The organism is Burkholderia sp. MSh2, assembly GCF_000731655.1.
Taxonomy (GTDB): Bacteria; Pseudomonadota; Gammaproteobacteria; order Burkholderiales; family Burkholderiaceae; genus Burkholderia; species Burkholderia paludis.
Genome location: NZ_JPGM01000049.1, coordinates 1 through 57,131, shown reverse-complemented (window position 1 = coordinate 57,131; position 57,131 = coordinate 1). Strand labels below are relative to the sequence as shown.

49 protein-coding genes (1 of these 49 running past the window's edge) are annotated in these 57,131 nt (G+C 67.1%); 34 read left to right on the top strand and 15 right to left on the bottom strand.

Annotation, left to right across the window (positions count from 1 at the left end; genetic code table 11):
* On the top strand, positions 1-1,275 hold the 3' portion of the coding sequence (radA, locus tag GQ57_RS27670; protein WP_034199562.1) for a DNA repair protein RadA. The gene continues 102 nt to the left of window position 1, outside the view; only the last 1,275 of its 1,377 coding nucleotides appear in the window; its start codon lies off the left edge, out of view; its stop codon occupies positions 1,273-1,275.
* A gap of 146 nt (positions 1,276-1,421) precedes the next feature.
* Positions 1,422-1,688 (top strand): DUF2866 domain-containing protein, encoded by a 267-nt coding sequence (locus tag GQ57_RS27665; protein ID WP_031399385.1) that lies wholly within the window; start codon positions 1,422-1,424, stop codon positions 1,686-1,688.
* Between the two features lie 187 nt (positions 1,689-1,875).
* Here the strand turns inward: GQ57_RS27665 and GQ57_RS27660 are convergent, their stop codons facing one another.
* Complete coding sequence (locus tag GQ57_RS27660; RefSeq protein WP_034199561.1) at positions 1,876-3,807, bottom strand: ATP-binding cassette domain-containing protein; 1,932 nt, start codon at positions 3,805-3,807, stop codon at positions 1,876-1,878.
* 136 nt (positions 3,808-3,943) lie between these two features.
* Here GQ57_RS27660 and GQ57_RS27655 point away from each other — a divergent pair, with 136 nt between their 5' ends.
* On the top strand, positions 3,944-4,423 hold the full coding sequence (locus tag GQ57_RS27655) for a glutathione peroxidase (protein WP_034199560.1): 480 nt from the start codon (positions 3,944-3,946) through the stop codon (positions 4,421-4,423).
* A 65-nt stretch (positions 4,424-4,488) separates the two neighbouring features.
* Here the strand turns inward: GQ57_RS27655 and cls are convergent, their stop codons facing one another.
* The 6 genes from cls to dapC form a co-directional block, all read right to left on the bottom strand.
* Positions 4,489-5,928, bottom strand: coding sequence for a cardiolipin synthase (gene cls, locus GQ57_RS27650; protein WP_031399382.1), 1,440 nt, complete (start codon positions 5,926-5,928; stop codon positions 4,489-4,491).
* Positions 5,929-6,032: 104 nt separating this feature from the next.
* Entirely contained in the window at positions 6,033-6,941 is a 909-nt protein-coding gene (gene prmB, locus GQ57_RS27645) for a 50S ribosomal protein L3 N(5)-glutamine methyltransferase (protein ID WP_031399381.1), read from the bottom strand.
* A gap of 11 nt (positions 6,942-6,952) precedes the next feature.
* Positions 6,953-8,092: a succinyl-diaminopimelate desuccinylase gene (dapE, locus tag GQ57_RS27640; protein WP_034199559.1), complete on the bottom strand. Its 1,140-nt coding sequence runs from the start codon at positions 8,090-8,092 to the stop codon at positions 6,953-6,955.
* Positions 8,093-8,178: 86 nt separating this feature from the next.
* Positions 8,179-8,547 carry an ArsC family reductase gene (locus GQ57_RS27635; RefSeq protein WP_031399379.1) on the bottom strand — a complete coding sequence of 123 codons (369 nt, stop codon included), beginning with the start codon at positions 8,545-8,547 and terminating at the stop codon, positions 8,179-8,181.
* Complete coding sequence (dapD, locus tag GQ57_RS27630) at positions 8,547-9,374, bottom strand: 2,3,4,5-tetrahydropyridine-2,6-dicarboxylate N-succinyltransferase (protein WP_006478479.1); 828 nt, start codon at positions 9,372-9,374, stop codon at positions 8,547-8,549. Before dapD ends, GQ57_RS27635 begins: the two co-directional genes overlap by 1 nt.
* Before the next feature lie 44 nt (positions 9,375-9,418).
* Positions 9,419-10,651 (bottom strand): succinyldiaminopimelate transaminase, encoded by a 1,233-nt coding sequence (dapC, locus tag GQ57_RS27625; protein ID WP_031399377.1) that lies wholly within the window; start codon positions 10,649-10,651, stop codon positions 9,419-9,421.
* A 159-nt stretch (positions 10,652-10,810) separates the two neighbouring features.
* Here dapC and GQ57_RS27620 point away from each other — a divergent pair, with 159 nt between their 5' ends.
* From GQ57_RS27620 to def, 5 genes are all read left to right on the top strand, one after another.
* Positions 10,811-11,752 (top strand): DMT family transporter, encoded by a 942-nt coding sequence (locus tag GQ57_RS27620; RefSeq protein WP_031399376.1) that lies wholly within the window; start codon positions 10,811-10,813, stop codon positions 11,750-11,752.
* Positions 11,753-11,891: 139 nt separating this feature from the next.
* Positions 11,892-15,404 carry a chromosome segregation protein SMC gene (smc, locus tag GQ57_RS27615; RefSeq protein WP_031399375.1) on the top strand — a complete coding sequence of 1,171 codons (3,513 nt, stop codon included), beginning with the start codon at positions 11,892-11,894 and terminating at the stop codon, positions 15,402-15,404.
* 85 nt (positions 15,405-15,489) lie between these two features.
* Positions 15,490-16,773 (top strand): cell division protein ZipA C-terminal FtsZ-binding domain-containing protein, encoded by a 1,284-nt coding sequence (locus GQ57_RS27610; RefSeq protein ID WP_034199558.1) that lies wholly within the window; start codon positions 15,490-15,492, stop codon positions 16,771-16,773.
* 165 nt (positions 16,774-16,938) lie between these two features.
* Positions 16,939-19,014: an NAD-dependent DNA ligase LigA gene (gene ligA / locus GQ57_RS27605; protein ID WP_034199557.1), complete on the top strand. Its 2,076-nt coding sequence runs from the start codon at positions 16,939-16,941 to the stop codon at positions 19,012-19,014.
* Positions 19,011-19,544 carry a peptide deformylase gene (def, locus tag GQ57_RS27600; RefSeq protein ID WP_034199556.1) on the top strand — a complete coding sequence of 178 codons (534 nt, stop codon included), beginning with the start codon at positions 19,011-19,013 and terminating at the stop codon, positions 19,542-19,544. Before ligA ends, def begins: the two co-directional genes overlap by 4 nt.
* Positions 19,545-19,634: 90 nt before the next feature.
* Here def and GQ57_RS40285 read toward each other — a convergent pair whose 3' ends face one another.
* Genes GQ57_RS40285 through map form a run of 3 tightly spaced genes read right to left on the bottom strand, consistent with a single transcriptional unit; the run spans position 19,635 to position 25,491 of the window.
* Complete coding sequence (locus tag GQ57_RS40285) at positions 19,635-22,037, bottom strand: pseudouridine synthase (protein WP_235215138.1); 2,403 nt, start codon at positions 22,035-22,037, stop codon at positions 19,635-19,637.
* A 16-nt stretch (positions 22,038-22,053) separates the two neighbouring features.
* Positions 22,054-24,630 (bottom strand): [protein-PII] uridylyltransferase, encoded by a 2,577-nt coding sequence (locus GQ57_RS27590; protein ID WP_031399370.1) that lies wholly within the window; start codon positions 24,628-24,630, stop codon positions 22,054-22,056.
* 45 nt (positions 24,631-24,675) lie between these two features.
* The gene (map, locus tag GQ57_RS27585; protein ID WP_031399369.1) at positions 24,676-25,491 is read right to left on the bottom strand and encodes a type I methionyl aminopeptidase; all 816 of its coding nucleotides are present in this window, start codon (positions 25,489-25,491) and stop codon (positions 24,676-24,678) included.
* Between the two features lie 378 nt (positions 25,492-25,869).
* Between map and rpsB the strand changes: the two genes are divergently transcribed.
* The 16 genes from rpsB (at position 25,870) to GQ57_RS27505 (ending at position 41,528) form a co-directional block, all read left to right on the top strand.
* Positions 25,870-26,610, top strand: coding sequence for a 30S ribosomal protein S2 (gene rpsB / locus GQ57_RS27580; RefSeq protein WP_006752149.1), 741 nt, complete (start codon positions 25,870-25,872; stop codon positions 26,608-26,610).
* Positions 26,611-26,772: 162 nt separating this feature from the next.
* Positions 26,773-27,654, top strand: coding sequence for a translation elongation factor Ts (tsf, locus tag GQ57_RS27575; protein ID WP_031399368.1), 882 nt, complete (start codon positions 26,773-26,775; stop codon positions 27,652-27,654).
* Between the two features lie 171 nt (positions 27,655-27,825).
* On the top strand, positions 27,826-28,539 hold the full coding sequence (gene pyrH, locus GQ57_RS27570) for a UMP kinase (protein WP_011352459.1): 714 nt from the start codon (positions 27,826-27,828) through the stop codon (positions 28,537-28,539).
* A 91-nt stretch (positions 28,540-28,630) separates the two neighbouring features.
* Positions 28,631-29,191, top strand: a complete 561-nt coding sequence (gene frr / locus GQ57_RS27565; RefSeq protein ID WP_031399367.1) for a ribosome recycling factor — start codon at positions 28,631-28,633, stop codon at positions 29,189-29,191.
* Between the two features lie 49 nt (positions 29,192-29,240).
* Positions 29,241-30,023, top strand: coding sequence for a polyprenyl diphosphate synthase (uppS, locus tag GQ57_RS27560; protein WP_031399366.1), 783 nt, complete (start codon positions 29,241-29,243; stop codon positions 30,021-30,023).
* Positions 30,017-30,838: a phosphatidate cytidylyltransferase gene (locus tag GQ57_RS27555; protein ID WP_034199555.1), complete on the top strand. Its 822-nt coding sequence runs from the start codon at positions 30,017-30,019 to the stop codon at positions 30,836-30,838. The genes uppS and GQ57_RS27555 overlap by 7 nt, the downstream gene beginning before the upstream one ends.
* A gap of 15 nt (positions 30,839-30,853) precedes the next feature.
* Entirely contained in the window at positions 30,854-32,050 is a 1,197-nt protein-coding gene (locus GQ57_RS27550; RefSeq protein WP_034199554.1) for a 1-deoxy-D-xylulose-5-phosphate reductoisomerase, read from the top strand.
* Between the two features lie 11 nt (positions 32,051-32,061).
* Positions 32,062-33,447, top strand: a complete 1,386-nt coding sequence (gene rseP, locus GQ57_RS27545) for an RIP metalloprotease RseP (protein WP_034199553.1) — start codon at positions 32,062-32,064, stop codon at positions 33,445-33,447.
* A 61-nt stretch (positions 33,448-33,508) separates the two neighbouring features.
* On the top strand, positions 33,509-35,818 hold the full coding sequence (gene bamA, locus GQ57_RS27540; RefSeq protein WP_034199552.1) for an outer membrane protein assembly factor BamA: 2,310 nt from the start codon (positions 33,509-33,511) through the stop codon (positions 35,816-35,818).
* 64 nt (positions 35,819-35,882) lie between these two features.
* The gene (locus GQ57_RS27535; RefSeq protein ID WP_011549544.1) at positions 35,883-36,380 is read left to right on the top strand and encodes an OmpH family outer membrane protein; all 498 of its coding nucleotides are present in this window, start codon (positions 35,883-35,885) and stop codon (positions 36,378-36,380) included.
* A 16-nt stretch (positions 36,381-36,396) separates the two neighbouring features.
* On the top strand, positions 36,397-37,491 hold the full coding sequence (gene lpxD, locus GQ57_RS27530) for a UDP-3-O-(3-hydroxymyristoyl)glucosamine N-acyltransferase (protein ID WP_034199551.1): 1,095 nt from the start codon (positions 36,397-36,399) through the stop codon (positions 37,489-37,491).
* A gap of 129 nt (positions 37,492-37,620) precedes the next feature.
* The gene (gene fabZ, locus GQ57_RS27525) at positions 37,621-38,088 is read left to right on the top strand and encodes a 3-hydroxyacyl-ACP dehydratase FabZ (RefSeq protein ID WP_021159112.1); all 468 of its coding nucleotides are present in this window, start codon (positions 37,621-37,623) and stop codon (positions 38,086-38,088) included.
* Between the two features lie 58 nt (positions 38,089-38,146).
* On the top strand, positions 38,147-38,935 hold the full coding sequence (lpxA, locus tag GQ57_RS27520) for an acyl-ACP--UDP-N-acetylglucosamine O-acyltransferase (RefSeq protein WP_031399360.1): 789 nt from the start codon (positions 38,147-38,149) through the stop codon (positions 38,933-38,935).
* Between the two features lie 3 nt (positions 38,936-38,938).
* Positions 38,939-40,108, top strand: a complete 1,170-nt coding sequence (gene lpxB, locus GQ57_RS27515) for a lipid-A-disaccharide synthase (protein WP_031399359.1) — start codon at positions 38,939-38,941, stop codon at positions 40,106-40,108.
* Positions 40,105-40,749, top strand: a complete 645-nt coding sequence (gene rnhB, locus GQ57_RS27510) for a ribonuclease HII (protein ID WP_031399358.1) — start codon at positions 40,105-40,107, stop codon at positions 40,747-40,749. The genes lpxB and rnhB overlap by 4 nt, the downstream gene beginning before the upstream one ends.
* Positions 40,746-41,528, top strand: coding sequence for a TrmH family RNA methyltransferase (locus GQ57_RS27505; RefSeq protein ID WP_034199550.1), 783 nt, complete (start codon positions 40,746-40,748; stop codon positions 41,526-41,528). Before rnhB ends, GQ57_RS27505 begins: the two co-directional genes overlap by 4 nt.
* A gap of 93 nt (positions 41,529-41,621) precedes the next feature.
* Here GQ57_RS27505 and ppsR read toward each other — a convergent pair whose 3' ends face one another.
* The gene (ppsR, locus tag GQ57_RS27500) at positions 41,622-42,437 is read right to left on the bottom strand and encodes a posphoenolpyruvate synthetase regulatory kinase/phosphorylase PpsR (protein WP_031399356.1); all 816 of its coding nucleotides are present in this window, start codon (positions 42,435-42,437) and stop codon (positions 41,622-41,624) included.
* Between the two features lie 376 nt (positions 42,438-42,813).
* On the opposite strand from ppsR, the gene ppsA reads away from it, so the two are divergent.
* The 3 genes from ppsA (at position 42,814) to GQ57_RS27485 (ending at position 46,867) form a co-directional block, all read left to right on the top strand.
* Positions 42,814-45,213: a phosphoenolpyruvate synthase gene (gene ppsA / locus GQ57_RS27495; protein WP_031399355.1), complete on the top strand. Its 2,400-nt coding sequence runs from the start codon at positions 42,814-42,816 to the stop codon at positions 45,211-45,213.
* A gap of 250 nt (positions 45,214-45,463) precedes the next feature.
* Positions 45,464-45,898, top strand: a complete 435-nt coding sequence (locus GQ57_RS27490; protein ID WP_031399354.1) for an NfeD family protein — start codon at positions 45,464-45,466, stop codon at positions 45,896-45,898.
* A gap of 33 nt (positions 45,899-45,931) precedes the next feature.
* Entirely contained in the window at positions 45,932-46,867 is a 936-nt protein-coding gene (locus GQ57_RS27485) for an SPFH domain-containing protein (protein ID WP_031399353.1), read from the top strand.
* A gap of 236 nt (positions 46,868-47,103) precedes the next feature.
* Here the strand turns inward: GQ57_RS27485 and smpB are convergent, their stop codons facing one another.
* Positions 47,104-47,550, bottom strand: coding sequence for an SsrA-binding protein SmpB (gene smpB, locus GQ57_RS27480; RefSeq protein WP_006478511.1), 447 nt, complete (start codon positions 47,548-47,550; stop codon positions 47,104-47,106).
* 98 nt (positions 47,551-47,648) lie between these two features.
* On the opposite strand from smpB, the gene GQ57_RS27475 reads away from it, so the two are divergent.
* On the top strand, positions 47,649-48,086 hold the full coding sequence (locus tag GQ57_RS27475) for a type II toxin-antitoxin system RatA family toxin (protein WP_031399352.1): 438 nt from the start codon (positions 47,649-47,651) through the stop codon (positions 48,084-48,086).
* 4 nt (positions 48,087-48,090) lie between these two features.
* On the top strand, positions 48,091-48,414 hold the full coding sequence (locus GQ57_RS27470; RefSeq protein WP_031399351.1) for an RnfH family protein: 324 nt from the start codon (positions 48,091-48,093) through the stop codon (positions 48,412-48,414).
* A gap of 42 nt (positions 48,415-48,456) precedes the next feature.
* Here GQ57_RS27470 and GQ57_RS27465 read toward each other — a convergent pair whose 3' ends face one another.
* The 3 genes from GQ57_RS27465 to GQ57_RS27455 all read right to left on the bottom strand — a co-directional run bounded on the left by GQ57_RS27465 (position 48,457) and on the right by GQ57_RS27455 (position 51,536).
* Entirely contained in the window at positions 48,457-49,437 is a 981-nt protein-coding gene (locus GQ57_RS27465; RefSeq protein WP_034199549.1) for a DMT family transporter, read from the bottom strand.
* A 130-nt stretch (positions 49,438-49,567) separates the two neighbouring features.
* Positions 49,568-50,281 carry a Vgb family protein gene (locus GQ57_RS27460; RefSeq protein ID WP_052001502.1) on the bottom strand — a complete coding sequence of 238 codons (714 nt, stop codon included), beginning with the start codon at positions 50,279-50,281 and terminating at the stop codon, positions 49,568-49,570.
* A 34-nt stretch (positions 50,282-50,315) separates the two neighbouring features.
* Entirely contained in the window at positions 50,316-51,536 is a 1,221-nt protein-coding gene (locus GQ57_RS27455; protein ID WP_031399348.1) for a hypothetical protein, read from the bottom strand.
* A 113-nt stretch (positions 51,537-51,649) separates the two neighbouring features.
* Here GQ57_RS27455 and GQ57_RS42125 point away from each other — a divergent pair, with 113 nt between their 5' ends.
* From GQ57_RS42125 to GQ57_RS27435, 5 genes are all read left to right on the top strand, one after another.
* On the top strand, positions 51,650-52,033 hold the full coding sequence (locus GQ57_RS42125) for a hypothetical protein (RefSeq protein WP_152603364.1): 384 nt from the start codon (positions 51,650-51,652) through the stop codon (positions 52,031-52,033).
* A gap of 51 nt (positions 52,034-52,084) precedes the next feature.
* Complete coding sequence (gene guaB, locus GQ57_RS27450; protein WP_031399347.1) at positions 52,085-53,545, top strand: IMP dehydrogenase; 1,461 nt, start codon at positions 52,085-52,087, stop codon at positions 53,543-53,545.
* Between the two features lie 5 nt (positions 53,546-53,550).
* Positions 53,551-54,150: a hypothetical protein gene (locus GQ57_RS27445; RefSeq protein ID WP_031399346.1), complete on the top strand. Its 600-nt coding sequence runs from the start codon at positions 53,551-53,553 to the stop codon at positions 54,148-54,150.
* A 116-nt stretch (positions 54,151-54,266) separates the two neighbouring features.
* Positions 54,267-55,886 (top strand): glutamine-hydrolyzing GMP synthase, encoded by a 1,620-nt coding sequence (gene guaA, locus GQ57_RS27440; RefSeq protein ID WP_031399345.1) that lies wholly within the window; start codon positions 54,267-54,269, stop codon positions 55,884-55,886.
* Between the two features lie 219 nt (positions 55,887-56,105).
* Positions 56,106-57,038, top strand: a complete 933-nt coding sequence (locus GQ57_RS27435; RefSeq protein ID WP_081896783.1) for a tyrosine-type recombinase/integrase — start codon at positions 56,106-56,108, stop codon at positions 57,036-57,038.
* Positions 57,039-57,131: the final 93 nt, after the last annotated feature.

Below are 57,131 nucleotides of genomic sequence, written 5' to 3'. Positions count from 1 at the left end.
GAATCGGTCGCCGAGTCGCCGTCCGCCCACCGTTTCCAGTCGCTCGCGAAGCGGGCGCCCGTCCAGCGCCTCGTCGACATCGAGGCGGCCGACGTGCCGCGCTTCTCGACCGGCATCGGCGAATTCGATCGCGTGCTCGGCGGCGGGCTGGTTGCCGGCGGCGTCGTGCTGATCGGCGGCGACCCGGGCATCGGCAAGTCGACGCTCTTGCTGCAGTCGCTCGCCGACATTGCGAACGAGCGGCGCGCGCTGTATATCAGCGGCGAGGAATCGGCCGCGCAGATCGCGTTGCGCGCGCAACGGCTGGCGTTGCTCGACGGTGGCACGCCGGCGGCCGAGCTGAAGCTGCTCGCCGAGATCCAGCTCGAAAAGATCCAGGCCGCGATCGACGCGGAACGGCCGGACGTGGCCGTCATCGACTCGATCCAGACCGTCTATTCGGAGGCGCTCACGTCGGCGCCGGGCTCGGTCGCGCAGGTGCGCGAATGCGCGGCGCAGCTCACGCGCATCGCGAAGCAGTCGGGCACCGCGATCATCATGGTCGGGCACGTGACGAAGGAGGGCAACCTGGCCGGCCCGCGCGTGCTCGAGCACATCGTCGACACGGTGCTGTATTTCGAAGGCGACACGCATTCGTCGTTCCGGCTCGTGCGCGCGTTCAAGAACCGCTTCGGCGCCGTCAACGAGCTGGGCGTGTTCGCGATGACCGAGCGCGGGCTGCGCGGCGTCGCGAATCCGTCCGCGCTGTTCCTGTCGCAGCACGAGCAGGTCGTGCCCGGCTCGTGCGTGCTCGTCACGCAGGAGGGCACGCGTCCGCTGCTCGTCGAAATCCAGGCGCTCGTCGATACGGCGCACGTGCCGAATCCGCGCCGGCTCGCGGTCGGCCTCGAGCAGAACCGGCTCGCGATGCTGCTCGCGGTGCTGCACCGGCATGCGGGCATCGCGTGCTTCGACCAGGACGTGTTCCTCAACGCGGTGGGCGGCGTGAAGATCACCGAGCCGGCTGCCGACCTCGCGGTGCTGCTCGCGATCCATTCGTCGATGCGCAACAAGGCGCTGCCGAAGGGGCTGATCGTGTTCGGCGAAGTGGGGCTGGCGGGCGAAATCCGGCCGTCCCCGCGCGGGCAGGAGCGGCTGCGCGAGGCGGCGAAGCTCGGCTTCACGTCCGCGCTGATTCCGAAGGCGAACGCGCCGAAACAGGCGGTCGAGGGGCTGAACGTGATGGCCGTCGAGCGCATCGAGCAGGCGATCGACCGCGTGCGCGATCTCGAGTGACCGGCCCGGCAGCCATGCCGGCCGGGCCTGCCTGCGATCTGTCGCGTAATTCGTTGTAAAGAATATGTAGGGTTCTGTAACCCGCCGGACATTGCTTTTCCCTATCCTTTGCCGGATTGTCGAACCGCGCAACGCAAAGGGAACCTATGTTGAAATCGTATGGGGAAGCGCCGGGCGACCGCCTTTACAACCTGCGCGGCTGCCGCGTGTCGGAGCCGATTCTCCAGCCCTGGGGCGGCGGATGCCGGATCGTCGAATGGATCGACGACGAAGGGCGGCTGGCGCGCAAGGTCGTGTCCGAGGACGTGACGGAAGCGGAAGTTGCCGCGGCGATCCGGCGGCCGACCGAAGGGCGCCGGCACCTGATGGGCGACGACGAGCAGATGCCGCGCGACACGCTGCCGCGCCGCTGAGCCGGCAGCGCGGCGAGCTGCCCGCGCACCGGGAACGACAACGATCACTGAACAGGCCGGGCCGGCGCGCCCGGCCTTGTCGCATCCGGGCCCGGCGCAAGGGGGGTGGCCCGGGCGAGGCACCGGGGCGCCCCGAAGCGGCCCGCACGCCGGGCCGGCGTATCGGCCGGCCGTGCAGCGGCCGCTGTCAGCCGATCTGCTCGAGTTCTTCCTGCGCGGCGAGCCAGTCGGCCTCGATCGTTTCGAGGCGCGAGGTGACATCCCCGAGCTTGCGGATCGCGTCGGTCAGTTCCGTCTTGCGTGCGGCCTCGTAGCTCGCCGGATCGGCGACGAAGGCGTCGAGCCGCGCCTTTTCCGCGTGCAGCGCCTCCATTTCCTTTTCGAGCTTCGTGATGCGCGTCTGCAGCGGCTTTTTCAGCACCGACAGGCGCTGCCGTTCCTCGGCGGCCTGACGTTTCTGGTCCTTGCGGTTGGCGGCGGCGCCCGCGCCCGGCGAAGCCGCGCTGTCGGCCTTGGCGGCCGCGCGCTGCTCGGCCGCGTGCTGCAGCAGCCAGTCGCGGTAGTCGTCGAGGTCGCCGTCGAACGGCTGCAGGCGGTGCTTCGCGACCAGCATGAACTGGTCGGTCGTCGCGCGCAGCAGGTGGCGATCGTGCGAGACGAGGATCAGCGTGCCCTCGAACTGCGCGAGCGCCATCGTCAGCGCGTGACGCGTTTCGAGGTCGAGGTGGTTGGTCGGTTCGTCGAGCAGCAGCAGGTTCGGCTTCTGCCAGATGATCAGCGCGAGCGCGAGGCGTGCCTTCTCGCCGCCCGAGAACGGGCCGACCGGGGTCGTCGCCATGTCGCCCGAGAAATTGAAGCCGCCGAGGAAGTCGCGCAGTTCCTGCTCGCGCGTGTCGGGTGCGAGCCGCGCCAGATGCGCGAGCGGCGAATCGTCCTCGCGCAGCGTTTCGAGCTGATGCTGCGCGAAATAGCCGATGGTCAGCCCCTTGCCGTCGCGCACCTGGCCGGACAGCGGCGCGAGCGTGCCCGCCAGCGTCTTGATCAGCGTCGACTTGCCCTGGCCGTTCGCGCCGAGCAGGCCGATGCGCTGCCCGTTCTGGATCGACAGCGCCACGCGGTCGACGATCGGGATTTCCGCGCCGTTGTCGGCGTGGTAGCCGCAGCGGACCTCTTCCATCACCATCATCGGGTTCGGCGCGGCGTCGGGCGTGCGGAATTCGAACGTGAACGGCGACGCGATGTGCGCGGGCGCGATCAGCTCCATCTTCTCGAGCGCCTTCATCCGGCTTTGCGCCTGCTTGGCCTTGGTGGCCTTGGCCTTGAAGCGGTCGACGAAGCTCTGCAGGTGCTCGATGGTCTTCTGCTGCTTTTCGTAAGCGCTTTGCTGCAGCGCCAGCTGCTGGGCGCGCAGCACTTCGAACTGCGAGTAGTTGCCGCCGTAGCGCTTCACCTGGCGGTTGTCGAGATGCAGCGTGACGTTGCAGATCGAATCGAGGAATTCGCGGTCGTGCGAAATCACGACGAGCGTGCCGGGGTAGCGATGCAGCCAGTCTTCGAGCCAGACGATCGCGTCGAGGTCGAGGTGGTTCGTCGGTTCGTCGAGCAGCAGCAGGTCGGAGCGGCACATCAGCGCCTGCGCGAGATTCAGGCGCATGCGCCAGCCGCCGGAAAAGCTGGCGACGGATTCGCGCGTCTGCGCGAGCGTGAAGCCGAGGCCCAGCAGCAGCGCTTCGGCGCGGGCGGGCGCGGTGTAGCCGTCGGCGTCGGCGAACGCCGCGTGCGCGTCGGCTTCGGCGGCGCCGTCATGCGCGGCCGATGCGGCGGCGATGCGCGCCTCGATCTCGCGCAGCGCGGCATCGCCGTCGAGCGTGTACTCGAGTGCCGAGCGGTCGACCGCGGGGGTCTCCTGCGACACATGGGCGATCCGCCACGACGGCGGCATCGAGAAATCGCCGCCGTCCGAGTGCAGCTCGCCGCGCAGGACGGCGAACAGCGTCGACTTGCCGGCGCCGTTCGCGCCGATCAGGCCGGCTTTCTCGCCGGGATTGAGTACGAACGAGGTCGACTCGAACAGCGGCTTGGTGCCGCGCGCAAGGCTGAACTGATTGAAACGGATCACGGCGGAAATGACTGGCCAAAACCGCTATTCTAGACTGCGCGCCGCTTGTGCCGGACATCGGCCGTTCGGCGAATGCCGCAACGCTGCAATTTCGCCTAGACTCCACGTCGATCCGGTTTCGTAAAAGGAGTGCCCGATGTCCACCCTGTATTCGTTCAGCGCAGAGACGCTCGCCGGCGCGCCGGCCACGCTCGATGCGTATCGCGGCAAGGTGCTGCTGATCGTCAACACCGCGAGCGAGTGCGGTTTCACGCCGCAGTACGCGGGTCTGCAGAAGCTGTACGACCAGTACGCGGCGCGCGGCTTCTACGTGCTCGGTTTCCCGTGCAACCAGTTCGGCAAGCAGGAGCCCGGCGACGCCGCGCAGATCGGCGCGTTCTGCGAGCGCAATTACGGCGTCACGTTCCCGATGTTTGCGAAGGTCGACGTGAAGGGCGACCATGCGCATCCGCTGTACCGCTACCTGACGGACGAGGCGCCGGGCATTCTCGGGCTCAAGGCGATCAAGTGGAATTTCACGAAATTCCTGATCGATCGCGAAGGGCGCATCGTCAAGCGCTACGCTCCGTCGACCAAGCCCGACGAGATCGCCGCGGATATCGACAAGCTGCTGTGACGGCGGCGGGGCGTTTGCCGCTGCGCCGGTAGGTAGCCGCGCGGGCGCCGGTGGCGCCCGGGCCGTTACAGGATCGGCGCGAACAGCCGCGCGACGTGCATCGCGATGCGCCGCCACGCGGGCGACCGGCGGTATTCGTCCGCATCGACCTCGTACGCCTGCGCGAAGTCGGCGTCGAGCATCGTCTCGACCTCGTCGGCGAATGCGCGGTCGACGGTCAGCACCATGATCTCGAAATTGAGGCGGAACGAGCGGTTGTCGAGATTCGCGCTGCCGATCGCGGCCGCGCTGCGGTCGATCAGCACGACCTTCTGGTGCAGGAAGCCGGGACGGTAGCGGAACACCTTGACGCCGGCATCGACCAGGTCGCGCGCGTACAGCTTCGACGCCTCGAACACCACATAGTGATCGCGCCGGCTCGGGATCAGGATGCGTACGTCGACGCCGCGCATCACGGCGAGCTTCAGCGCGGAGATCACGGCCTCGTCGGGGACGAGGTACGGCGAGGTGATCCAGACGCGTTCGCGCGCGGCGTTGATCGCCTCGACGAAGAACAGCGAGCCCGTTTCCTGCTTGTCGGCCGGCCCCATCGGCACCGCGAGGCAATGCATGTTGTCGCCCGGCTGCGCCGGCGGCGGCAGCGCGAGCGGTGGCAGTTTCTGCGTCGCCCAGTGCCAGTCTTCGGCGAACACGTACTGGATGCTCGCGACCACCGGGCCGCGGATCTCGATGTGCGTGTCGCGCCACGGCGACAGGCGCGGCTTCGCGCCGAGATATTCGACGCCGACGTTGTGGCCGCCGACGAACGCGCGATTGCCGTCGATCACGACGATCTTGCGATGGTTGCGGAAGTTGAGCTGGAAACGGTTGACGAATTTGCGGTTGGTCGCGAACGGGTGAACCTCGACGCCGCCCCGGCGCAGCGCGTCGACATAGCTGTGCGGCAGGTCGAAGCTGCCGATGCTGTCGTACAGCAGGCAGCAGCGCACGCCGGCTGCCGCGCGCGCGAGCAGCGCGTCGCGCAGCATCTGGCCGAGCGCATCGTCGCGCACGATGAAGAACTGGACGACCACGTAATCGCGCGCGGCGTCGATGGCCGACAGGATCGCCGAGAACGTCGCTTCGCCGTTCACGAGCGTGCGCACCGAGTTGCCGCCGAGGAACGGCATGCCGCCGAGCCGCGTGAGCGCGAGCACGGCCGCCTGGCCGATGGCGTCGGCGGCCGGGCCGTCGGTTGCGTCGGTGCTGAGCCAGGGCGAGCGCGGTGTGTGCATGCGCAACATCTCCAGCTCGTGGCGCCGCGCGTCGACGTAGCCGGAGAACTTGCTGCGCCCGAGGAACAGGTACGGAATGAGCGTCAGGTACGGCATGGCCGCGAGCGAGACGGCCCACGCGATCGCGCCTTGCGACGTGCGCGTGTTCATGATCGCGTGGAACGCCGCGACGATCCCGAGCACGTGGATCGTCAGGATCAGGGTACCGAGATGTAGCCAGTCGAGGGTCATGGGCGCGTGACGGACTCCTGAAGTCGTGCGGCGCGGCGGCCGCTTACGCGCATCTTACCCAACCGCGCGGCGCAGCGGTGTACCGCGCCGCACGGAAAGGAGGCTCAGGCCTTGCGCGGCAGGTCCGACGCCTGGATCAGGAACACGGCATCGTCGCCCGCGCTGGTGGGCAGCCACGTGAGTTCGAGGCCGCCGAACGCAGCTTCGACGTTGTCGCGCTCGTTGCCGATCTCGACGACCAGGATACCGTCGTCGTGCAGCCAGCGATGCGCTTCGGCGACGATGCGTCGGACGATGTCCATCCCGTCGTCGCCGCCCGCGAGCGCCATCTCCGGCTCGTGCCGGTATTCGGGCGGCAGCGCGGCCATCGACGATGCGTTCACGTACGGCGGGTTGGTCAGGATCACGTCGTAGCGGGCGTCGGGATCGGCGCGGAACGCGGGCAGCGGTGCATAGAGGTCGCCGCGGTGCAGCGTGATGCGATCTTCGAGGCCGTAGTCGCGCACGTTGATCTCCGCGACTTCGAGTGCCTTGTCGGACAGGTCGACCGCATCGACCTCGGCGTTCGGGAACGCGCTGGCCGCCAGGATCGCGAGGCAGCCGGAGCCCGTGCACAGCTCGAGCACCGCGCCAACCTGCTCGGGATCGGCGACGTACGGCTGCAGCCCGTCGTCGAGCAGTTCGCCGATGAACGAGCGCGGCACGATCACGCGCTCGTCGACGTAGAAGCGGTGGCCATGCATCCAGGCTTCATGCGTGAGGTACGCGGCCGGCACGCGGTCGGCCGCGCGCCGTTCGATCACGGCAAGCACGGCCGCGATCTCGTCGGGCAGCAGTCGCGCATCGAGGAACGGCTCGAGCGTGTCGAGCGGCAGCTCGAGCGTGTGCAGCACGAGGTAGGCCGCTTCGTCGTACGCGTTGTCGGAGCCGTGGCCGAATGCGAGCTTCGCCTTCGAGAAGCGTGTGACCGCATAGCGCAGCAGGTCCCGGACAGTTGCAAAAGGTGTCGTCATGCGAGGCTCCGTCAGGCGATCAGTTGTTCGAGCACGCGGCGGTACACGTTCTTCAGCGGATCGATGAAGCGCACCTCGATGTGTTCGTCGATCTTGTGGATGCTGCCGTTCGGCGGGCCGAACTCGATCACCTGCGGGCAGATGCGCGCGATGAAGCGGCCATCCGACGTGCCGCCCGTCGTCGACAGCTCGGTCGTGATGCCGGTCTCGGCGCGGATCGCGTTTTCCAGCGCGCCCGACAGCTCGCCGCGCGGCGTGAGGAACGGCAGGCCGCTCACCGACCACTTCAGCGTGTATTCGAGGCCATGCTTGTCGAGGATCGCATGCACGCGCGCCTGCAGGCCTTCGACCGTGCTGGCGGTGGAAAAGCGGAAGTTGAACAGCAGGTCGGCGTGGCCGGGGATCACGTTGGTCGCGCCGGTGCCGGCGTGCAGGTTCGATACCTGCCAGGTGGTCGGCGGGAAATATTCGTTGCCTTCGTCCCATTGCTCGGCGGCGAGCTCGGCGAGCGCCGGCGCGAGCAGGTGGATCGGGTTCTTCGCGAGGTGCGGATACGCGATGTGGCCCTGGATGCCCTTGACGACCAGTTCGCCCGACATCGACCCGCGGCGGCCGTTCTTGACGACGTCGCCGAGCGCGGCGGTCGACGTCGGCTCGCCGACGATGCAATAGTCGAGGCGCTCGCCGCGCGCCTGCAGCAGCTCGACGACCTTCACGGTGCCGTCGGTGGCAGGGCCTTCCTCGTCGCTCGTGATCAGGAACGCGAGCGCGCCGCGGTGGCCGGGATGGGCCGCGACGAATTCCTCGGCTGCGACGACGAACGCCGCGAGCGACGTCTTCATGTCGGCCGCGCCGCGGCCGTACAGCTTGCCGTCGCGATGGGCGGGAATGAACGGCGGCGAGCTCCACTGCTCGAGCGGGCCGGTCGGCACGACGTCGGTGTGGCCCGCGAATGCGAGCAGCTTGCCGTCGCGGCCGTCGGTGCCGCGCTTGACGGCCCACAGGTTGGTCACGCCGTGCGACGCGATGGTCTCGCATTCGAAACCGAGCGCGGCGAGGCGCTCGGTCATGATCTGCTGGCAATGCTGGTCGTCGGGCGTCACGGACGCACGGGCGATCAGCTGTTCGGTAAGGGCTAGGGTGGCGGACATGGTTCGGACCACTTTCGATAAAAAATGCCGGCGCGGTGGCCGGCAGCGACAGGACATCGGGCCCTCAGGGCTCGGTGCGGGCGGCCCTATGCGGCAAACAGCGCCGCGTATTGGTCGGCCGCGAAGCCGAGCGATTTCACGCGGCCGTTGACGACGAGCACGGGACGCTTGATGACCGACGGCTTGTGGATCATCAGCGCAACCGCGCCGGTTTTCGTTTCGGCGGCCGCCTTCATCGCGTCGTCCAGGCCGCGCCACGTCGTGCCGCGCTTGTTCACGAGCGCGTCGAGCGACACGTCCTTCAACCAGTCTTCAACCAGCGGCGCGCTGACGCCGAGCTTCTTGAAATCGTGGAACTCGAATTCGACGCCGTGATCGTCGAGCCACACGCGGGCCTTCTTCACGGTGTCGCAGTTCGGAATGCCGTAGACGACCACGGTGCGCGGCTTCGCCATCAGTCGCCTCGCAGCAGCTCGTTGAGGCCGACCTTCGCGCGGGTCTTCGCGTCGACCTTCTTGACGATCACCGCGCAGTACAGGCTGTGCGAGCCGTCCTTCGACGGCAGGTTGCCGGCGACGACGACCGAGCCGGCCGGGATGCGGCCGTAGCTGACTTCGCCCGTTTCGCGATCGTAGATCTTCGTGCTCTGGCCGAGGTACACGCCCATCGAGATCACCGAGTTTTCCTCGACGATCACGCCTTCGACGACTTCCGAGCGCGCGCCGATGAAGCAGTTGTCCTCGATGATGACCGGGTTCGCCTGCAGCGGCTCCAGCACGCCGCCGATGCCGACGCCGCCCGACAGGTGGACGTTCTTGCCGATCTGCGCGCACGAGCCGACCGTCGCCCACGTGTCGACCATCGTGCCTTCGTCGACGTAGGCGCCGATGTTCGTGTACGACGGCATCAGCACGACGTTCTTCGCGATGAACGAACCGCGGCGCGCGATGGCCGGCGGAACGACGCGGAAGCCGCCCGCGGCGAAATCTTCAGCCGTGTAGTTCGCGAACTTCGACGGCACCTTGTCGTAGAACTGCGAGTAGCCGCCGGCCGGCATCGGCGCGTTGTCCTCCAGGCGGAACGACAGCAGCACGGCCTTCTTCAGCCACTGGTGCACGGTCCAGTTGCCGTCGATCTTCTCGGCCACGCGCAGCGCGCCTTTGTCGAGCTGCTCGATCGCGTGCGCGACGGCTTCGCGGACGTCGGCCGGTGCGGCCTTCGGCGACAGCTCGGCGCGGTTTTCCCAGGCGGTATCGATGATTTGCTGAAGTTGTTGCGACATGTTCGTTTTCGCAGGAGATGGATGGAATTGATCGGATTGGACGATTACCGCGCGAGAGCCCGGCAGAAATCGACGATGCGTTGCGCGCCCTCGACGCATTCGGGGGTGCCCGCGACGAGCGCGATCCGGATGAAATCGCGGCCCGGATTCGTACCGTGCGCATCGCGCGCCAGATAGGAACCGGGCAGAACCGTCACATTATAGTCGGCGTACAGGCGGCGGGCGAACTCGGTGTCCGACAGCCCGGTGCGGGACACGTTCGCCCACAGGTAGAACGCAGCGTCGGGCAGTTTCACGTCGAGCACGTCGGCGAGCATCGGCGTGACCGTGCTGAACTTCTGCAGGTACAGCGCGCGGTTCTCGCGCACGTGTGCTTCGTCGTTCCACGCGGCGATGCTCGCGTGCTGCCAGACCGGCGACAGCGCCGCGCCGTGGTACGTGCGGTACAGCAGGAATTGCTTCAGCAGCGCGGCGTCGCCGGCGACGAAGCCGGAGCGCATGCCCGGGACGTTCGAGCGCTTCGACAGGCTCGACAGCATCACGAGACGCTCGAAGCCGCGGCCGAGGCGATGCGCGGCCTCGAGGCCGCCGAGCGGCGGCGCCGCCTCGTCGAAGTAGATTTCCGAATAGCACTCGTCGGACGCGATCACGAAACCGTGCCGGTCGGACAGCGCGAACAGCTCGCGCCAGTCGTCGAGCGTCAGCACGGCGCCGGTCGGGTTGCCGGGCGAGCACACGTACAGCAGCTGCGTGCGGGCCCACACGTCGTCGGGCACGGCCGCGTAGTCGCACGCGAAGTTGCGGGCCGGGTCGCTGTTCGCGAAATAGGGTTCGGCACCGGCCAGCAGTGCCGCGCCTTCGTAAATTTGATAGAAAGGATTCGGACAGAGTACGATCGCCTTCTCGCCCCGTTCGGACGGACGGGCGTCGATGACGGTCTGGGCGAGCGAGAACAGCGCTTCGCGCGACCCCGACACGGGCAGCACCTGCGTGGCCGGATCGATCGCGGGCAGCCCGTAGCGGCGCTCCAGCCAGTGCGCGATCGACGTGCGCAGCGCGTCCGAGCCGGCGGTGGCCGGGTACGACGCGAGCCCGTCGAGCGAGGCCACCACGGCGTCGCGGATCAGCGCCGGAGTCGCGTGCTTGGGCTCGCCGATGCCGAAGCTGATCGGTTTGAGGGCGCCGGACGGCGTCACGTCCTTGAACAGGGCGCGCAGCTTTTCGAAGGGATAGGGCTGGAGCGAGTCGAGTCGAGGGTTCACGGGCGAAGCGGCCATCGCGGCCGGTTGGAGCGAAAGAAGCGGCAGGCGCGCCGCACGGCTGCGAACGGGCGCCGACGGCGCGCGGGTCGCAACGAATGATTATAGCGTGACGGAATGTGGTCGCGGCCCGCCGGAACGGCGGCCGGGCCGGTCGAACAAAAGGTATCGAATCAAATGAATAACGCGGTACGCGGCAGTCTGCCGACGCTGGCCATCCTGATCGGCGCATCGGTATGGGGCCTGATCTGGTATCCGTTGCGGATCCTCGCGTCGCTCGGCCTGACGGGCACGCTGGCGAGCGCGCTGACGAGCCTCGTCGCGTTCCTGTTCGTGGTCGTCGCGCGGCACCGCACGATCGCGACGCTGCGCTGGCACTGGGTGCTGCCCGGCATCGCGGTGACGGCCGGCGTGACGAACCTCGGGTTCGTATGGGGCACGATCCACGGCGAGGTGCTGCGCGTGATGCTGCTGTTCTACCTGACCCCGGCGTGGACCGCGATCTACGCGCACTTCCTGCTGCGCGAGCGGCTCACCTGGGCCGGCGCCGGCCTTGCCGCGCTGTCGATCGGCGGCGCGATGCTGATGCTGTGGTCGCCGCAGCTCGGCCTGCCGCTGCCGGCCAGCCCGGCCGAATGGGCCGGCCTCGCCGCCGGGCTGAGCTTCGCGATGAGCAACGTGCTCGTGATCAAGGCGAGCCGCGAGCTGCCGGAGATGCGCGCGGAGATGCGCACCGCGACGCTGTTCGGCGGCGCGGCGGTGTTCGGTGCGATCGCGTCGCTGTTCGAGGGCTGGCCCGCCGTGCCGGCGGGCGGCCAGCTCGGCGTCGCCGCGCTGATCATCGCCGCGATCGGCGTGACGATGGCGTCGAACAACCTGCTCGTGCAATACGGGCTCGCGCGGGTGCCGGCGAACCGTGCGTCGATCATCATGCTGTTCGAGATCGTGATCACCGCGCTGTCGGCATGGGTGTTCGCGAACGAGCTGCCGACCGCGCGCGAGTGGGCCGGCGGTGCATGCATCGTGCTGGCGACGCTGCTGTCGAGCCGGGTCCATCGCACGGCGCCGGCATCGGACAAACCCGGCGACGGTCGGGACGACGCACGCGCGATGGTATGATGGAAGCCGTTTGCGGGGCCCAACGCTGTATGCGCGCGGCCCCGTTTTTGAATTCCGGGGCGCGTCGCGCGCATGGGCCGTCCGGCCTTGCGCGGTGCGGCTCCGTCCGTTTCACACCTTCTTCACATCCGATACCGCCGTGCGTCTGAGCTCGATCAAACTCGCTGGCTTCAAATCCTTTGTCGATCCCACGCATTTCCAGGTTCCGGGCCAGCTTGTCGGCGTGGTGGGCCCGAACGGGTGCGGCAAGTCCAACATCATCGACGCCGTGCGCTGGGTGCTCGGCGAGTCGCGCGCATCCGAGCTGCGCGGCGAATCGATGCAGGACGTGATCTTCAACGGCTCGACCGCCCGCAAGCCCGGCAGCCGGGCCAGCGTCGAACTGATCTTCGACAACTCCGACGGCCGCGCGGCCGGCCAGTGGGGCCAGTACGGCGAGATTGCCGTGAAGCGCGTGCTCACGCGCGACGGCACGTCGAGCTACTACATCAACAACCTGCCGGCGCGCCGCCGCGACATCCAGGACATCTTCCTCGGCACGGGCCTCGGGCCGCGCGCGTACGCGATCATCGGGCAGGGCATGATCGCGCGGATCATCGAGGCGAAGCCGGAAGAGCTGCGCGTGTTCCTCGAGGAAGCCGCAGGCGTGTCGAAGTACAAGGAACGCCGCCGCGAAACCGAGAACCGCCTGCACGACACGCGCGAGAACCTGACGCGCGTCGAGGACATCGTCCGCGAACTCGCTGCGAACCTCGAGAAGCTCGAGGGGCAGGCTGTCGTCGCGACCCGCTACAAGGAACTCGTCGCCGACGGCGAGGAGAAGCAGCGCCTGCTGTGGCTGCTGCGCAAGAACGAGGCCGCCGGCGAGCAGCAGAAGCAGCAGCGCGCGATCGAGCAGGCGCAGATCGACCTCGAGGCGCAGACGGCAAAGCTGCGCGAGGTCGAGGCGCAGCTCGAGACGCTGCGCGTCGCGCATTACGCGGCGAGCGACGCGATGCAGGGCGCGCAGGGTTCGCTCTACGAGGCGAATGCCGAAGTGAGCCGCCTCGAAGCCGAGATCAAGTTCATCGTCGAGTCGCGCAATCGCGTACAGGCGCAGATCGCCGCATTGAACGCGCAGCGCGAGCAGTGGCGCGCGCAGGCCGAGAAGGCGCAGGACGAGCTCGAGGAAGCCGAAGAGGCGCGCGCGATGGCCGACGAGAAGGCCGCGCTCGCCGAGGACAACGCGGCCGCGAAGCATGACGCGCTGCCGGCGCTCGAAGCGAAGTGGCGCGACGCGCAGGCGCAGCTCAACGACGAGCGCGCGCGGATCGCGCAGACCGAACAGTCGCTGAAGCTCGAAGCCGCGCACCAGCGCAACGCCGACCAGCAGCTCCAGCAGCTTCAGCAGCGCCATGAGCGCCTGAAGAGCGAGGCGGGCGGGCTCGATGCGCCGGACGAAGCGCAGCTCGAGGAGTTGCGCATGCAGCTCGCCGAGCAGGAAGAGATCCTCGCCGAAGCGCAGGCGCGCCTTGCCGACGCGCAGGAAACGGTGCCGCGGCTCGACGGCGAGCGCCGCGCCGCGCAGGATCGCGTGCAGGCCGAAGCCGCGCAGATCCACCAGCTCGAGGCGCGTCTTGCCGCACTGAAGCAGCTGCAGGAAAACGTGCAGACGGAAGGCAAGGTGCAGCCGTGGCTCGACAAGCACGAGCTCGGCGCGCTGCCGCGTCTGTGGAAGAAACTGCACGTCGAGCCGGGCTGGGAAGCGGCGCTCGAGGCCGTGCTGCGCGAGCGCCTGGCCGCGCTCGAGGTGTCGAATCTCGACTGGGTGAAGGCGTTCGCGACCGACGCGCCGCCCGCGAAGCTCGCGTTCTACGCACCGCCCGCGGCCGGCGAACCGCCTGCGGCGGTGGCCGGGTTGCGTCCGGTGCTGTCGCTGGTGCGCATCGACGACGCGGGCATCCGCGCGGTGCTGAACGACTGGCTCGGCAGCGTGTACGTCGCCGACGACATCGCGCAGGCGCTCGCGACGCGCGCGCAGCTGCCGGCAGGCGGCGCGTTCGTCGTCAAGGCCGGCCATATCGTCACGCGGGTCGGCGTGCAGCTTTACGCGGCCGATTCGGAGCAGGCCGGGATGCTGGCCCGTCAGCAGGAAATCGAAAACCTCACGCGCCAGGTGCGTGCACAGGCGCTGCTCGCCGACGAGGCGCGTACGGCCGCCGTGCGCGCGGAAGCCGCGCACACGCAGGCCACGCAGGCGCTCGGCGACGTGCGAGCGCAGGCCGAGCGCGCGACGCAGCGCGTGCACGCGCTGCAGATGGACGTACTGAAGCTCGCGCAGGCGCACGAACGTTACACGCAGCGCAGCACGCAGATCCGCGAGGAACTCGAGGAAATCGGCGCGCAGATCGAGGAACAGCGCGCGCTGCGTGCGGAGTCGGAAGCGAATTTCGAGCGTTTCGACGGCGAGCTCGCGGAACTGCAGGCGCGTTTCGAGGACAACCAGCTCGCGTTCGAATCGCTCGACGAGTCGCTGACGCAGGCGCGCCAGGAAGCGCGCGACCTGGAGCGCGGCGCGAACGACGCGCGCTTCGCCGCGCGCAATGCGGTAACCCGGATCGACGAACTCAAGCGCAGCATCCAGGTCGCGCACGAGCAGAGCGAGCGCGTTGCCGCGTCGCTGGAAGACGCGCGCGCCGAACTCGAGACGATCAACGAGCAGACCGCGCACACGGGCCTGCAGGACGCCCTCGAGGTGCGTGCGGTGAAGGAAGAGGCGCTGCAGGCCGCGCGGATCGAGCTGGACGACCTGACCGCGAAGCTGCGTGCGTCGGACGAGCAGCGGCTCGTCGCCGAGCGTTCGCTGCAGCCGCTGCGCGACCGCATCACCGAATTGCAGTTGAAGGAGCAGGCCGCGCGCCTGTCCGTCGAGCAATTCGCCGAGCAGCTCGCGGCGGCCGAGGTCGACGAGGCCGCGTTGTCCGCGAAGCTGACGCCGGACCTGAAGCCGTCGTACCTGCAGGGTGAGGTCACGCGGCTGAACAACGCGATCAATGCGCTCGGCCCGGTGAACATGGCCGCGCTCGACGAGCTGAAGGCCGCGAGCGAGCGCAAGGTGTTCCTCGACGCGCAGTCGGCCGACCTGATCGACGCGATCACGACGCTCGAGGACGCGATCCACAAGATCGACCAGGAAACCCGCACGCTGCTGCAGGGCACCTTCGACGAAGTCAACCGCCACTTCAGCGACCTGTTCCCGCGCCTGTTCGGCGGCGGCCAGGCGAAGCTGATCATGACGGGCGACGAGATCCTCGACGCCGGCGTGCAGGTGATGGCGCAGCCGCCGGGCAAGAAGAACGCGACGATCCACCTGCTGTCCGGCGGCGAAAAAGCGCTGACCGCGACCGCGCTGGTGTTCGCGATGTTCCAGCTGAATCCCGCGCCGTTCTGTCTGCTCGACGAGGTCGACGCGCCGCTCGACGACGCGAACACCGAGCGTTTCGCGAATCTCGTGCGCGCGATGTCCGACAAGACGCAGTTCCTGTTTATCTCGCACAACAAGATCGCGATGGAAATGGCGCAGCAACTGATCGGCGTGACGATGCAGGAGCAGGGCGTGTCGCGGATCGTCGCGGTGGACATGGAAACCGCCGCGGGTTTTGCCCAGAATTGACGTTTGACGAAACCGGACCGCGTTCGCGCGGCGCATGGGCGCCCGTTCGCGGGTCCGACGAACAAGAATTGCTGATGGAGCGTGCATGGACGAGTTGACACTCGGTTTGATCGGCGCGGGCGCCGTCGTGGTAGGCGGCGTCGTGGTCTACAACGCGTGGCAGGGCGCCAAGGTGCGGCGCAGGATGCCGCGCCCGATGCCGGAGGAAGCGGCCGAGGCGATGAGCCGCCCGGAGCGGGACGACGAGCTGCCGTTCATCGAACCGGTCCGTCAGCCGGTGCGGCGCGAGCCAGCAGCGCCGGTCGCCGCGGCGGCCACGTCGGCCGCACCGGTCGAGGCGGCGCGGGTCGAGCCGACGTTCGGTGGCGCGGCACCGGCCGATACGCCGGCCGATCTGCAGGCCGAAGCGACCGGCGCCGACTTGCCGTCCGAGGCGGGCGAACCGGCCGCCGGCGAGGAAGCCGCGCCGGTTGCCGTGCATGAAGCGGCCGCCGAAGCGGCCGAGCCGGCCGAACCGGTGCTGCCGGCCGCGACTACGATCTCGTCGGCGCCGCCCGCGATCGTCGATCGCCGGATCGACTGCATCGTGCCGATCCGTCTCGCCGGGCCGCTGCCGGGCGACAAGATCCTGCCCGCCGCGCAGCGGCTGCGCCGCGCGGGCAGCAAGCCCGTGCACATCGAGGGCAAGCCGGAAGGCGGCCAGTGGGAGCTGCTGCAGAACGGCGTGCGCTACGAGGAACTGCGCGCGGCCGCGCAGCTCGCGAACCGCAGCGGCGCGCTGAACGAACTCGAGTTCTCCGAATTCGTGACGGGCGTCCACCAGTTCGCCGACGCGATCGACGGCGCGCCGGAATTCCCGGACATGATGGAAACGGTGGCGATGGCGCGCGAGCTCGACGCGTTTGCCGCGCAGTGCGACGCGCAACTGTCGATCAACGTGATGTCGGACGGTGCGCCGTGGTCGGCCAACTACGTGCAGGCGGTCGCGTCGCAGGACGGGCTGCTGCTGTCGCGCGACGGCACGCGTTTCGTGAAGCTCGACGCGAAGCAGAACCCGGTGTTCATGCTGCAGTTCGGCGATACGAACTTCCTGCGTGACGACCTCACGTACAAGGGGGGCAACATGATCACGCTGGTGCTCGACGTGCCGGTTGCCGAAGAGGACATCCTGCCGTTCCGGCTGATGTGCGATTACGCGAAATCGCTGTCCGAGCGGATCGGCGCGCGGGTCGTCGACGATTCGCGCCGGCCGCTGCCGGAGTCGACGCTGCTGGCGATCGAGCAGCAGTTGATGAAGTTGTACGCGAAGCTGGAGGAGGCCGGCATTCCGGCCGGTTCGCCGGTCACGCGGCGCCTCTTCAGCCAGTAACGCGTCCGCGCGGGCGGCGGGCCGCGGCGCCGCCGTCCGCCGCAGTGGCGGATGCGTTTCATGTGCGTGGCGGCACGCGCATCCGGCGTGCATTGCGCGCCCCGCGGCGGCGTCAAACTGAGATAATCGGGCATCCGATTTTCTCAGAACGAATCTGCCGCCAGCATGGCCCGAACCCAAGCCGAACCGCCAGCCAGCCAGCCCGACGCGCGCGCCGCGTGGCTGCGCGACCAACTCGAGCGGGCGAACTACGCCTATTACGTGCTCGACCAGCCGGATCTGCCCGACGCCGAATACGACCGGCTGTTCCGTGAACTGCAGCAGCTCGAAACCGACCATCCCGAACTCGTGACGCCCGATTCGCCGACGCAGCGCGTCGGCGGCGAGGCGGCCGGCGGCTTCACGCCGGTGGTCCACGACGCGCCGATGCTGTCGCTGAACAACGGCTTCGCGGACGAGGATATCGTTGCATTCGACAAGCGCGTCGCCGACGCGCTCGACAAGGCGACCGATCTCGCCGGCTCGGTGACGGAACCTGTCGAATACGCATGCGAGCTGAAGTTCGACGGCCTCGCGATCTCGCTGCGCTACGAGCAGGGCGTGTTCGTGCAGGCGTCGACGCGCGGCGACGGCACGACGGGCGAGGACGTGACCGAGAACGTGCGCACGATCCGCTCGATTCCACTGAAACTGAAGGGCGCACACGTGCCGGCGGTGCTCGACGTGCGCGGCGAGGTACTGATGTTCAAGCGCGATTTCGCGCGCCTGAACGAACGCCAGCGCGCGGCCGAGCAGCGCGAATTCGCAAATCCGCGAAACGCGGCGGCCGGCAGCCTGCGCCAGCTCGACTCGAAGATCACCGCGCAGCGCCCGCTGTCGTTCTTCGCTTACGGGATCGGCGTGCTCGACGGGATGCCGATGCCCGACACCCACAGCGCGCTGCTCGACTGGTACGAGTCGCTCGGCCTGCCCGTGAATCGCGAACGGGCGGTCGTGCACGGCGCAGACGGCTTGCTCGGGTTCTTCCGCAAGATCGGCGAGAAGCGCGAGTCGCTGCCGTACGACATCGACGGCGTCGTCTACAAGGTCAACCGGCGCGACGAACAGGAGCGCCTCGGCTTCGTGTCGCGCGCGCCGCGCTTCGCGCTCGCGCACAAGTTCCCCGCGCAGGAAGCGCTGACGAAGCTCGTCGCGATCGACGTGCAGGTCGGCCGTACCGGCGCAATCACGCCGGTCGCGCGCCTCGAGCCGGTGTTCGTCGGCGGCGCGACCGTGACCAATGCGACGCTGCACAACGAGGACGAGGTGCGCCGCAAGGACATCCGGATCGGCGATACGGTGATCGTGCGACGCGCCGGCGACGTGATTCCCGAGGTGGTCGGTGCGCTGCTCGACCGGCGTCCGGACGATGCCGCCGAATTCGTGATGCCGACCGAGTGCCCGGTGTGCGGTTCGAGGATCGAGCGCCTGCCGGACGAGGCGATCGCGCGCTGCACCGGCGGGCTGTTCTGTCCGGCGCAGCGCAAGCAGGCGCTGTGGCACTTCGCGCAGCGCCGCGCGCTCGACATCGACGGGCTCGGCGAGAAGATCATCGACCAGCTCGTCGAGTTGAATCTGGTGCGCACGCCGGCCGACCTGTTCAATCTCGGCTTCGCGACGCTGGCCGAGCTCGACCGGTTCGCCGAGAAATCCGCGCAGAATCTGCTCGACTCGCTCGAGAAGGCCAAGCACACGACGCTCGCGCGCTTCATCTACGGGCTCGGCATTCGCCATGTCGGCGAATCGACCGCGAAGGATCTCGCGAAGCACTTCGGTTCGCTGACGCCGATCATGGACGCGTCGATCGAGGAGCTGCTCGAAGTCAACGACGTCGGGCCGATCGTTGCCGAGTCGCTTCACCAGTTCTTCGCGGAAGAGCACAACCGGACCGTGATCGAGCAACTGCGCGCGCCGGGCAAGGTCACGTGGCCGGAAGGGCCGCCCGCGCCGAAGGCGCCGCAAGGCGTGCTGGCGGGCAAGACGGTCGTGCTGACAGGCACGCTGCCGACGCTCACGCGCGATGCCGCGAAGGAAATGCTCGAAGCGGCGGGCGCGAAAGTGGCCGGTTCGGTCTCGAAGAAGACGGATTACGTGGTCGCGGGCGCCGAAGCCGGCAGCAAGCTCGCAAAGGCCGAGGAACTCGGCATCCCCGTGCTGGACGAAGACGGCCTGCACCAACTCCTGGAGGGCAATACGCCATGATTCGCGAGATCCTGAAGATGGGCGATCCGCGCCTGCTCGAAGTCGCCAAACCGGTCGAGCGGTTCGACACGCCCGAATTGCACGAGATCGTCGCGGACATGTTCGAGACGATGCACCACGCGAACGGGGCCGGGCTGGCCGCCCCGCAGATCGGCGTCGGGCTGCAGATCATCATCTTCGGCTTCGGCAACAACAACCGCTACCCGGATGCGCCGCCGGTGCCCGAAACGGTGCTGATCAACCCGAAGGTCGAGTACCTGCCGCCGGACATGGAAGAGGGCTGGGAAGGCTGCCTGTCGGTGCCGGGCATGCGCGGCGTCGTCAGCCGCTATGCGAACGTGCGTTACAGCGGCTTCGACCAGTTCGGCGCGAAGATCGATCGCGTTGCCGACGGGTTCCATGCGCGCGTCGTCCAGCACGAATACGATCACCTGATCGGCAAGCTGTATCCGATGCGGATCACGGATTTCACGCGCTTCGGCTTCACGGAAGTGCTGTTTCCGGGGCTCGATCCGGCTTCCGACGACTGATCCGCCGGCTTTCCCGGCTCCTCGCAGACAAGAAAAAGCCCGCTCGCGCGGGCTTTTTCATTGCATGGCGCACGTGTGGTGCGCCCGCGGTCAGAACGTTTCGTCGGGCGACAGATAGCGCCATTGACCCTGCGGCAGTGCGCCGAGCATCACGCGGCCCATCCGGATGCGCTTCAGGCCGATCACGTCGAGGCCCACCAGTTCGCACATGCGGCGGATCTGGCGCTTCTTGCCTTCGCGCAGCACGAAGCGCAGCTGCTCGCCGTTCTGCCAGCTCACCATCGCGGGCTTCAGCGCGACGCCGTCGAGCTCGAGGCCGTGGCGCAGCTTCGCGAGCGATTCCGCGGGGAAATGCTGGTCGATGTCGATGAGCCGTTCGCCGAAGCGCACGCGCACCAGGTACTCCTTGTCGATATCCGACTGCTCGCCGATCAGCTGCTTCGCGATCACGCCGTTCTGCGTCAGCACGAGCAGGCCGGTCGAATCGATGTCCAGGCGGCCGGCCGGTGCGAGCGCGTGCAGGTGCTGCGGCGAGTAGCGCAGCGGCGAATGGTCGCCGCTCCAGCGGTTCGCGCGCGTGATCAGCACGGCCGCGGGCTCGTAGCCGTCTTCCGCCTGGCCCGACACATAACCGACCGGCTTGTGCAGCAGGATCGTCACTTGCGCGGCCTGCGCGGCGCTCGCGCGCTCGTCGATCTCGATCTTCTGGTCGGCGCGTACCTTGGTGCCGAGCGTGTCGATGCGTTCGCCGTCGACGAGCACCCAGCCCTTTTCGATCCATTCGTCGGCTTCGCGGCGCGAGCACATGCCGAGTTCGGACATCCGCTTCGACAGGCGCATCAGGCCTGCTTCGTCGCCGTAGTCGATGTCGGCGGCAGCGCGCTTGACCGGTTGCGCGGTCTTGACCGCACCGAACGAGCGGCGTTCGCCGTCGCGTGCGGGGCGAGCCGGACGGTCGCCGAAGCTGCGCTTCGCGCCTTCGCCCGTCGCCTTGTCGCGGTAGGACGGACGCTTGCCGTCGTCGGTGCCTGCGCGGCGCGGACGGGCGTCGTCATCGCGACGCGGCGGGCGATCGGACGACGTGCGGCGGTCGCCGAAGCTGCGCTTCGCGCCTTCGCCGGATGCATTGTCGCGATAGGGAGCACGCGGGCCGCCTTCGCCACCCGCACGACGCGGCCGTGCGTCGTCATCGCGGCGCGGCGGGCGATCGGACGACGTGCGGCGGTCGCCGAAGCTGCGCTTCGCGCCTTCGCTGGATGCATTGTCGCGATAGGGGGCACGCGGGCCGCCTTCACCACCCACACGACGCGGCCGTGCGTCGTCATCACGACGCGGCGGGCGATCGGACGACGTGCGGCGGTCGCCGAAGCTGCGCTTCGCGCCTTCGCCGGATGCATTGTCGCGATAGGGAGCACGCGGGCCGCCTTCGCCACCCGCACGACGCGGCCGTGCGTCGTCATCGCGGCGCGGCGGGCGATCGGACGACGTGCGGCGGTCGCCGAAGCTGCGCTTCGCGCCTTCGCTGGATGCATTGTCGCGATAGGGGGCACGCGGGCCGCCTTCACCACCCACACGACGCGGCCGTGCGTCGTCATCACGACGCGGCGGGCGATCGGACGACGTGCGGCGGTCGCCGAAGCTGCGCTTCGCGCCTTCGCCGGATGCATTGTCGCGATAGGGGGCACGCGGGCCGCCTTCACCACCCGCGCGACGCGGCCGTGCGTCGTCGTCACGACGCGGCGGGCGATCGGACGACGTGCGGCGGTCGCCGAAGCCGCGCTTCGCGCCTTCGCCGGATGCATTGTCGCGATAGGGAGCACGCGGGCCGCCTTCGCCACCCGCGCGACGCGGCCGTGCGTCGTCATCGCGGCGCGGCGGGCGATCGGACGACGTGCGGCGGTCGCCGAAGCTGCGCTTTGCACCTTCGCCGGATGCATTGTCGCGATAGGGAGCACGCGGGCCGCCTTCGCCACCCGCGCGACGCGGCCGTGCGTCGTCATCGCGGCGCGGCGGGCGATCCGATGACGTGCGACGGTCGCCGAAACTGCGCTTTGCACCTTCGCCAGATGCGTTGTCGCGATACGGCGTACGTGCACCGCCTTCGCCACCCGTGCGACGCGGACGGGCGTCGTCATCACGACGCGGCGGGCGATCGGACGACGTGCGACGGTCGCCGAAACTGCGCTTCGCCCCTTCGCCGGCCGCGTTGTCGCGATAAGGCGCGCGTGTGCCGCGTTCGGCACCGCCGTCACGCGGCGCACGCTTGGCCGGTGCGCGATCCGCGCCCGGGCGCTCGGCGCCCGTGGCCGCGCGCGGCTTGAACGTGCGTTCGCCGGCGGCGGCCGGAGCCGCCTTCTTCGGGCGGGCCGGCTTGTCCCCCGCGGGCGGCGCGGCGGGCCGCACCGCCTTGCGGGCGACGAGGCTGCCGGAGCGGACAGGGGCGCGGGTCGGCGACGCCGGCTTCGGATTCTTGACGGTTAATTTGGTGCGCATAAACGCTGGAATTCATTCAGACTGCGATCGCGCGCAGCAATTCGGTTTCGAGCTGGATCTGCAGGCGGTTGTCGGACAAGCCGGCGCCCGCGAGCAGGAAGATGTCCTCGACGCGTTCGCCGAGCGTATTGATCCGCGCCGCATGGACGCCGATGCGATGTTCGGCGAGCACGCGCGCGATCGAATAGAGAAGGCCCGGCCGGTCGTTGGCCGACACGGACAGGATGTAGTACTGGCCGCGCTCGTCGGCCCGCAGGTCGACGCGCGGCGTGATCGGAAACGTCCGGGACAGCCTCGAGAGGCGGCCCTTGGACGGCTCCGGCAGCGGTGAAGTCTCGGTGAGCCGCGTCGCAAGCTGCTGCTCGACGAGATTCGCGATGTCGCGGTACCGCACGTCGCTTTCGGTCTGCGTGACGATGAAGTTGTCGAGCGCGTAGCCGTGCCGCGTGGTGCTGACCCGTGCGTCGAGCACCGACAGCCCGTTGCGGTCGAAATACGCGCAGATGCCCGCGAACAGGTCGGGGCGGTCCTTCACGTAGACGAGCACTTGCAGCGCTTCGCCGATCGGCGACGGCCGCGCGCGGACGATCGCGGTGTCGGCGTTCACGTGCCGGTACAGCACGCGCGTCTGCCACGCGATGTCGGCCGCGTCGTGACGCAGGAAGAAACCGATGTCGAGCTGATCCCACAGCGCGCGGTGCGCGTCGTCGGGCACGGTCTCGAGGCGCAGCAGCGCGAGCGCCTGTTCCTGTCGCGATTTCAGCTCGGAATGGGCGTCGGGGTTGGCGCCGCCGAGCACGGCGAGCGTGATGCGGTACAGGTCCTCGAGCAGCTTGCCCTTCCACGTGTTCCACACTTTCGGGCTCGTGCCGCGGATATCGGCGACGGTCAGCAGGTAGAGCGCGGTGAGGCGCCGTTCGTTGCCGACGAGTTCGGCAAAGCGCTTGATGACCTCCGGGTCGCTCGTGTCCTGCTTCTGCGCGACCTGGCTCATCGTCAGGTGATGCTGGACGAGCCACACGATCAGCGCCGCGTCGTCGCCGGCGATGCCGTGCTCGCGGCAGAAGCGCCGCGCGTCCGCCATCCCGAGCGTCGAGTGGTCGCCGCCGCGGCCCTTCGCGATGTCGTGGAACAGCGCCGCGACATACAGCACCCACGGGCGCTCGAAGTTGCCGATCAACTGGCTGCAGAACGGGTATTCGTGCGCGTGCTCGGCAACCGCGAAGCGGCGGATGTTGCGCAACACCATCAGGATGTGCTGGTCGACCGTGTACACGTGGTACAGGTCGTGCTGCATCTGCCCGACGATGCGGCGGAAATTCAGCAGGTAGCGGCCGAGCACGCTCGTCTGGTTCATCAGCCGGAATGCGTGCGTGATTCCTTCGGGTTGCTGAAGGATGCGCATGAACGTCTGGCGGTTCTGCGGATCGCGCCGCCACGCGTTGTTCATGATCTCGCGCGAGTTGTACAGCGCGCGCAGCGTGCGGGCGGACAGGCCCTTCACGCCGCGGGTCGTTTCGTACAGCAGGAACGCTTCGAGGATCGCATCGGGGTGGCGCTCGAACACGCCGTCGTCGACGATCTCGAGCATCCCCTGTTTCTCGACGAAACGGTCCGGCGACAGCACGCGCGTGATGCCGCTCGTCGCGGGGAAGAGCTGCGCCTCGATGTTCTGGATCAGGATCGTCGCGAGCTGCGTGACGGCTTTCGCGGCCCAGTAATAGCGGCGCATCAGCTGCTCGCTCGTGCGCTTGGTCTGTGTCGGCTGGTAGCCGAAGCTTTCGGCCGCCTGCGTCTGCAGGTCGAAGACGAGCATGTCCTGGCGGCGGCCGGCGATCACGTGCAGCCGCGCGCGCAGCGTCTTCAGGAAACCTTCGTTGCGGCGCAGCTCGCGCGCTTCGCGGTCGGTGATCAGGCCGCGCGTGTCGAGTTCGCGCCAGCTGCTGCCGAAGCCGGCCGCGCGCGCGATCCACAGGATCGTCTGCAGGTCGCGCAGCCCGCCCGGGCTTTCCTTCACGTTCGGTTCGAGGCTGTACGGCGTGTCCTGGAACTTCGCGTGGCGCTGGCGCATCTCGAGCACCTTCGCGGTGAAGAACGCACGTGCGTCGAGCGCCTCGTGGTAACGCACCGTGAAGCGCTCGAACAGCGCGGTGCTGCCGACGATGCGGCGCGCTTCCAGCAGCGAGGTCTGCACCGTGACGTCCTGCGACGCCTCCTCGATGCACTGCGCGACCGTGCGCACGCTGCTGCCGATCTCGAGACCGAGATCCCATGCCATTCCGATGAAGCGCTCGATGCGCGGGTCGAGCGCCGGGTCGTGCGCGTCGGGCAGCAGCACGAGGATGTCGACGTCGGAATGGGGCGCGAGCTCGCCGCGCCCGTAGCCGCCGACGGCGACGAGCGCGAGCGTCGCGGGCAGCCCGCAGTCGTCCCACACGCGCTTCAGCGCTTCGTCGGTCAGTTTCGACAGCGCGTGCATCAGCGACGCGACGTTGGTCGCGCGGCGAAAGCGCTCGAGCAGGTCGGTCTTGGCGGCCTTGAATTCGGCGCGCCGCGACAGCGCTTCGGGCGAGGGGGCGGCGTGAGCGCTCATGGGCGGCCGTTCAGGTGCGGGCGGGGCGGGCTGGCGCGACGGCGCTCAGACCGCTGCCGCCGGTTGGGCGAACACGGGGCGCGCCGGCGTGCCGGCCGAGACCGTCAGCACCTCGTAGCCGGTTTCGGTGACGAGCACCGTGTGCTCCCATTGCGCGGACAGGCTGCGGTCGCGCGTCTTGACCGTCCACTGGTCGGGCATCGTGCGGATGTCGCGCTTGCCGGCGTTGATCATCGGCTCGATCGTGAAGATCATCCCGGCCTTCAGCTCGATGCCGGTGCCCGGGCGGCCGTAGTGGACGACCTGCGGATCCTCGTGGAACACCGTGCCGATGCCGTGGCCGCAGTATTCGCGCACGACGCTGTAGCCCTGCGCTTCCGCGTGCTTCTGGATCGCGTAGCCGATGTCGCCGAGGTGCGCGCCGGGCTTGACCTGGTCGATGCCGAGCCACATGCATTCGTAGGTGGTCTGCACGAGGCGCTTCGCGAGGATCGAACCCTCGCCGACGATGAACATCCGGCTGGTGTCGCCGAAATAGCCGTTCTTGATCACGGTGATGTCGATGTTCAGCGCGTCGCCGTTCTTGATCACCTTTTCGCCGGGAATGCCGTGGCAGATCACGTCGTTGACCGAAATGCAGGTGGCCTTCGGGTACGGCGGGTAGCCGGGCGGCTGGTAGTTCAGCGGCGCGGGGACCGTGCCCTGCTCGTTGAGCATGTACTCGTGGCAGAGGCGGTCGAGTTCGGCGGTCGTGACGCCCGCGACGACGTGCGGCGTGATGAAGTCGAGCACTTCGCTCGCGAGACGGCAGGCGACGCGCATCTCGGCGATATCGTGTTCGTTTTTGAGCGTAATAGCCATCGAGGTATGCCTGGAATGCGGTGAATTGACGGATTATCGCACCTTATGGCGGGCCTCGCAGCCCCTGCCGGCCGAGCGGATGCGGGTTTTCGCGGATTGTCCGGCCGACGGCCGCGCGGCAGGCGAAAGTGGTGGGCGACTTGAGAGCGGACAAATCGGCGTGCTATACTCTTTGGCTAAGTCGACATCCAAATGCCGATGTCGCCCCGGAATAGGGGTGGCATCGCGGTGAAAGACTTGCGGCACGGGCATTTTGCACGTGCCGAATCGCAAGCCGGCGCAACCAGGGTGCCGGCCGCGCGGAATTCGCGCCCTTCGGGCGGGTTCGCGCGGCGGTACGGCGGCCGGCTTAAGACCCAACCCTCGTGGAGAATTTACATGGCAGTCACGATGCGCCAAATGCTGGAAGCGGGTGTCCACTTCGGTCACCAGACGCGCTTCTGGAACCCGAAGATGGCTCCGTTCATTTTCGGTCACCGCAACAAGATTCACATCATCAACCTCGAAAAGACGCTGCCGATGTTCACGGACGCACAGAAGTACGTGCGCCAGCTGGCAGCGAACCGCGGCACGATCCTGTTCGTCGGCACGAAGCGTCAATCGCGTGACACGATCGCCCAGGAAGCGCAGCGCGCAGGCATGCCGTTCGTCAACGCACGCTGGCTCGGCGGCATGATGACCAACTTCAAGACGCTGAAGGTATCGATCAAGCGCCTGAAGGACATGGAAGCGGCAGTCGAGGCAGGCGAGCTCGAAAAGATGAGCAAGAAGGAAGCGCTGCTGTTCGAGCGTGAAATCGCGAAGCTGCAGAAGTCGATCGGCGGCGTGAAGGACATGGGCGGCATTCCGGACGCAATCTTCGTCGTCGACGTCGGCTACCACAAGATTGCCGTGACCGAAGCGAACAAGCTGGGCGTGCCGGTCATCGCGGTGGTCGATACGAACCACTCGCCGGAAGGTGTGGACTACGTGATCCCGGGTAACGACGACTCGAGCAAGGCAGTCGCGCTGTACGCCGAAGGCGTGGCCGACGCGATCCTCGAAGGCCGTGCGAACGCGGTCAACGAAGTGGTCCAGGCCGCACGCGGCGACGACGAGTACGTCGAGGAAAACGCGTAACTGGCCCCGAGCCGGCGCAAAAAGGGGGCTCTCAACAGGCCCCCTTTTTTTAAGCTTGTGCGCCGGACCTGATCGCGCCGAATCGGCGCGGGTCCGGAACCGAATCTCGGCCGTTCGCGTCCAAGCGGGCGGCGTTGTGAATACAGACTCAAGGAGCGAATGATGGCGGCAATTACCGCAAGCATGGTGGCAGAACTGCGCGCAAAGACCGACGCACCGATGATGGAGTGCAAGAAGGCGCTGACGGAAGCCGACGGCGATCTGGCCAAGGCTGAAGAGCTGCTGCGCGTCAAGCTCGGCAACAAGGCGAGCAAGGCGGCATCGCGCGTGACGGCAGAAGGCGTCGTCGCATCGTTCGTCGGCGGCAACGCAGGCGCGCTGGTCGAGCTGAACTGCGAAACCGACTTCGTCGCGAAGAACGACGACTTCCTCGCGTTCTCGAAGACGGTTGCAGAACTCGTTGCAACGCAGAATCCGGCCGACGTGGCCGCGCTGTCGGCGCTGCCGCTCGAAGGCTCGACGGTCGACGCAGTGCGCCTGGCACTGATCGGCAAGATCGGCGAGAACGTGTCGATCCGCCGTTTCGTCCGTTTCGAAACCGCGAACAAGATCGCAACGTACCTGCACGGCGCGCGTATCGGCGTGATCGTCGAGTACACGGGCGCGGAAGAGCAGGTCGGCAAGGACGTCGCGATGCACATCGCTGCAATGAAGCCGGTCGCGCTGTCGTCGGCTGACGTGCCGGCGGAACTGATCGAGACGGAACGCCGCGTGGCCGAGCAGAAGGCTGCGGAATCGGGCAAGCCGGCCGAGATCGTCGCGAAGATGGTCGACGGCAGCGTCCAGAAGTACCTGAAGGAAGTGTCGCTGCTGAACCAGACGTTCGTGAAGAACGACAAGCAGACGATCGAACAGATGCTGAAGGCAGCGAATGCCGCAGTGCAGAAGTTCACGCTGTTCGTCGTCGGCGAAGGCATCGAGAAGCGCCAGGACGACTTCGCCGCCGAAGTGGCCGCGCAAGTCGCAGCAGCAAAGCAGCAGTAAGCAGCACGCAGCAAGCAAGTCAGGCAGTATCCGCGGCGGGCGTCCGCTCCGCCGCGGTCGGCGGTGCTGCCGGCCGGCCGGGAAACCCGGTCCGACCGTCGGCGCTTGCCCGAATCAGTATTTCGCCCCTACAGTTCGTGGTTGTCATCCTCTCGTCGCTCGGAAGCCCCTATGTCCAATGCCTATAAACGCGTCCTCCTCAAACTCTCCGGCGAAGCGCTGATGGGCGACGATGCCTTCGGCATCAATCGCGCGACGATCGAACGGATGGTGGCCGATATCGCCGAAGTCGTGCGTCTCGGTACGCAGCTCGCGGTCGTGATCGGCGGCGGTAACATTTTCCGCGGTGTCGCGGGCGGCGCGGCCGGCATGGACCGTGCGACCGCCGACTACATGGGGATGCTCGCGACGATGATGAACGCGCTGGCGCTGCAGGACGCGATGCGTCACGCGGGCATCGAGGCGCGCGTGCAGTCCGCGCTGCGGATGGACCAGGTCGTCGAGCCGTACATTCGCCCCCGCGCGATCCGTCAGCTCGAGGAAGGCCGAGTCGTGATCTTCGCGGCCGGCACGGGCAACCCGTTCTTCACGACGGACACGGCTGCCGCGCTGCGCGGTTCGGAAGTGGGCGCCGAGGTCGTGCTGAAGGCGACCAAGGTCGATGGCGTATATTCTGCCGATCCGAAGAAGGATCCGTCGGCCACGCGCTACACGACGATCACTTTCGACGAGGCGATCAGCCGCAACCTGCAGGTGATGGACGCGACGGCCTTCGCGCTGTGCCGCGACCAGAAGCTGCCGATTCGCGTGTTTTCGATCAACAAGCCGGGCGCGCTCAAGCGCATCGTGCTGGGCGAGGACGAAGGTACGCTCGTCCACGTGTAAACTCCCGTGGATGCGGGCAGGCGGCCGCGGCGCGCGAGATGCGCCGGGCAGGGCCCGCGTTCTTTGAAGGTTTGAAGGTTCGGAGGTTGAAATGAGTGTCGCTGATACCAAGAAGGGCGTCGAGCAAAAGATGCAGCGCTCGATCGAAGCGTTCAAGAACGATCTGGCAAAGATCCGTACGGGCCGTGCACACACCGGTCTGCTCGATCATGTGCAGGTCGACTACTACGGGTCGATGGTGCCGATCTCGCAGGTCGCGAACCTGACGCTCGTCGATGCGCGCACGATCGGCGTGCAGCCGTGGGAAAAGAACATGGTCGCGAAGGTCGAGAAGGCCATCCGCGAAGCCGATCTGGGCCTGAACCCGGCCACGTCGGGCGACCTGATCCGCGTGCCGATGCCCGCGCTGACGGAAGAGCGCCGCCGCGAGCTGACCAAGGTCGTGAAGAGCGAAGGCGAAACGGCCAAGGTCGCGATCCGCAACCTGCGCCGCGACGCGAACGAAGCGCTGAAGAAGCTCGTGAAGGACAAGGAAATCTCGGAAGACGACGAGCGCCGCGCGAGCGACGACGTGCAGAAGCTGACCGACAAGCACGTGGCCGAAGTCGACAAGCTCGTGCAGAGCAAGGAAGCCGAGATCATGACGGTCTGACGACCGTCCTCGCGCGCCGCCTTCTTCCCGCCTTACTGTCTCAACGGCCATGACTTATACCAGCTCTACCGTTCGCGTGCCTGACGTCGGCGTCGTGCCGCGTCACATCGCGATCATCATGGACGGCAACGGCCGTTGGGCGACCGAACGCCGCCTGCCGCGCGTCGCGGGGCATACCCGCGGCGTCGACGCCGTGCGGGCGGTGGTCGAGGGCTGCGCGCGCGCCGGCGTCGAATACCTGACGCTGTTTGCGTTCAGTTCGGAAAACTGGCGGCGCCCGACCGACGAAGTGTCGTTCCTGATGCGGCTCTTCATCACCGCGCTGGAGCGCGAGATCGGCAAGCTGCATGCGAACGGCATCCGCCTGCGTGTCGTCGGCGATCTCGAGCGCTTCGAGCCGCGCATCCGCGAACTGATTCGCCGCGCCGAAACCAAGACGGCGCGCAATACCCGCCTGACGCTCACCATCGCGGCCAACTACGGCGGCCGGTGGGACATCCTGCAGGCGACGAAGAAGCTCGTCGAGCAATCCGTGCGCGAGGGGCGCGAGGTCGAAGTGACCGAGGACGCCTTCGCGCCGCACCTGGCGATGGCCTATGCGCCGGAGCCGGACCTCTTCATCCGCACGGGCGGCGAGCAGCGCGTCAGCAACTTCCTGCTGTGGCAGCTCGCGTACGCCGAATTCTATTTCACCGACAAATACTGGCCGGATTTCGACGGCGCGGCACTGGCGGACGCGATGGCGTCGTATACGGAGCGCGAGCGCCGTTTCGGCCGCACGAGCGCCCAGCTCGAACCCCAATCGCAGAACGCCGATTCCCTTTCATGCTGAAAACCCGTGTGATCACGGCGATCGTGATGCTGGCCGTCCTGCTGCCGGTGACGCTGTTCGCACCGCTCGCCGCATTCGGCGCGCTGATCGGCGTCGTCCTCGTGTTCGCCGCGTGGGAATGGGCGCGCCTGCTGAAGCTTCGCGGCGCCGGCCCGATCGTCTATGCGGTCGTCGCGGCGCTTGCGCTCGCGGCTACGACGCCGCTCGGCGTCGACGCGGCGGCATCCCGTCCCCTTTTCATGGCCGCCGGCGTGTTCTGGCTGCTGGTCGGCCCGTTCGCGCTGCGGCGCAAGCCCGAACTCGCGGGCGGCGTATGGCGGCCGTTCCTGCTGGCCGCGGGCCTCGTGGTCTTTGCCGCCTGCTGGCATGCGCTCGTCGCGGCGCGCGCGCAGGGCGTTCCGTTCGTGCTGTCGCTGCTGCTGGTCGTCTGGCTGGCCGATATCGGCGCATACTTCGCGGGCAAGGCCTTCGGAAAGCGTAAACTGGCCGTCACGATCAGTCCCGGGAAGAGCTGGGAAGGCGCGATCGGCGGCTGGCTGGCCGTGCTGGTCGTTGCCGGCGCGGCAATGGCTGCGCACGTGTTCGAACCGACCCTGTTTTCTGCATTTGCCGCGCGCTACGGGATGCCGGGCGCGTGGGCCGCACTGACCCTGCTGGTCGCGTACAGCGTGATCGGCGACCTGTTCGAGTCGCTGTTGAAGCGGCAGGCGGGCGTGAAGGATTCGAGCGGACTGCTGCCTGGCCATGGCGGCGTGCTCGACCGTGTCGACGCGCTGCTGCCGGTGCTGCCGCTCGCGATGCTGCTGCTTGGTTAAACCACTAATTCTGTTATGCAAAAACGTCTGACATTGCTCGGTTCCACGGGCTCGATCGGAGACAGCACGCTCGACGTGGTCGCGCGCCATCCCGAGCGCTTCTCGGTCTACGCGCTGACCGCCCACCGCAACGGCGACAAGCTGGTCGAGCAGTGCCTGCGCTTCGCGCCCGAGGTGGCGGTGGTCGGCGATGCCGCGACGGCCGCGCAGGTCGATGCGAAGCTGCGCGCGGCGGGCAGCAGGACGACCGTGCTGCACGGGCCGCAGGCGCTCGTCGACGTGTCGAAGAGCGACGGCTGCGACACGGTGGTCGCGGCGATCGTCGGCGCGGCCGGCCTCGCGCCGAGCCTCGCGGCCGCGCGTGCCGGCAAGCGCATCCTGCTGGCGAACAAGGAAGCGCTGGTGATGTCGGGCGCGATCTTCATGGACGCCGTGCGCGACCATGGCGCGATCCTGCTGCCGGTCGACAGCGAACACAATGCGATCTTCCAGTGCATGCCGCGCGAAGCGACCGAGCACGGCGGGATCTCGAAGATCATCCTGACCGCGTCGGGTGGCCCGTTCCGCACGCGCGAGCCGGCCACGCTCGTCGACGTGACGCCGGACGAGGCATGCAAGCACCCGAACTGGGTGATGGGCCGCAAGATCTCGGTCGATTCCGCGACGATGATGAACAAGGGCCTCGAGGTGATCGAGGCGCACTGGATCTTCGGGCTGCCGGGCGACCGGATCGACGTGCTGATCCATCCGCAGAGCGTGATCCACTCGCTGGTGTCGTACCGTGACGGCTCGGTGCTCGCGCAGCTCGGCAACCCCGACATGCGCACGCCGATCGCGCACGCGCTCGCGTTTCCCGATCGCGTCGATGCGGGCGTCGACCAGCTCGACCTCGCGCAGATCGCCCAGCTGTCGTTCGAGAAGCCCGATTACGCACGCTTCCCGTGCCTCGCGCTCGCACTGAAGGCGCTCGAGGAGGGTGGCATCGCGAGCGCCGCATTGAACGCGGCGAACGAAGTGGCGGTCGAAGCGTTTCTCGAGCGCCGGATCGGCTTCATGGCGATCGCGGCGACGGTCGATGAGGTGCTCAACACGCTGCCGAACCGTGCGCCCGACGGGCTCGAGGACGTCCTGGCGGCGGATGCCGAGGCACGCCGCCTCGCCGCCGCGATCATTGCGAAAGCGCCTGCGCCACGCGTGGAGCGCACTGTCTGAATGGGGTGCTCATGAACGTGCTGGTCGAACTGATCGCGTTTGCGGTGGCGATCGGGGTGCTGGTCGTCGTGCATGAGTACGGACATTATCGCGTCGCGCGCTGGTGCGGCGTGAAGGTGCTGCGTTTCTCGATCGGCTTCGGCCAGCCCGTCGCACGCTGGGTGAGCCGCCGGACGGGCACCGAGTGGACGCTGTCCGCGCTGCCGCTCGGCGGTTACGTGAAGATGCTCGACGAGCGCGATCCCGGCCCGGGCATCCGGCCGGAAGAGCTCGGGCAGGCGTTCAACCGGCAGTCGGTCTACAAGCGCATCGCGATCGTTGCGGCCGGACCGATTGCGAACTTCCTGTTGGCAATCGTGCTGTTTTCGGTCGTATTCGCCACCGGTGTAAACGAGCCGGCGGCGATCGTCGCTCCGCCGGCCGCCGGCACGGCGGCGGCGCGCGCGGGCTTCGACGGCGGCGAGACGATCGTGTCGATCCGCAACGTGCACGCGGGCGACGCGCAGGACGGCGGGTCCGAGCCGGTGCGGTCGTGGTCGGACCTGCGCTGGAAGTTGCTGGCGGCCGCGTTCGATCACCGCGAAATCGTGCTCGGCGCGCGCGACGGCAACACGACGTTCGATTTCCGCGTCGATCTCCGTAATATTCCCGAAAGCCAGCTCGACGACGACTTCATGGCCCGTCTCGGCTTCGAGGCCGGCGGCGGCACGCTGTCGGTCGCATCGGTGCAGCCCGGCAGCGCGGCGGAGCAGGCGGGCCTGAAGGCCGGCGACAAGCTGGTCGCACTGGACGGCAAGCCGATCGCCGGCGCGGCGCGCTTCATCGATTTCGTCAAGCACCACGCGGGCGCGCCGCTCGACCTGCAGATCGAGCGCAATGGCGCCGCACGGGCGGTGTCGATCGTGCCGCAGATGCAGCGCGACGACGAGTCGGGCCAGCAGGTCGGGCGCATCGGTGCGGCGCTGGCGATGCAGGCGCCGTCGGTCGACGTGCGCTACGGGCCGATCGAGAGCCTGCGGCTCGGCGCGCACCGCACGTGGGACATCTCCGTGTATTCGCTGCGGATGTTCGGGCGGATGATCACGGGCAATGCGTCGCTGAAAAACCTGTCCGGCCCCGTGACGATCGCCGACTACGCGGGCAAGAGCGCGCGGCTCGGTCCGTCCGCCTTCCTGTCGTTCCTCGCCCTTGTCAGCATTAGCCTTGGCGTCCTGAACTTGTTGCCGATTCCCGTTTTGGACGGGGGGCATCTGTTATATTATGCGGTTGAAGCCGCGACCGGGAAAGCCGTCTCGGAGCGCTGGCAGCTGATTCTGCAAAGAGCCGGGTTGATCTGCATCGTCGCATTGTCGGCGATCGCGCTGTTCAACGATCTGGCTCGGTTAATCCATTTTTGAAGCGTCAGGCGGCGGCCGCTCGGCAGCCGCCTGATTTGATGCAGCTAAATATTGGGGATGCATGTTGTTCAAACCTCATCGCTTTGTACCTAAGACAGTTGCAGCGGCCGCGCTCGCCGCGCACGGCCTCGCGGCGCATGCAGCGGCACCGTTCGTGGTGCAAGACATCAAGATCGAGGGGCTGCAGCGCGTCGAAGCGGGGTCGGTGTTCGCCTATCTGCCGATCAAGCAGGGCGATACCTTCACGGACGACAAGGCATCCGAAGCAATCCGCGCGCTGTACGCGACGGGCTTTTTCAACGACGTGCGCATTGCCACGCAGGGCAATGTCGTGATCGTGCAGGTGCAGGAGCGGCCGGCCATCGCGTCGATCGACTTCACCGGCACGAAGGAGTTCGACAAGGACAACCTGACGAAGGCGCTGCGCGCGGTCGGTCTAGCCGACGGTCGCTACTACGACAAGGCGCTCGTCGACAAGGCGGAGCAGGAACTCAAGCGCCAGTACCTGACGCGCGGCTTCTATGCGGCCGAGGTCAAGACGACGATCACGCCGGTCGACGCGAACCGCGTGTCGATCCTGTTCGCGGTGGCCGAAGGCCCGAGCGCGAAGATCCGCCAGATCAACTTCATCGGCAACAAGGCATTCAGCACCAGCAAGCTGCGTGACGAGATGCAGCTGTCGACGCCGAACTGGTTCTCGTGGTACACGAAGAACGACCTGTACTCGAAGGAAAAGCTGACGGGCGACCTCGAGGCCGTGCGCTCGTACTACCTGAACCGCGGCTATCTCGAGTTCAACATCGAGTCGACCCAGGTGTCGATCTCGCCCGACAAGAAGGACATGTACCTGACGGTCACGCTGCACGAAGGCGAGCCGTACACGGTGTCGGGCATCAAGCTGTCGGGCAACCTGCTCGATCGCGAGGCCGAACTCAACAAGCTGGTCAAGATCAAGGCGGGCGACCGCTTCTCGGCCGAAAAGCTGCAGCAGACCACGAAGTCGATCGTCGACAAGCTCGGCGAATACGGCTATGCGTTCGCGACCGTCAACGCGCAGCCGGACATCGACCAGGCGAACCACAAGGTGAACCTGAACCTCGTCGTCGATCCGAGCCGCCGCGTGTACGTGCGCCGTATCAACGTCGTCGGCAACACGCGCACGCGCGATGAAGTGGTGCGCCGCGAAATGCGCCAGCTCGAAAGCTCGTGGTTCGATTCGAACCGCCTCGCGCTGTCGAAGGATCGCGTGAACCGCCTCGGCTACTTCACCAACGTCGACGTGACGACGGTGCCGGTCGAAGGCACGAACGACCAGGTCGACGTGAACGTGAAGGTCGACGAAAAGCCGACCGGCGCAATTACGCTGGGCGCGGGCTTCTCGTCGACGGACAAGGTCGTGCTGTCGGCCGGCGTGTCGCAGGACAACGTGTTCGGTTCGGGTACGAGCCTGTCGGTGAACGTCAACACCGCAAAGAGCTACCGCACGCTGACCGTCACGCAGGTCGATCCGTATTTCACGGTCGACGGCATCAAGCGGATCACGGACGTCTACTACCGCACGTACCAGCCGCTCTACTATTCGACCAACTCGAGCTTCCGGATCATCAGCGCCGGCGGCAACCTGAAGTTCGGCATCCCGTTCTCGGAAGTCGACACCGTCTATTTCGGCGCGGGCCTGGAGCAGAACCGCCTCGACGTCGATACGAACACGCCGCAGAGCTACCAGGATTACGTGACCGAGTTCGGCCGTGTGTCGAACACGGTGCCGCTGACGGTCGCGTGGTCGCGCGACGCACGTGACAGCGCGCTGATTCCGAGCCGCGGCTACTTCACGCAGGCGAACATGGAGTACGGCGTGCCGGTCGGCAAGATCCAGTACTACAAGGCCGACCTGCAGGCCCAGTACTACTACTCGTTCTCGCGCGGCTTCATCCTGGGCATGAACCTGCAGGGCGGCTACGGCAACGGTATCGGCAACCCGTACCCGATCTTCAAGAACTACTACGCGGGCGGTATCGGCTCCGTGCGGGGCTACGAGCCGAGCTCGCTGGGCCCGCGCGACACGAAGACGAACGACCCGATCGGCGGCTCGAAGATGGTCGTTGGCAACATCGAACTGACGTTCCCGCTGCCGGGCACCGGCTACGACCGGACGCTGCGCGTGTTCACGTTCCTCGACGGCGGTAACGTGTGGGGTAACGCGCCGGGCGGCACGAGTACGGGCGCCAACGGCCTGCGGTACGGCTACGGTGTGGGTCTTGCGTGGATCTCGCCGATCGGCCCACTGAAGCTCAGCCTCGGTTTCCCGCTGCAGAAGCACGAGGGCGACCAGTACCAGAAATTCCAGTTCCAGATCGGGACGGCGTTCTGACGGAACGCATGACAACAGCAACGAGAGGGTAATTTTGCTAACCGGTAAGTTTTCGAAACGAGTGATGTGCGCGCTGACCGTTGCGCTGGCCCTGGGCGCGGCGACGGTGCACGCACAGGACGTCGCCCGCATCGCGGCGGTCAATTCGGATCGGATCCTGCGCGAGTCAGCGCCCGCGAAGGCGGCGCAGACGAAGCTCGAAGCCGAGTTCGCGAAGCGTGACAAGGATCTGCAGGACCTGGCAGCGCGGCTGAAATCGATGTCCGATTCGCTGGACAAGAACGGCGCGTCGCTGTCGGCGGCCGACCGCGCGCAGAAGCAGCGCGATCTCGCCCAGCTCGATACCGACTTCCAGCGCAAGCAGCGCGAGTTCCGCGAAGACCTGAACCAGCGTCGCAACGAGGAACTGGCGGCCGTGCTCGAGAAGGCGAACAAGGTCATCAAGCAGATCGCCGAGCAGCAGAATTACGACCTGATCGTGCAGGAAGCCGTGTACGTCAGCCCGCGCATCGACATCACCGACAAGGTGCTCAAGGCGCTCGCGTCCGGCTCGACGAACTGAACGGAGCAGACGACGAATGGCATTGACGCTTGAGGAACTCGTAAAGCGGTTCGGCGGCGAGATCGCCGGCGACGCACAGTGCACGGTCGGCGGGCTCGCACCGCTCGACCAGGCAGGCCCGCAGCAGCTCGCGTTCCTCGCGAATCCGAAGTACCTGTCGCAGGTCGAGTCGACCCGCGCCGGCGCGGTGCTGATCGCGCCGAAGGATCTCGAAAAGCTGGGCGCGGCCGCGATCGGCCGGCCTGACGGCCCGCGCGGCTTCATCGTGACGCCGAATCCCTACGCGTACTTCGCGCGCGTCGCGCAGATGTTCATCGATCTGGCCGCGCCGCCGCGCGCGGCGGGCGTGCATCCGAGCGCGACGATCGATCCGGCCGCCCAGGTCGCCGCGAGCGCGGTGATCGGTCCGCACGTGACGGTCGAGGCCGGCGCGGTGATCGAAGACGGCGTGCAACTCGACGCGAACGTGTTCGTCGGCCGCGGTACGACGGTCGGCGCGGGCTCGCACCTGTATCCGAACGCATCGGTGTACCACGGCTGCAAGATCGGCCCGCGCGCGATCATCCACGCGGGCGCCGTGATCGGCTCCGACGGCTTCGGCTTCGCGCCGGATTTCGTCGGCGACGGCGAGTCGCGCACCGGCAGCTGGGTCAAGATCCCGCAGGTCGGCGGCGTAACGATCGGCCCGGACGTCGAGATCGGCGCGAACACGACGATCGATCGCGGCGCGATGGCGGACACCGTCATCGAGGCATGCGTGAAGATCGACAACCAGGTCCAGATCGGCCACAACTGCCGGATCGGCGCCTACACGGTGATCGCCGGCAGCGCGGGCATCGCGGGCAGCACGACGATCGGCCGCCACTGCATGATCGGCGGCGCGGCCGGGATCGCCGGCCACGTGACGCTCGGCGACTACGTCATCATCACCGCGAAGTCGGGCGTATCGAAATCGCTGCCGAAAGCCGGCATCTATACCAGCGCGTTCCCGGCCGTCGACCACGGCGAGTGGAACAAGAGCGCTGCGCTCGTGCGCAACCTCGACAAGCTGCGCGACCGCATCAAGGCGCTCGAAGCCGCGCTCGCCGCCCAGGGCGGCACGCAAGCCTGAGCGCATCATGCGAGACCTCGAACCGGGCACGGCCAGCGCAACCGGCCCGGTTTGCCAGACTGGGCCGCATGGCGGCCCGCTTCAGCCTTTGCATCACCACCGCGCAGCATTTGCGTGAGACGAACCATCATGAGCACTGAAAAAATCAATCTCGACATCCACAAGATCCTCACGCTGCTGCCGCATCGCTACCCGATTCTGCTCGTCGATCGCGTGCTCGAACTCGAACCGCACAAGGGAATCAAAGCGCTGAAGAACGTGTCGATCAACGAGCCGTTCTTCCAGGGACATTTCCCGAAGCGGCCGGTGATGCCGGGCGTGCTGATCCTCGAGGCGCTCGCGCAGGCCGCGGCGCTGCTGACCTTCTCGGAAGAGCAGCCGAAGGACCCTGAGAATACGCTGTACTACTTCGTCGGGATCGACGGCGCACGCTTCAAGCGCCCGGTCGAGCCGGGCGACCAACTGATTCTGAACGTGACGTTCGAACGCTACATCCGCGGCATCTGGAAGTTCAAGGCGGTGGCGGAAGTGGACGGCAAGGTGGCGGCGGAAGCCGAACTGATGTGCACGGTCAAGACGACCGACGTGGCGCCCTGAGCGGCGCGGCACGCACAGGCAACGCAACGCGACACATCACATCGAGAGGCAACGGCGCATGACCAGGATTCATCCCACCGCGATTGTCGAACCGGGCGCGCAGATCGACGAATCGGTCGAGATCGGTCCGTACGCGATCGTCGGTCCGCACGTCACGATCGGCGCGCGTACGACGATCGGCTCGCACAGCGTGATCGAAGGCCATACGACGCTCGGCGAGGACAACCGCATCGGCCATTACGCGTCGGTCGGCGGCCGTCCGCAGGACATGAAGTACAAGGACGAGCCGACGCGGCTCGTGATCGGCAGCCGCAACACGATCCGCGAATTCACGACGATCCACACGGGTACCGTGCAGGATGGCGGCGTGACGACGCTCGGCGACGACAACTGGATCATGGCCTATGTGCACATCGGTCATGACTGCCGCGTCGGCAGCCACGTGATCCTGTCGAGCAACGCGCAGATGGCCGGCCACGTCGAGATCGGCGACTGGGCGATCGTCGGCGGGATGTCGGGCGTTCACCAGTTCGTGCGCATCGGTGCGCACTCGATGCTGGGCGGCGCATCGGCGCTCGTGCAGGACGTGCCGCCGTTCGTGATCGCGGCCGGCAACAAGGCCGAGCCGCACGGGATCAACGTCGAAGGGTTGCGCCGGCGCGGCTTCTCGCCCGACGCGATCTCCGCGCTGCGCAGCGCGTATCGCCTGCTGTACAAGAACGGCCTGTCGCTCGAGGAAGCGAAAGCGCAGTTGCGCGAGCTGGCGGTGGCGGGCGGCGAGGGCGACGTGCCCGTGAAGGCGCTCGTCGAGTTCATCGACGCGTCGCAACGCGGCATCATCCGCTAAGCGATGCCGCTTCCGACCAATCAGCTCCGGCTCGCGATGGTGGCGGGCGAACCGTCGGGCGACCTGCTCGCGGCGTCGCTGCTCGGCGGGCTGCGCGAGCGGCTGCCCGAAGCGGCCCAGTACTACGGGATCGGCGGGCAGCGCATGATCGCGCAGGGCTTCGATTCGCACTGGCAGATGGACAAGCTGACCGTGCGCGGCTATGTCGAGGCGCTGGGCCAGATTCCCGAGATCCTGCGGATTCGCGGCGAGCTGAAGCGCCAGTTGCTCGCCGAGCGGCCGGACGCCTTCATCGGCGTCGACGCGCCCGACTTCAACTTCAACGTCGAGCAGGCCGCGCGCGACGCGGGCATCCCGTCGATCCACTTCGTGTGCCCGTCCATCTGGGCGTGGCGCGGCGGCCGGATCAAGAAGATCGCCAAGTCCGTCGACCACATGCTGTGCCTGTTCCCGTTCGAGCCGGCGCTTCTCGACAAGGCGGGCGTCGCGTCGACCTACGTCGGCCATCCGCTGGCCGACGAGATCCCGCTCGAACCCGATACGCACGGCGCACGCATCGCGCTGGGACTGCCGGCCGACGGCCCCGTGATCGCGGTGCTGCCGGGCAGCCGGCGCTCGGAAATCGGGTTGATCGGCCCGACCTTCTTCGCGGCGATGGCGCTGATGCAGCAACGCGAGCCCGGCGTGCGGTTCGTGATGCCGGCGGCGACGCCCGCGCTGCGCGAGCTGCTGCGGCCGCTCGTCGACGCGCATCCGCAGCTCGCGCTGACGATCACCGACGGTCGTTCGCAGGTCGCGATGACGGCGGCCGACGCGATCCTCGTGAAGAGCGGCACGGTGACGCTGGAAGCCGCGCTGCTGAAGAAGCCGATGGTGATCTCGTACAAGGTGCCCTGGCTGACCGGGCAGATCATGCGCCGGCAGGGCTACCTGCCGTATGTCGGCTTGCCGAACATCCTCGCGGGGCGTTTCGTCGTGCCCGAGCTGCTGCAGCATTTCGCGACGCCCGAGGCGCTCGCCGATGCGACGCTCACGCAGCTGCGCGACGACGCGAACCGCCGCACGCTGACCGACGTCTTTACCGAAATGCACCTTTCGCTGCGGCAGAACACGGCCGTGAAGGCGGCCGAAGCGGTCGTGCGCGTGCTCGAACAACGCAAGAGGCGCGTATGACGGCGGCACGCACACCACGCCGCCGTGCGTCGAGCGACATGCAGGGCGGCCTCGACTTCAGCCGGCCAGACGAGATCGTCTGCGGGGTCGACGAGGCGGGCCGCGGCCCGCTCGCGGGTCCGGTAGTGGCCGCCGCGGTGATCCTCGATCCGGCGCAGCCGATCGACGGCCTCGACGATTCGAAGGCGCTGTCCGCGAAGAAGCGCGACGCACTGTACGACCTGATCGTCGCGCGTTCGCGCGCGTACTGCGTCGCGTCGGCGAGCGTCGACGAAATCGATACGCTGAACATCCTGCATGCGACGATGCTCGCGATGAAGCGGGCCGTCGAGGGCCTGTCGGTCTTGCCGACGCTCGCGCAGATCGACGGCAACCGCTGCCCGACGCTGACGGTGCGCGCCGAGGCGATCGTCAGCGGCGACGCACTCGTGCCGAGCATCTCGGCCGCGTCGATCCTCGCGAAGGTCACGCGCGACCGCATGCTCGTCGACCTGCATGAACGTTTCCCGGTGTACGGCTTCAACGTGCATGCGGGCTACGGCACCGCGAAACACCTTGCCGCGCTGCGCGAGCACGGGCCGTGCGAAGCGCACCGTCGCTCGTTCGCACCGGTTCGCGCCGCACTTGATCTGATTCGATGAAAAGCATCACCTCTCGCGACAACCCGCTGTACAAGCGCCTGAAGGCGCTCGCGGGCTCCACGTCGCATCAGCGCCGCAGCGGCCAGGCGCTGCTCGAAGGATTCCATCTCGCGAGCGCGTACCTCGATACGGGCGCAATGCCGGAGCTGTGTGTCGCGACCGAAGGGGCGCTCGGCCACGCCGAGGCGCAGGCGATCGTCGCGCGCATCGACGCGCAGCGGGTCGTCACGCTGCCCGACGCGCTGTTCGGGCAGTTGTCGAACGTCGTCAGCGGCGTCGGCTTCCTGCTGCTCGTCGACCGGCCCGCGCAGCCGCTGCCGGCGCGCGTCGCGCATACGTCGGTCGTGCTCGACGGCGTGCAGGATGCCGGCAACGTCGGCTCGATCCTGCGCAGCGCGGCGGCCGCGGGCGTGCGCCACGTGTTCTGTGCGCCGGGCACTGCGTGCGCCTGGTCGTCGAAGGTGCTTCGCTCGGGCATGGGCGCACATTTCCTGTTGTCGATCCACGAGGACGTCGAAGCCGCCGCGCTCGCCGAGCGTCTCGACGTACCGGTTGCACTGACCGATTCGCACGGCGCGCAGGCGCTTTACGAGTGCGACCTGTCGGGCCCTGTGGCGTGGGTGTTCGGCAACGAGGGGGCGGGTGTGTCGGCATACTGGCGCGAGGTGGCCACGCATCGCGTGACGATTCCGCAGCCGGGCGGGATGGAGTCGCTGAACGTCGCGGCGGCGGCGGCGGTCTGCCTGTTCGAGCAGGTGCGCCAGCAACGGCGCGGGTGACGGCCGGACGCGCACTCCGGGTACGACGAAAAAAGGCCGCGTTCATGAACGCGGCCTTTGCGTTTGCAGCGGCGGCCGCGCGGCCGCCGGCGCTCAGTACGACTGCCGGTCGAGACGGATTTCCTGCAGGATGGTCGTCGCGATTTCCTCGATCGACTTGTGCGTCGACGACAGCCACTTGATCCCCTCGCGGCGCATCATCGCCTCGGCCTCGTTGATCTCGTAGCGGCAGTTCTCGGGCGCCGCATACTTGCTGCCCGGCCGGCGCTCGTTGCGGATCTCCGACAGGCGCTGCGGGTCGATCGACAGCCCGAACAGCTTCTCGCGGTGCGCGGCGAGTGCCGACGGCAGCTTGCCGCGCTCGAAGTCTTCCGGAATCAGCGGGTAGTTCGCGGCTTTCACGCCGTACTGCATCGCGAGATACAGGCTCGTCGGCGTCTTGCCGCTGCGCGACACGCCGACGAGGATCACGTCGGCTTCCGACAGGTTGCGGTTCGACTGGCCGTCGTCGTGCGCGAGCGAGAAGTTGATCGCCTCGATCCGGGTCTTGTATTCCTCGGTGTCCGCGTTCTGGTGGCCGCGACCCATCGCGTGACTCGACTTGAGCTCCAGTTCCTGCTCGAGCGGCTCGACGAAGCGCTGGAACATGTCGAGCACGAGCGCGTTCGAACGCTTGACGATGTCGTTCGATTCGCTGTCGACGAGCGTCGTGAACACGATCGCTCGGCGGCCGTCGTGCACGGCGGCCTCGTTGATCTTTTCGACGGTCGCGTAGGCCTTGTCGAGCGAGTCGACGAACGGCACGCGCACGAGACGGAATTTCTGGTCGAACTGGGAGAGGATCGAGTGCGCGAAGGTTTCGGCAGTGATCCCGGTGCCGTCGGAGACGATGAATACGGTAGGCAGCATGAATCTGGGCGTCGAACGTGAAGGGCGGTTGCGCGGGCGGCTGGAGGTTCGCCTCCAGGCGCAGTGACAAGGTCGCGCCACATCCGGCAGCCGGCACGGTAGAATAGCGGCAACCTGTTGGATAAGCAATTGCGGGGGTAGGGCGCGAACGGCGCCCCCGGCTGCGCCGCCCGATTCGAAAATTCCCGGCAAGTTTGGCGATATGGCTGCAACTATCGCCCTTCTGCCGGGATTTTTGCAAATCGGGTCGGAATATTTTTCGCCGCTGCGAGTGTTTATCTAACAGGTTGCGCAAGACGCGCCGCGCTTTTTTGCAAGCGCCCGCGTTCGAGCCCACTTGCGCGATCGAGCATTTTTTTCACACTTAGGGGCTTGTATGACTAACGCAGCAAACGTCGCAAAGGACCAGGCGTATGTAATTCCGTTCGAGCAGTTGCGGATGACCGATGTGGAGATCGTGGGCGGCAAGAATGCGTCGCTCGGCGAGATGATCAGCCAGCTTTCCGAGGCAGGCGTTCGCGTACCCACCGGTTTCGCCACGACCGCGCTCGCGTTCCGCGATTTCCTCAAGCACAACGACCTGACCGATCGTATCGCCAAGCGTCTCGAGTCGCTCGACATCGACGACGTGAAGGCGCTCGCGGAAGCCGGTGCCGAAATCCGCAAGTGGATCGTCGACGCGCCGATGCAGGCCCGCCTCGAGCAGGAAATCCGCGCGCAGTTCGAAGTCCTGAAGAACGGTTCGCCGAGCGAGCTGTCGTTCGCCGTGCGTTCGTCCGCGACCGCGGAAGACCTGCCCGACGCATCGTTCGCCGGCCAGCAGGAGTCGTACCTGAACGTCGTCGGCATCGAGGACGTGCTCGACCGCATGAAGCACGTGTTCGCGTCGCTGTATAACGACCGCGCGATCTCGTATCGCGTGCACAAGGGCTTCACGCACGCCGAGGTCGCGCTGTCGGCCGGCGTGCAGCGCATGGTCCGCTCGGACGTCGGCGCAGCCGGCGTGATGTTCACGATCGACACCGAATCGGGCTTCAAGGACGCCGTGTTCATCACGTCGAGCTACGGCTTGGGTGAAACGGTCGTGCAGGGCGCGGTGAACCCGGACGAGTTCTATGTGTTCAAGACGACGCTCGCTCAGGACAAATACCCGATCATCCGCCGCTCGATCGGCTCGAAGCTGATCAAGATGGAGTTCACGCAGCCGGGCGAGCCGGGCCGCGTGAAGACGGTCGACGTATCGCACGAACAGCGCAACCGCTACTCGATCACCGACGAAGACGTGATCGAGCTGGCGAAGTACGCGGTCATCATCGAGAAGCACTACCAGCGTCCGATGGACATCGAGTGGGGCAAGGACGGCCGCGACGGCAAGATCTTCATCCTGCAGGCGCGCCCGGAAACCGTGAAGAGCCAGGCAACCGGCAAGGCCGAGCAGCGCTTCAAGCTGAAGGGCCAGTCGCAGGTGCTGGCGACGGGCCGCGCGATCGGCCAGAAGATCGGTGCGGGCCCCGTGCGCGTGATCCAGGATCCGTCGGAAATGGAACGTGTGCAGCCGGGCGACGTGCTGGTGGCCGACATGACCGACCCGAACTGGGAGCCGGTAATGAAGCGTGCGGCCGCGATCGTCACGAACCGTGGCGGACGAACCTGCCACGCGGCGATCATCGCGCGTGAGCTCGGCGTGCCGGCGGTGGTCGGCTGCGGCGATGCGACCGACATCCTGAAGGACGGCGCGCTCGTCACCGTGTCGTGCGCGGAAGGCGACGAAGGCAAGATCTACGACGGCCTGCTCGAGACGGAAGTCACGGAAGTGCAGCGCGGCGAACTGCCGGAAATCCCGGTCAAGATCATGATGAACGTCGGCAACCCGCAGCTCGCGTTCGACTTCTCGCAACTGCCGAACGGCGGCGTGGGTCTCGCGCGTCTCGAGTTCATCATCAACAACAACATCGGCGTTCACCCGAAGGCGATCCTCGAGTACCCGAACATCGACCAGGACCTGAAGAAGGCCGTCGAGAGCGTCGCGCGCGGCCATGCGTCGCCGCGTCAGTTCTACGTCGACAAGCTGACGGAAGGTGTCGCGACGATCGCGGCGGCGTTCTATCCGAAGCCCGTGATCGTGCGTCTGTCCGACTTCAAGTCGAACGAGTACAAGAAGCTGATCGGCGGTTCGCGTTACGAGCCGGACGAGGAAAACCCGATGCTGGGCTTCCGCGGCGCGTCGCGCTACATCGCCGAAGACTTCGCGCAGGCATTCGAGATGGAGTGCCGTGCACTGAAGCGCGTGCGCGACGAAATGGGCCTGACCAACGTCGAGATCATGGTGCCGTTCGTGCGGACCGTGAAGCAGGCGGAACGTGTCGTCGGCCTGCTCGAGAAGTTCGGCCTGAAGCGCGGCGAAAACGGCCTGCGCCTCGTGATGATGTGTGAAGTCCCGACCAACGCGATCCTCGCCGAAGATTTCCTGCAGTTCTTCGACGGTTTCTCGATCGGCTCGAACGACCTCACGCAGCTCACGCTCGGCCTCGACCGCGATTCGGGCATGGAACTGCTGGCCGTCGACTTCGACGAGCGCGACCCGGCCGTCAAGTTCCTGCTGAAGCGTGCGATCGACACCTGCCGCAGGATGGGCAAGTACGTCGGCATCTGCGGCCAGGGCCCGTCCGATCACCCGGACTTCGCGCAGTGGCTGACCGACGAAGGCATCGTGTCGATCTCGCTGAACCCCGACACGATCATCGATACGTGGCAGGCGCTCGCGAACCGGAAGTAACGTCCGGTAACGCATCCTCGGCGAAAGGGCGGTGGCACCGCGCTTTCGCTGAAGGCAAAATGCAAGCTTCATGCTATAAACACCCCGGTAGCACCGGGGTGTTTTTGTTTGTCGGTACGCGTCGGGCCGATCCAGGCGGGTCGACCGCCCCCTCGGCGCGACGAACATGTCGATCCGGAGCCGCGCTTCGGCGCGTACTCCGGCCTCATGCGAAGCAGCGAGCGTGAGCGACGTTTTTCTGGAGACCACAATGATGTCGGGGCATCTGTTCTGGTGGGTCGCGGTAGGCGTGCTGGTCGTGGCCGAGTTGCTCACGGGCACGTTCTACCTGCTGATGATCGCGCTCGGCTTTCTCGCGGGCGGCCTGCTGCAGCTGGCCGGATTCGCGCCGCACGTGCAGTTCGGCGCGGCGGCCGCGGTCGCGATCGTCGCGATGATCGTGCTGCGGCGTTCGGGGCTCGGCCGCAAGCAGAAGCGCGACACGTCGACGAATCCCGACGTCAATCTCGATATCGGCTCGACCGTCACGGTCGATGCATGGCGTGACGGCCGCGCCCGCGTGCAGTATCGCGGCGCCGACTGGGACGTCGAGCTCGCGAACGGCGAGCGTACCGATGCGCATGTGTATCAGGTAAGCGCCGTACGCGGCAATTGTCTCGTGGTCGTGGCGAAACCCGCGGGCTGACCGCCTGCCGGTACAACAAGGAGGGAATATTTCATGGATTCGCTGATCATCTGGGTTGTCCTGCTCGTCATCGCGATCGTGATCGTGTCGAAGACGGTGAAGATCGTGCCGCAACAGCACGCGTGGGTGCTCGAACGCTTCGGGCGCTATCACGCGACGCTGTCGCCGGGGCTGAACATCGTGCTGCCGTTCGTCGATCGCATCGCCTACCGGCACGTGCTGAAGGAAATTCCGCTCGACGTGCCGAGCCAGGTCTGTATCACGCGCGACAACACGCAGCTGCAGGTCGACGGCGTGCTGTACTTCCAGGTGACCGATCCGATGAAGGCGTCGTACGGATCGAGCAACTTCGTGCTCGCGATCACGCAGCTCGCGCAAACGACGTTGCGTTCGGTGGTCGGCAAGCTCGAGCTCGACAAGACGTTCGAGGAGCGCGACTTCATCAACCACAACATCGTGTCGGCGCTCGATCAGGCCGCGGCGAACTGGGGCGTGAAGGTCCTGCGCTACGAAATCAAGGATCTCACGCCGCCGAAGGAAATCCTGCACGCGATGCAGGCGCAGATCACCGCCGAGCGTGAAAAGCGCGCGCTGATCGCCGCGTCGGAAGGCCGCAAGCAGGAACAGATCAACCTCGCGTCGGGTGCGCGCGAGGCGGCGATCCAGAAATCCGAAGGCGAGCGGCAGGCCGCGATCAACCAGGCGCAGGGCCAGGCAGCCGCGATTCTGGCGGTGGCCGAGGCGAACGCGCAGGCGATCCAGAAGATCGCGCAGGCGATCCAGTCGCAGGGCGGGATGGATGCGGTGAACCTGAAGGTCGCCGAGCAATATGTCGGCGCGTTCTCGAATCTCGCGAAGCAGGGCAATACGCTGATCGTGCCGTCGAACCTGTCGGATCTCGGCACCGCGATCTCGTCGGCGCTGACGATCGTCAAAAACGCGGGGTCGGCCGCCGGCGGGAAGGCCTGAGCCGCACCCGCCAGGTGCGGCGGGCCTGCGCGGCGCGCGATCGGCCTGCGGCGAATCGTCGCGCGGCCGGGGCGTGGGAGAGGCTCGGGCCATGCCTGTCGCCGGCCGAAGCGGGCGATTGCGTGCCGGCCGCGGCCCCGGTTAAAGCCGGGTGGCCGGCATCCACGCTTTGCCCGTACAACGCAATACGGCCCGCTTCGAGCGGGCCGTGTCGTTTGTGACGCGCGCGGTGCGTGTCAGGTGCCGGCGCGCATGATGCGCGCCTTTTCGCGTTCCCAGTCGCGCTTCTTCTCGGTTTCGCGCTTGTCGTGCAGCTTCTTGCCCTTCGCGAGCGCGATGTCGCATTTCACGCGACCGCCCTTGTAGTGGAAGTTCAGCGGCACGAGCGTGTAACCGCGCTGCTCGACCTTGCCGATCAGCTTCTTGATTTCCTCGCGGTGCAGCAGCAGCTTGCGCGTGCGTACCGGGTCGGGCTTGATGTGCGTCGAGGCTTCGGGCAGCGGGCTGATATGGGTACCGATCAGGAAGATCTCGGCGTTCTTCACGACGACGTAGCCTTCCTTGATCTGGCCGCGCCCGGCGCGCAGCGCCTTGACTTCCCAGCCCTCGAGCACGAGCCCCGCCTCGTAGCGTTCCTCGATGTGATAATCGAAGTGCGCTTTCCTGTTGTCGATGATGCTCATGAAAGGATCGGGCCAACTCGTTTAAAATCACGATTTTAGCAAAGCGGGGCGGGAATCGCCCGGCTTGCGTTCTCACCTAGAGCGATGCCGCGCGATTTATGGCAGATGTCCAGAAAACCGTATTGATCCGTCATTCGGCGGAACAGATGTTCGACCTCGTCACCGATGTGGCCGACTACCCCAATTTCCTGCCCTGGTGCGGCGGCGTCGAGATCCGCCGTCAGGACGAGAGCGGGATGGAAGCGCGCATCGACATCAGCTTCAAGGGCATCAAGCAGCATTTCGCGACGCGCAACTCGCAGCAGCGCCCGGTGCGGATCGACATGGAGTTCGCGGACGGCCCGTTCAAGAAGTTCACGGGTTCGTGGCGCTTCACCGCGCTGCGTGCCGACGCCTGCAAGATCGAATTTTCGCTGCACTACGAATTTTCGAGCATCCTGCTCGAGAAGATCATCGGCCCCGTGTTCAACCACATCGCGAACACGTTCGTCGATTCGTTCGTGAAACGCGCCGACCAGCGCTACGGGAAGGGCTGACGCGATGCTGTCGATCGAAGTCTGCTATGCGCTGCCGGATCGCCAGACGCTGATTCCGCTGTCGCTGCCCGACGGGGCGACCGTTCGCGCGGCGATCGACGCGAGCGGCGTGCTCGCGCTGCACCCGGAAATCGACCTCGCGACCGCAAAGACCGGCGTGTACGGCAAGCTTGCGCCGCTCGACGCGTTGCTCGCCGACCACGACCGTGTCGAGATCTACCGTCCGTTGATCGTCGATCCGAAGCTCGCGCGCCAGCGGCGCGTCGACAAGTCGCGCCGCGACGGCTCCATCGAGGGCCGCAAGTGGATGCACAAGGACGCGCGCTGACGCGCCTTTCACGTCGATTCGTCTGACCAGATGCGGCGACGCTCAGTGCGCCGCGGCGTTCGCGCCGGGCGTCGCGTCCGGCGTATTGCCGCCCGAGGGCATGTCGCCGTGCCGGCGCACCGAGCCGTATACCCCCGCGAGCAGCAGCACGAGCGCGGCGATCTCGAGCGCATGCGGCATCCGCCGGTCGTACGCGAACGCGTAAAGCATCGCGAAAACGGTCTCGAACACGATCAGCTGGCCCGACAGCGTCAGCGGCAGCCGCTTCGACGCGGCATTCCACAGCCCGTTGCCGAGCCATGACGCACCGATCGCGAGCACGAGGTTCAGCAGCCAGAACAGGTGCCAGCGCGCCGCCGGGACGGCCGCCTGCACCGTGCCGGCCGGCAGCGCGAGGATCGCGATCCAGACGAGCCCGCCGATCAGGCCGGTCACGACGCCCCACAGCACCGACCACTCGTTGCCGCCGAAACGATGATGGCGCTGCAGATAGCGGGCGTTCGCGATCGCATACCAGGTCCAGCTTGCGAGCGCGCCCGCCGCGCACCCGATGCCCGCGAGCTTCTCGCCGAGCGTCGTCGCATGCGCGGCCTCGGACGTGAACAGGTCGACGTTGATGCAGACGATGCCCGCGATCACCAGCGCGAGCGGCGCGGCGAGGCGCCGCAGCGGTACGGCACCGTGATCGCCGAGGCCCGCGAGCGTGACCGTGACGGGCAGCACGCCGACGATCAGCGAGCTGGGCGCGATGCCGATCAGGTGCACGGCGCCGGACAGCAGCATGTAGTACGCCACGTTGCCGACGACGGCGAGCTTCACGAGGGCGACGAGATCGTCGCGGGTCAGCCGCGCGAGCAGCGAACGGGCGGCCGGCAGCGCGGCCGCGAGCGACACGAGGCCGTACATCGCGTAGCGGCCGGCGCTCAGCAGCAGCGGCGAGAAGTCGGTCAGCAGCCGCGGAACGAGAAACACCATGCCCCACAGGGCGCCTGCCAGGACTCCATAAACCACACCGCGCTGCATCGACCGCTCCGAACACGTGACTGACGAGCGCACATCCTAGCGACGCCGGCCGGGCGTCGTCTTGTTCATTCCTGCACTCGGGGCGGGGCCTGGGGCGACGAGGCGGCGGTACCGCGAGATGCCTCTGCGGTCACGGCCAGGTACGGCTGCGATCCGCGGCGGGGCGATCGTCCGCCTGACCGGGCGTTGCGTCGGCGCCGTCGCCCGATGCGCGTGCCGGGCGCCGCACGGCGCGCAGCTTGCCGCTGTTGCCGCCGCCGCAGTAGAAACGGTCGCGGCCGTCGGATTCGAGCCCCGATACGCCGACGCCGGGCGGCATGTCGACCTGTTCCAGCACCTGGCCGGTGAGCGGGTCGACATGGCGCAACGTGCTCTGGTCGGCTTCCCAGGTGCCGTGCCACAGCTCGCCGTCGACCCACGTCACGCCGGTGACGAAGCGGTTCGATTCGATCGTGCGCAGCACCGCGCCCGATTGCGGATCCACCTGATGAATCTTGCGTTCGCGGTACTGGCCGACCCACAGCGTGCCTTCGGCCCACGCGAGCCCCGAGTTGCCGCCGCCGCCGGGGGCCGGGATCGTCGCGAGCACGCGGCCCGATTCGGGATCGATCTTCTCGATGCGATCCTCGACGATCTGGAACAGGTGGCGGCCGTCGAACGCGGTGCCCGCGTGCGCGGCGACGTCGAGCGAGCGGACGGTCGTGCCGCGCTCCGGGTCGAGCGCGTTCAGCTTGTCGCCGGACGCGTACCACACGTGCCGCCCGTCGAACGTGACGCCGTGCACGCCGTCGACACCCGGAAACGGGCCATATTCGCGAATGATGTCTGCATGTGAGCGTTTCATGTTCGTCACCTCGTCGTCGATCGGTGACGTCATCCTAATCGTCCGGCAGCGGAGCGGGGAGTAACAAGGTCGTCGCGAATCCGGGCAGCGGCGGCGTCGTCCAGCGGCGCGCTCGGCCGCGGCCGAGCGCCTGCACCTTGCCCGCCCCGGCGAGCGCGTCGAGCGCGCGCTGTGCGGTGCGCTGGCTCGTGCCGAGCGCGAGCGCCAGCGCGGAACTCGACCATGCTTCGCCGTCGGCGAGGAGCGCAAGCATGGCCGCGTGGCGATCGTCGGCCGGCCGTGCGAGGACGACGGTTTCGCGTACGCCGAGCGGTTCGAGCGCAAAGCCGCGCGGCGTCGCGACAATGTTCGCGAGCGGCCGCAACACCGCGCGCAGCCGGCCGATCTCGACGCGCAGGCGCGCACGATGCGAGGCGTCGGCATGTTTCGCGCGGAACGCGGCAGCAACGAGCGCATTGCGCGACACGTCGGCCGGCCATGCCTCGCCGAGCGCGCGGGCGAGCATGAACAGCACGGGCCGACGCGCGAGCGACACGGTCGTGCGGGCATCGCGCACCGTGTGGCGGCATGCATCGACGACGAGCGTGTTCGACGCGAACAGCGTCTCGACTTCGTCGAGCTGCACGAGCCGCGACGTGCCGCGCACGACGAGTTGCGCGGCGGGTGCGTCGAGCACGCGCGCCGCCGTGTCGACCTCGGCCGTCAGCGCGGCGATGCCGGCGTCGCGGGCGGCCGCGCGCGCCCGGGCGAGCGCTTCGCGGGCCGCGCGCGTACGGATGCGGCGCATCGCGATGCCGGCCGCGATCAGTGCGTGGGTGGCGCGTGATGCGGCGGGCAGCGGTGCGGGGTCGAGATTGGCGAGCAACTGCTCGGCCTCGTCGAGGCGGCCGGTCAGCAGCAGCCGGCGTACGCCGAGATAGCGCGCATGTGCTGCGTTCGCGCGATCGCCGTGTGCGTCGAGCGTCGCGCAGGCCGCATCGAGCGCGTGTGCCGGCCAGCGAAGGTCGCGCGATGCGAGCGCGATCTCGGCTTCCGCGACGACGCAGCGCGCACGCGCTACCGCTTCCTTCGCGCCGAAGGCGCGCGCCGCGTCGCGTACGAGCGCGCGCGCCCGTTCGAAATCGCCGAGCTGCGCCATCGCGATGCCGCGTAGCGCGAGCGCCGGCGCATCGTCGCGCAACGCGACACGGTTCAGTGCGCCGAGCGCGTCACCGGCCGCGAGCGCGCGCGCGGCCGCCGTGATCAGCGAATCCATCCGAATTCCGCCACTCTTGTCACTCCCTGCGGCCGATGTCCGACCCTAATCTAGCACCACCCGCACGGCCTCGTATGCGGTGCCCGGACATCCTTTGGAAGGAGGTGGCCGGCATGACGATTCGTCTCACTACAGGACGCGCGACGCATGGCTGGTCGCGTGCCGCTCGACGCGAAAAGGGCGCGCGCGGCACGGTGGGTGGGCGACTTCGGCGGCATGGCGCCGGCCGCGCGTTCTCGGCGTTTGCCGGCATGTGGGGCGCGATGACCATGAGGCTGACGCAGCCCACGCGGCGGCCGGCAATACCGGCCGTGCGCCGGTTTGCCCGGCGTCGCGTGGGCTGTCTGCAACAGGCGAGCCTGCCGTATCGCGGCCCGTTGCGCGAATGGTTCGATGCGGCGGTGAAACGAAAGGCGATCGAAACCGAACCGAACGGCAATCCGAACGATTCGGCCCCCGTCGGCCCGAAAACGGCTAAGCCGTTGTTCGTGTTGTGAAAATTCGCAGCGCTTCGCGTATAATTCGCTTTTGCGCCCATAGGATTTGCCATGCGTCTGATCCAAAAAGCACTCACTTTCGATGACGTGCTCCTCGTACCCGCCTTCTCCGACGTTCTCCCGCGCGACACCAGCCTCAAGACCAAGCTGACCCGCAACATCTCCCTGAACATGCCGCTCGTGTCCGCCGCCATGGATACGGTCACCGAAGGTCGCCTCGCGATCGCGATGGCGCAGCAGGGCGGGGTCGGCATCGTCCACAAGAACCTCACGCCGGCCGAGCAGGCTCGCGAGGTCGCGAAGGTCAAGCGCTTCGAATCGGGCGTCGTCCGCGATCCGATCACGGTGCCGCCGCAGATGAAGGTGCGCGACGTGATCGCGCTGTCGCGCCAGCATGGCATTTCGGGCTTCCCGGTCGTCGAGGGCCCGCAGCTCGTCGGCATCGTCACGAACCGCGACCTGCGTTTCGAAACGCGTCTCGACGAGCCGGTCAAGTCGATCATGACGCCGCGCGAGCGCCTCGTCACGGTCAAGGAAGGCACGCCGCTCGCCGAAGCGAAGGCGCTGATGCACAGCCACCGTCTCGAACGCGTGCTGGTCGTCAACGACGCGTTCGAACTGCGCGGCCTGATGACCGTCAAGGACATCACGAAGCAGACCGAGCACCCGGACGCCTGCAAGGACGAACACGGCAAGCTGCGCGCAGGCGCGGCGGTCGGCGTCGGCCCCGACAACGAAGAGCGCGTCGAGCTGCTCGTGCAGGCCGGCGTCGACGTGATCGTCGTCGACACCGCGCACGGCCACAGCAAGGGCGTGCTCGAGCGGGTCCGCTGGGTCAAGCAGAATTTCCCGCACGTCGAGGTGATCGGCGGCAACATCGCGACGGCCTCCGCCGCGAAGGCGCTCGTCGAATACGGCGCGGACGCGGTCAAGGTCGGTATCGGCCCGGGCTCGATCTGCACGACGCGTATCGTCGCGGGTGTCGGCGTGCCGCAGATCAGCGCGATCGCGAACGTCGCGGAAGCGCTGAAGGGCACGGGCGTGCCGTGCATCGCCGACGGCGGCGTGCGCTTCTCGGGCGACGTGTCGAAGGCCCTTGCGGCCGGCGCGAACGCGGTGATGATGGGCAGCATGTTCGCGGGCACCGAAGAGGCGCCGGGCGACGTGTTCCTGTACCAGGGCCGCCAGTACAAGTCGTATCGCGGCATGGGCTCGGTCGGTGCGATGAAGGACGGCGCGGCAGACCGCTACTTCCAGGACAACTCGGCGAACATCGACAAGCTCGTGCCGGAAGGCATCGAAGGCCGCGTCGCGTACAAGGGCTCGGTCAACGCGATCCTGTTCCAACTGGTCGGCGGCGTGCGCGCCAGCATGGGCTACTGCGGCTGCCGCACGATCGACGAGCTGCACGACAAGGCCGAATTCGTCCAGATCACTGCCGCGGGCATGCGCGAGTCGCACGTGCACGACGTGCAGATCACGAAGGAAGCGCCGAACTACCACGTGGACTGATCGCGATGAAACCGCTGCTGCGAGCCGTGCTGATCGTCGACGCTGTGCTGCTGCTGGCGTTCGGCGTGCTGTTCGTGCTGACGCCCTGGCAGTCGCTCTTCAACGCGCTGCAGCTCGCGAACGTCCAGCCGGCGATGCTCGGCCAGGCGTTCGGCATCGCGTTGCTCGGGCTCGCGTGGCTTGCGTTTCATGCAGCGTTCAACGGCGATCTCACGGCGCCCGTCGCGCGGTCGGTCGGCCACGTGTACTGGCTGACCGGCGCGCTGACGATCGTCTGGTCGATCGGCACCGGCAGCGGCCCGGCGCTCGCGGCCGCCGGCAGGGTGCTGTCGGCCGTGGCCGGCGTCGCGCTGATCGTGCTCGGCCTCGGCGGCGTGCGGCTCGCTTCGGCCGTGCGCCGGCGCGAAAAGGCGCAGGCGCTCGAGGCGCGCGCGCCGGCGGCGCGTCCGGCCGAGCCCGCGATGGCGACGGCCGCCTCGTCCGGGGCGCCGCGCGCCGAACCCGTCGTCAGCCGTCCCGCGGCGGCCGCCGCACCGTCGCCGGCCGCATCCGGCTCGTCGTCAGGCACCGTCGCACTCGACGAGCGCCCGCCGATGCAGGATTGACCGGCCATGCGTCGCGCGAGCCGCCTTCCGCCCGACGCCGCTGTCCATGCTATTGACGCAGCGCATGATGCAAATGATGCGCTGCTTTTCTTTTTCTCTTCTTCCCGTCCGCAGCCATGCACGACAAAATCCTGATTCTCGACTTCGGTTCGCAAGTCACCCAACTGATTGCGCGACGTGTGCGCGAAGCGCATGTCTACTGCGAAATCCATCCGAACGATGTGTCCGACGACTTCGTCCGCGAGTTCGCGCCGAAGGCGGTGATCCTGTCGGGCAGCCACGCGAGCACGTACGAAGACCACCAGCTGCGCGCGCCGCAGGCCGTGTGGGATCTCGGCGTGCCGGTGCTCGGCATTTGCTACGGCATGCAGACGATGGCCGTGCAGCTCGGCGGCAAGGTCGAGTGGAGCGACCATCGCGAATTCGGTTACGCGGAAATGCGCGCGCACGGCCATACGCGCCTGCTCGACGGCATCGAGGATTTCACGACGTCCGAAGGCCACGGGATGCTGAAGGTCTGGATGAGCCACGGCGACAAGGTTGCCGAGCTGCCGCCGGGCTTCGTGCTGATGGCGTCGACGCCGAGCTGCCCGATCGCCGGCATGGCCGACGAGGCGCGCGGCTATTACGCGGTGCAGTTCCACCCGGAAGTCACGCACACGGTGAAGGGCCGCCAGATCATCGAACGCTTCGTGCTGCAGATCGCCGGTGCGAAGCCCGACTGGATCATGAGCAACCACATCGAGGAAGCCGTCGCGAAGATCCGCGAGCAGGTTGGTGACGAGGAAGTGATTCTCGGCCTGTCGGGCGGGGTCGACTCGAGTGTCGCGGCCGCGCTGATCCATCGCGCGATCGGCGACCAGCTCACCTGCGTGTTCGTCGACCACGGCCTGCTGCGCCTGAACGAAGGCAAGATGGTGCTCGACATGTTCGAGGGCCGCCTGCACGCGAAGGTCGTGCACGTCGACGCGTCCGACCAGTTCCTCGGCCACCTGGCCGGCGTGACCGATCCGGAAGCGAAGCGCAAGATCATCGGCCGCGAGTTCGTCGAGGTGTTCCAGGCCGAGGCGAAGAAGCTGGCGAAGGCGAAGTGGCTCGCGCAGGGCACGATCTATCCGGACGTGGTCGAATCGGGCGGCACGAAGACCAAGAAGGCGACGACGATCAAGAGCCACCACAACGTCGGCGGCCTGCCGGAAACGCTCGGCCTGAAGCTGCTCGAACCGCTGCGCGACCTGTTCAAGGACGAGGTGCGCGAGCTGGGCGTCGCGCTCGGCCTGCCGCCGGAGATGGTGTACCGCCATCCGTTCCCGGGCCCGGGCCTCGGCGTGCGGATTCTCGGCGAAGTGAAGCGCGAATTCGCGGACCTGCTGCGCCGCGCGGACGCGATCTTCATCGAGGAACTGCGCAACACGACCGCGACCGCGCAGGATGCGGCCGCCGGCCTGTGCGGCGAGGGCGACGTCGGCAAGAGCTGGTACGACCTGACGAGCCAGGCATTCGCGGTGTTCCTGCCGGTGAAGTCGGTGGGCGTGATGGGCGACGGCCGCACGTACGACTACGTGACGTCGCTGCGCGCGGTGCAGACGACCGACTTCATGACCGCGCACTGGGCGCATCTGCCGTACGCGCTGCTGGGCCGCGCGTCGAACCGGATCATCAACGAGGTGCGCGGGATCAACCGGGTCGTGTACGACATCTCGGGGAAGCCGCCGGCGACGATTGAGTGGGAATGATCTAGCATAGCCTCACACTGTTTCATGCAGCATCAAAAATCTCAATAAAACAAAAACTTAGAGAGATTTTCGTAGTCACCCGGTCTTAGCTGATATCACCCAATTTCAGTCGCTTTGCCGGTACAGGTGACGGTACTGTATGAGGCGGTCGGAAAATCCTATGATGATACCGTCAGACGGGTCTGACGGTATCGGCTGGGAACCTGACCGGAGGCTGAATTGCTAACTGATCGTGAGCTGAACTCCCTCAAACCCGGGGACAAGGCGTTTAAAGTGACAGACCGCGATGGCATGTATGCCGTGGTTCTGACGACGGGTACGATTTCTTTTCGATACGACTACCGACTGAACGGAAGGCGTGAAACGCTGGCTATCGGTCGGTACGACGCCGACCTCGCACGCCAGCAAACGCGAGAGCATGAGGCGCTCGAATACGGTATCTCGATGTCGCTGCGAGAAGCGCGTCAATTGCTTGACCGCGCGAGGCGCGATGTGGAACGAGGCATATCGCCATCGCGAGCTAAGGTCGAGAAACGTGTTTCGGCAGCCGGTGCGGCCAATTTCGCTGGGTGGGCGGAGACCTACTTTAAGCATAAAGGCGACCCCAAGAGTGGGGCGGAGCAATTAGCCGAAAGTACCTTGGCATTGCGCCGTGCCACCTATCGGCGTGTTATTGAGCCGGAACTGGGAAAGCTGAAGCTGGAGGAGGTGACTCCACAGCGTCTTAAGCGCTTGTGCGACGAAACCAAAGAAAAGCGTGGTCCGGCTGTTGCCGTTCATGTTCGCGATATCGTGCTTGCGGTATTCAACCATGCGCGAGGTAGCGGGCTGACCGTAGATAATCCAGCCGAGGCAATTCGCGCTAGTACCATTGCTACGTTTGAGCCACGTGAGCGTGCTCTATCACCGGTTGAAATCCGTACGTTTCTGACTGCGTTGGACCGTGTGGCGACGATGCCAACTCTGCGTTTGGCTCTACGGCTTATTTTGCTGACGGGGGTACGGAAGAGCGAGTTCATTGACGCAACGTGGAGTGAAATCGACTTCGACACTGAGCGTTGGACGATCCCCGGTATTCGAATGAAAGCAGGCAAGGATCACGTTGTGCCACTGAGTGACCAGGGACAGGATATTTTGACGACGTTGACCTGAGACGTTTCTTGTAGCCATTCGGCAAGTGAGTTCTCTTTTATCCTAGAGGCAAGGAGAACTCGATGAAGAAGCGATTTACCGACGAGCAAGTCA

Bases quoted from the DNA above. Each gene is read 5' to 3' on its own strand.
- GQ57_RS27665 (WP_031399385.1), top strand. From the start codon at position 1,422: ATGTTGAAATCGTATGGGGAAGCGCCGGGCGACCGCCTTTACAACCTG.
- GQ57_RS27655 (WP_034199560.1), top strand. From the start codon at position 3,944: ATGTCCACCCTGTATTCGTTCAGCGCAGAGACGCTCGCCGGCGCGCCG.
- cls (WP_031399382.1), bottom strand. From the start codon at position 5,928: ATGACCCTCGACTGGCTACATCTCGGTACCCTGATCCTGACGATCCAC.
- prmB (WP_031399381.1), bottom strand. From the start codon at position 6,941: ATGACGACACCTTTTGCAACTGTCCGGGACCTGCTGCGCTATGCGGTC.
- dapE (WP_034199559.1), bottom strand. From the start codon at position 8,092: ATGTCCGCCACCCTAGCCCTTACCGAACAGCTGATCGCCCGTGCGTCC.
- GQ57_RS27635 (WP_031399379.1), bottom strand. From the start codon at position 8,547: ATGGCGAAGCCGCGCACCGTGGTCGTCTACGGCATTCCGAACTGCGAC.
- dapD (WP_006478479.1), bottom strand. From the start codon at position 9,374: ATGTCGCAACAACTTCAGCAAATCATCGATACCGCCTGGGAAAACCGC.
- dapC (WP_031399377.1), bottom strand. From the start codon at position 10,651: ATGGCCGCTTCGCCCGTGAACCCTCGACTCGACTCGCTCCAGCCCTAT.
- GQ57_RS27620 (WP_031399376.1), top strand. From the start codon at position 10,811: ATGAATAACGCGGTACGCGGCAGTCTGCCGACGCTGGCCATCCTGATC.
- GQ57_RS27610 (WP_034199558.1), top strand. From the start codon at position 15,490: ATGGACGAGTTGACACTCGGTTTGATCGGCGCGGGCGCCGTCGTGGTA.
- ligA (WP_034199557.1), top strand. From the start codon at position 16,939: ATGGCCCGAACCCAAGCCGAACCGCCAGCCAGCCAGCCCGACGCGCGC.
- def (WP_034199556.1), top strand. From the start codon at position 19,011: ATGATTCGCGAGATCCTGAAGATGGGCGATCCGCGCCTGCTCGAAGTC.
- GQ57_RS40285 (WP_235215138.1), bottom strand. From the start codon at position 22,037: ATGCGCACCAAATTAACCGTCAAGAATCCGAAGCCGGCGTCGCCGACC.
- GQ57_RS27590 (WP_031399370.1), bottom strand. From the start codon at position 24,630: ATGAGCGCTCACGCCGCCCCCTCGCCCGAAGCGCTGTCGCGGCGCGCC.
- map (WP_031399369.1), bottom strand. From the start codon at position 25,491: ATGGCTATTACGCTCAAAAACGAACACGATATCGCCGAGATGCGCGTC.
- rpsB (WP_006752149.1), top strand. From the start codon at position 25,870: ATGGCAGTCACGATGCGCCAAATGCTGGAAGCGGGTGTCCACTTCGGT.
- tsf (WP_031399368.1), top strand. From the start codon at position 26,773: ATGGCGGCAATTACCGCAAGCATGGTGGCAGAACTGCGCGCAAAGACC.
- pyrH (WP_011352459.1), top strand. From the start codon at position 27,826: ATGTCCAATGCCTATAAACGCGTCCTCCTCAAACTCTCCGGCGAAGCG.
- frr (WP_031399367.1), top strand. From the start codon at position 28,631: ATGAGTGTCGCTGATACCAAGAAGGGCGTCGAGCAAAAGATGCAGCGC.
- uppS (WP_031399366.1), top strand. From the start codon at position 29,241: ATGACTTATACCAGCTCTACCGTTCGCGTGCCTGACGTCGGCGTCGTG.
- GQ57_RS27555 (WP_034199555.1), top strand. From the start codon at position 30,017: ATGCTGAAAACCCGTGTGATCACGGCGATCGTGATGCTGGCCGTCCTG.
- GQ57_RS27550 (WP_034199554.1), top strand. From the start codon at position 30,854: ATGCAAAAACGTCTGACATTGCTCGGTTCCACGGGCTCGATCGGAGAC.
- rseP (WP_034199553.1), top strand. From the start codon at position 32,062: ATGAACGTGCTGGTCGAACTGATCGCGTTTGCGGTGGCGATCGGGGTG.
- bamA (WP_034199552.1), top strand. From the start codon at position 33,509: ATGTTGTTCAAACCTCATCGCTTTGTACCTAAGACAGTTGCAGCGGCC.
- GQ57_RS27535 (WP_011549544.1), top strand. From the start codon at position 35,883: ATGTGCGCGCTGACCGTTGCGCTGGCCCTGGGCGCGGCGACGGTGCAC.
- lpxD (WP_034199551.1), top strand. From the start codon at position 36,397: ATGGCATTGACGCTTGAGGAACTCGTAAAGCGGTTCGGCGGCGAGATC.
- fabZ (WP_021159112.1), top strand. From the start codon at position 37,621: ATGAGCACTGAAAAAATCAATCTCGACATCCACAAGATCCTCACGCTG.
- lpxA (WP_031399360.1), top strand. From the start codon at position 38,147: ATGACCAGGATTCATCCCACCGCGATTGTCGAACCGGGCGCGCAGATC.
- lpxB (WP_031399359.1), top strand. From the start codon at position 38,939: ATGCCGCTTCCGACCAATCAGCTCCGGCTCGCGATGGTGGCGGGCGAA.
- rnhB (WP_031399358.1), top strand. From the start codon at position 40,105: ATGACGGCGGCACGCACACCACGCCGCCGTGCGTCGAGCGACATGCAG.
- GQ57_RS27505 (WP_034199550.1), top strand. From the start codon at position 40,746: ATGAAAAGCATCACCTCTCGCGACAACCCGCTGTACAAGCGCCTGAAG.
- ppsR (WP_031399356.1), bottom strand. From the start codon at position 42,437: ATGCTGCCTACCGTATTCATCGTCTCCGACGGCACCGGGATCACTGCC.
- ppsA (WP_031399355.1), top strand. From the start codon at position 42,814: ATGACTAACGCAGCAAACGTCGCAAAGGACCAGGCGTATGTAATTCCG.
- GQ57_RS27490 (WP_031399354.1), top strand. From the start codon at position 45,464: ATGATGTCGGGGCATCTGTTCTGGTGGGTCGCGGTAGGCGTGCTGGTC.
- GQ57_RS27485 (WP_031399353.1), top strand. From the start codon at position 45,932: ATGGATTCGCTGATCATCTGGGTTGTCCTGCTCGTCATCGCGATCGTG.
- smpB (WP_006478511.1), bottom strand. From the start codon at position 47,550: ATGAGCATCATCGACAACAGGAAAGCGCACTTCGATTATCACATCGAG.
- GQ57_RS27475 (WP_031399352.1), top strand. From the start codon at position 47,649: ATGGCAGATGTCCAGAAAACCGTATTGATCCGTCATTCGGCGGAACAG.
- GQ57_RS27470 (WP_031399351.1), top strand. From the start codon at position 48,091: ATGCTGTCGATCGAAGTCTGCTATGCGCTGCCGGATCGCCAGACGCTG.
- GQ57_RS27465 (WP_034199549.1), bottom strand. From the start codon at position 49,437: ATGCAGCGCGGTGTGGTTTATGGAGTCCTGGCAGGCGCCCTGTGGGGC.
- GQ57_RS27460 (WP_052001502.1), bottom strand. From the start codon at position 50,281: ATGAAACGCTCACATGCAGACATCATTCGCGAATATGGCCCGTTTCCG.
- GQ57_RS27455 (WP_031399348.1), bottom strand. From the start codon at position 51,536: ATGGATTCGCTGATCACGGCGGCCGCGCGCGCGCTCGCGGCCGGTGAC.
- GQ57_RS42125 (WP_152603364.1), top strand. From the start codon at position 51,650: ATGACGATTCGTCTCACTACAGGACGCGCGACGCATGGCTGGTCGCGT.
- guaB (WP_031399347.1), top strand. From the start codon at position 52,085: ATGCGTCTGATCCAAAAAGCACTCACTTTCGATGACGTGCTCCTCGTA.
- GQ57_RS27445 (WP_031399346.1), top strand. From the start codon at position 53,551: ATGAAACCGCTGCTGCGAGCCGTGCTGATCGTCGACGCTGTGCTGCTG.
- guaA (WP_031399345.1), top strand. From the start codon at position 54,267: ATGCACGACAAAATCCTGATTCTCGACTTCGGTTCGCAAGTCACCCAA.